The organism is Flavobacterium sp. FlaQc-28 (assembly GCF_044007415.1).
GTDB lineage: Bacteria > Bacteroidota > Bacteroidia > Flavobacteriales > Flavobacteriaceae > Flavobacterium.
The window spans coordinates 230,687-288,357 of record NZ_JBIPCM010000003.1; the positions used below are offsets into that span (position 1 = coordinate 230,687).

47 protein-coding genes (2 of these 47 running past the window's edge) are annotated in these 57,671 nt (G+C 33.6%); 23 read left to right on the top strand and 24 right to left on the bottom strand.

Translation table 11 applies throughout. The features are described 5' to 3' along the window. A protein-coding gene (locus ACHRVL_RS10590) for a hypothetical protein (RefSeq protein WP_395412538.1) crosses the window boundary here: on the top strand, positions 1 to 49 show its 3' portion. Its footprint begins 311 nt before the window's first position; only the last 49 of its 360 coding nucleotides appear in the window; the start codon falls outside the window, past its left edge; its stop codon occupies positions 47 to 49. A 24-nt stretch (positions 50 to 73) separates the two neighbouring features. Here the strand turns inward: ACHRVL_RS10590 and ACHRVL_RS10595 are convergent, their stop codons facing one another. The 6 genes from ACHRVL_RS10595 to ACHRVL_RS10620 all read right to left on the bottom strand — a co-directional run bounded on the left by ACHRVL_RS10595 (position 74) and on the right by ACHRVL_RS10620 (position 6,752). Further along, complete coding sequence (locus tag ACHRVL_RS10595; protein WP_089055047.1) at positions 74 to 532, bottom strand: RNA methyltransferase; 459 nt, start codon at positions 530 to 532, stop codon at positions 74 to 76. A 214-nt stretch (positions 533 to 746) separates the two neighbouring features. Then, positions 747 to 2,786 carry a site-specific recombinase gene (locus ACHRVL_RS10600; RefSeq protein WP_395412541.1) on the bottom strand — a complete coding sequence of 680 codons (2,040 nt, stop codon included), beginning with the start codon at positions 2,784 to 2,786 and terminating at the stop codon, positions 747 to 749. Positions 2,787 to 3,096: 310 nt separating this feature from the next. Next, positions 3,097 to 3,606 carry a GNAT family N-acetyltransferase gene (locus ACHRVL_RS10605; RefSeq protein ID WP_395413015.1) on the bottom strand — a complete coding sequence of 170 codons (510 nt, stop codon included), beginning with the start codon at positions 3,604 to 3,606 and terminating at the stop codon, positions 3,097 to 3,099. 358 nt (positions 3,607 to 3,964) lie between these two features. Further along, positions 3,965 to 5,239 (bottom strand): histidine-type phosphatase, encoded by a 1,275-nt coding sequence (locus ACHRVL_RS10610; RefSeq protein WP_395412543.1) that lies wholly within the window; start codon positions 5,237 to 5,239, stop codon positions 3,965 to 3,967. Positions 5,240 to 5,348: 109 nt separating this feature from the next. Continuing rightward, positions 5,349 to 6,530: an MFS transporter gene (locus ACHRVL_RS10615; protein ID WP_395412545.1), complete on the bottom strand. Its 1,182-nt coding sequence runs from the start codon at positions 6,528 to 6,530 to the stop codon at positions 5,349 to 5,351. Between the two features lie 81 nt (positions 6,531 to 6,611). Continuing rightward, the gene (locus tag ACHRVL_RS10620; RefSeq protein ID WP_395412548.1) at positions 6,612 to 6,752 is read right to left on the bottom strand and encodes a hypothetical protein; all 141 of its coding nucleotides are present in this window, start codon (positions 6,750 to 6,752) and stop codon (positions 6,612 to 6,614) included. A gap of 18 nt (positions 6,753 to 6,770) precedes the next feature. Here ACHRVL_RS10620 and ACHRVL_RS10625 point away from each other — a divergent pair, with 18 nt between their 5' ends. Next, positions 6,771 to 7,508 (top strand): hypothetical protein, encoded by a 738-nt coding sequence (locus ACHRVL_RS10625; protein WP_395412550.1) that lies wholly within the window; start codon positions 6,771 to 6,773, stop codon positions 7,506 to 7,508. 436 nt (positions 7,509 to 7,944) lie between these two features. After that, positions 7,945 to 9,486, top strand: a complete 1,542-nt coding sequence (locus tag ACHRVL_RS10630) for a hypothetical protein (protein ID WP_395412552.1) — start codon at positions 7,945 to 7,947, stop codon at positions 9,484 to 9,486. A 106-nt stretch (positions 9,487 to 9,592) separates the two neighbouring features. On the opposite strand, the gene ACHRVL_RS10635 is transcribed toward ACHRVL_RS10630, so the two are convergent. From ACHRVL_RS10635 to ACHRVL_RS10650, 4 genes are all read right to left on the bottom strand, one after another. Then, a complete protein-coding gene (locus ACHRVL_RS10635; protein WP_089055040.1) occupies positions 9,593 to 9,808 on the bottom strand; it encodes a heavy-metal-associated domain-containing protein in 216 nt (71 codons plus the stop codon). Positions 9,809 to 10,156: 348 nt separating this feature from the next. Further along, positions 10,157 to 12,577: a heavy metal translocating P-type ATPase gene (locus tag ACHRVL_RS10640; protein ID WP_395412553.1), complete on the bottom strand. Its 2,421-nt coding sequence runs from the start codon at positions 12,575 to 12,577 to the stop codon at positions 10,157 to 10,159. Between the two features lie 89 nt (positions 12,578 to 12,666). Then, positions 12,667 to 13,230, bottom strand: a complete 564-nt coding sequence (locus ACHRVL_RS10645; RefSeq protein WP_395412555.1) for a helix-turn-helix domain-containing protein — start codon at positions 13,228 to 13,230, stop codon at positions 12,667 to 12,669. Between the two features lie 244 nt (positions 13,231 to 13,474). After that, positions 13,475 to 15,337: a TonB-dependent receptor plug domain-containing protein gene (locus ACHRVL_RS10650; protein ID WP_395412557.1), complete on the bottom strand. Its 1,863-nt coding sequence runs from the start codon at positions 15,335 to 15,337 to the stop codon at positions 13,475 to 13,477. A 64-nt stretch (positions 15,338 to 15,401) separates the two neighbouring features. Here ACHRVL_RS10650 and ACHRVL_RS10655 point away from each other — a divergent pair, with 64 nt between their 5' ends. Further along, positions 15,402 to 16,886, top strand: coding sequence for a PLP-dependent aminotransferase family protein (locus ACHRVL_RS10655; RefSeq protein WP_395412559.1), 1,485 nt, complete (start codon positions 15,402 to 15,404; stop codon positions 16,884 to 16,886). An 88-nt stretch (positions 16,887 to 16,974) separates the two neighbouring features. Here ACHRVL_RS10655 and ACHRVL_RS10660 read toward each other — a convergent pair whose 3' ends face one another. Next, on the bottom strand, positions 16,975 to 17,358 hold the full coding sequence (locus ACHRVL_RS10660) for a GreA/GreB family elongation factor (RefSeq protein WP_395412561.1): 384 nt from the start codon (positions 17,356 to 17,358) through the stop codon (positions 16,975 to 16,977). A gap of 559 nt (positions 17,359 to 17,917) precedes the next feature. After that, positions 17,918 to 18,661, bottom strand: a complete 744-nt coding sequence (locus ACHRVL_RS10665) for a DUF2490 domain-containing protein (protein WP_395412562.1) — start codon at positions 18,659 to 18,661, stop codon at positions 17,918 to 17,920. A gap of 358 nt (positions 18,662 to 19,019) precedes the next feature. Here ACHRVL_RS10665 and ACHRVL_RS10670 point away from each other — a divergent pair, with 358 nt between their 5' ends. The 6 genes from ACHRVL_RS10670 to ACHRVL_RS10695 all read left to right on the top strand — a co-directional run bounded on the left by ACHRVL_RS10670 (position 19,020) and on the right by ACHRVL_RS10695 (position 26,061). Further along, positions 19,020 to 19,910, top strand: a complete 891-nt coding sequence (locus tag ACHRVL_RS10670; protein ID WP_395412563.1) for a helix-turn-helix domain-containing protein — start codon at positions 19,020 to 19,022, stop codon at positions 19,908 to 19,910. 287 nt (positions 19,911 to 20,197) lie between these two features. Next, complete coding sequence (locus ACHRVL_RS10675; RefSeq protein WP_395412565.1) at positions 20,198 to 20,743, top strand: hypothetical protein; 546 nt, start codon at positions 20,198 to 20,200, stop codon at positions 20,741 to 20,743. 186 nt (positions 20,744 to 20,929) lie between these two features. After that, positions 20,930 to 21,427: a hypothetical protein gene (locus ACHRVL_RS10680; protein ID WP_395412567.1), complete on the top strand. Its 498-nt coding sequence runs from the start codon at positions 20,930 to 20,932 to the stop codon at positions 21,425 to 21,427. A gap of 33 nt (positions 21,428 to 21,460) precedes the next feature. Then, positions 21,461 to 22,258, top strand: a complete 798-nt coding sequence (locus ACHRVL_RS10685) for a hypothetical protein (RefSeq protein ID WP_395412568.1) — start codon at positions 21,461 to 21,463, stop codon at positions 22,256 to 22,258. Beyond that, positions 22,255 to 23,274: a hypothetical protein gene (locus tag ACHRVL_RS10690; protein ID WP_395412570.1), complete on the top strand. Its 1,020-nt coding sequence runs from the start codon at positions 22,255 to 22,257 to the stop codon at positions 23,272 to 23,274. Before ACHRVL_RS10685 ends, ACHRVL_RS10690 begins: the two co-directional genes overlap by 4 nt. A gap of 12 nt (positions 23,275 to 23,286) precedes the next feature. Then, on the top strand, positions 23,287 to 26,061 hold the full coding sequence (locus ACHRVL_RS10695) for a hypothetical protein (protein ID WP_395412571.1): 2,775 nt from the start codon (positions 23,287 to 23,289) through the stop codon (positions 26,059 to 26,061). Between the two features lie 106 nt (positions 26,062 to 26,167). Here the strand turns inward: ACHRVL_RS10695 and ACHRVL_RS10700 are convergent, their stop codons facing one another. The 5 genes from ACHRVL_RS10700 to ACHRVL_RS10720 form a co-directional block, all read right to left on the bottom strand. Further along, complete coding sequence (locus ACHRVL_RS10700) at positions 26,168 to 27,007, bottom strand: DUF4249 domain-containing protein (protein ID WP_395412573.1); 840 nt, start codon at positions 27,005 to 27,007, stop codon at positions 26,168 to 26,170. A 4-nt stretch (positions 27,008 to 27,011) separates the two neighbouring features. Beyond that, a complete protein-coding gene (locus ACHRVL_RS10705; protein WP_395412575.1) occupies positions 27,012 to 29,624 on the bottom strand; it encodes a carboxypeptidase-like regulatory domain-containing protein in 2,613 nt (870 codons plus the stop codon). A 99-nt stretch (positions 29,625 to 29,723) separates the two neighbouring features. Continuing rightward, the gene (locus tag ACHRVL_RS10710; RefSeq protein WP_395412577.1) at positions 29,724 to 30,569 is read right to left on the bottom strand and encodes a FecR family protein; all 846 of its coding nucleotides are present in this window, start codon (positions 30,567 to 30,569) and stop codon (positions 29,724 to 29,726) included. 12 nt (positions 30,570 to 30,581) lie between these two features. Then, entirely contained in the window at positions 30,582 to 30,791 is a 210-nt protein-coding gene (locus tag ACHRVL_RS10715; protein ID WP_089055026.1) for a hypothetical protein, read from the bottom strand. A 46-nt stretch (positions 30,792 to 30,837) separates the two neighbouring features. After that, complete coding sequence (locus ACHRVL_RS10720; protein WP_395412579.1) at positions 30,838 to 31,359, bottom strand: RNA polymerase sigma factor; 522 nt, start codon at positions 31,357 to 31,359, stop codon at positions 30,838 to 30,840. 374 nt (positions 31,360 to 31,733) lie between these two features. Between ACHRVL_RS10720 and ACHRVL_RS10725 the strand changes: the two genes are divergently transcribed. Further along, positions 31,734 to 34,358: a phosphatidylglycerol lysyltransferase domain-containing protein gene (locus ACHRVL_RS10725; protein ID WP_395412582.1), complete on the top strand. Its 2,625-nt coding sequence runs from the start codon at positions 31,734 to 31,736 to the stop codon at positions 34,356 to 34,358. Between the two features lie 69 nt (positions 34,359 to 34,427). Here the strand turns inward: ACHRVL_RS10725 and ACHRVL_RS10730 are convergent, their stop codons facing one another. Then, complete coding sequence (locus ACHRVL_RS10730) at positions 34,428 to 35,183, bottom strand: polysaccharide deacetylase family protein (RefSeq protein WP_395412584.1); 756 nt, start codon at positions 35,181 to 35,183, stop codon at positions 34,428 to 34,430. Positions 35,184 to 35,404: 221 nt separating this feature from the next. On the opposite strand from ACHRVL_RS10730, the gene ACHRVL_RS10735 reads away from it, so the two are divergent. The 4 genes from ACHRVL_RS10735 (at position 35,405) to ACHRVL_RS10750 (ending at position 41,916) form a co-directional block, all read left to right on the top strand. Next, a complete protein-coding gene (locus ACHRVL_RS10735) occupies positions 35,405 to 36,322 on the top strand; it encodes a bestrophin family protein (protein ID WP_395412586.1) in 918 nt (305 codons plus the stop codon). A gap of 34 nt (positions 36,323 to 36,356) precedes the next feature. Further along, positions 36,357 to 37,049, top strand: coding sequence for a response regulator transcription factor (locus tag ACHRVL_RS10740; RefSeq protein WP_089055021.1), 693 nt, complete (start codon positions 36,357 to 36,359; stop codon positions 37,047 to 37,049). After that, complete coding sequence (locus ACHRVL_RS10745) at positions 37,039 to 38,406, top strand: ATP-binding protein (protein ID WP_395412589.1); 1,368 nt, start codon at positions 37,039 to 37,041, stop codon at positions 38,404 to 38,406. Before ACHRVL_RS10740 ends, ACHRVL_RS10745 begins: the two co-directional genes overlap by 11 nt. A 294-nt stretch (positions 38,407 to 38,700) precedes the next feature. Beyond that, positions 38,701 to 41,916, top strand: a complete 3,216-nt coding sequence (locus ACHRVL_RS10750; protein ID WP_395412591.1) for a TonB-dependent receptor domain-containing protein — start codon at positions 38,701 to 38,703, stop codon at positions 41,914 to 41,916. A gap of 81 nt (positions 41,917 to 41,997) precedes the next feature. Here the strand turns inward: ACHRVL_RS10750 and ACHRVL_RS10755 are convergent, their stop codons facing one another. Together ACHRVL_RS10755 and ACHRVL_RS10760 are read right to left on the bottom strand one after the other, a co-directional pair. Next, positions 41,998 to 43,659: a serine hydrolase domain-containing protein gene (locus ACHRVL_RS10755; RefSeq protein ID WP_395412592.1), complete on the bottom strand. Its 1,662-nt coding sequence runs from the start codon at positions 43,657 to 43,659 to the stop codon at positions 41,998 to 42,000. 78 nt (positions 43,660 to 43,737) lie between these two features. Next, positions 43,738 to 44,550: a helix-turn-helix domain-containing protein gene (locus ACHRVL_RS10760; protein ID WP_395412594.1), complete on the bottom strand. Its 813-nt coding sequence runs from the start codon at positions 44,548 to 44,550 to the stop codon at positions 43,738 to 43,740. Between the two features lie 262 nt (positions 44,551 to 44,812). On the opposite strand from ACHRVL_RS10760, the gene ACHRVL_RS10765 reads away from it, so the two are divergent. The 8 genes from ACHRVL_RS10765 to ACHRVL_RS10800 all read left to right on the top strand — a co-directional run bounded on the left by ACHRVL_RS10765 (position 44,813) and on the right by ACHRVL_RS10800 (position 51,184). After that, on the top strand, positions 44,813 to 45,940 hold the full coding sequence (locus tag ACHRVL_RS10765; RefSeq protein ID WP_395412595.1) for an NAD(P)/FAD-dependent oxidoreductase: 1,128 nt from the start codon (positions 44,813 to 44,815) through the stop codon (positions 45,938 to 45,940). Beyond that, entirely contained in the window at positions 45,941 to 46,654 is a 714-nt protein-coding gene (locus tag ACHRVL_RS10770; RefSeq protein WP_395412597.1) for a methyltransferase domain-containing protein, read from the top strand. Next, positions 46,651 to 47,703 (top strand): type III polyketide synthase, encoded by a 1,053-nt coding sequence (locus tag ACHRVL_RS10775; RefSeq protein ID WP_395412599.1) that lies wholly within the window; start codon positions 46,651 to 46,653, stop codon positions 47,701 to 47,703. Before ACHRVL_RS10770 ends, ACHRVL_RS10775 begins: the two co-directional genes overlap by 4 nt. Before the next feature lie 11 nt (positions 47,704 to 47,714). Then, positions 47,715 to 48,155, top strand: a complete 441-nt coding sequence (locus ACHRVL_RS10780; RefSeq protein WP_395412600.1) for a 3-hydroxyacyl-ACP dehydratase FabZ family protein — start codon at positions 47,715 to 47,717, stop codon at positions 48,153 to 48,155. Further along, the gene (locus tag ACHRVL_RS10785) at positions 48,152 to 49,426 is read left to right on the top strand and encodes a beta-ketoacyl-[acyl-carrier-protein] synthase family protein (RefSeq protein WP_395412602.1); all 1,275 of its coding nucleotides are present in this window, start codon (positions 48,152 to 48,154) and stop codon (positions 49,424 to 49,426) included. The genes ACHRVL_RS10780 and ACHRVL_RS10785 overlap by 4 nt, the downstream gene beginning before the upstream one ends. A gap of 4 nt (positions 49,427 to 49,430) precedes the next feature. Next, positions 49,431 to 49,685, top strand: coding sequence for an acyl carrier protein (locus tag ACHRVL_RS10790; protein ID WP_089055067.1), 255 nt, complete (start codon positions 49,431 to 49,433; stop codon positions 49,683 to 49,685). Then, positions 49,682 to 50,179: a 4'-phosphopantetheinyl transferase superfamily protein gene (locus ACHRVL_RS10795; RefSeq protein WP_395412605.1), complete on the top strand. Its 498-nt coding sequence runs from the start codon at positions 49,682 to 49,684 to the stop codon at positions 50,177 to 50,179. Before ACHRVL_RS10790 ends, ACHRVL_RS10795 begins: the two co-directional genes overlap by 4 nt. Positions 50,180 to 50,494: 315 nt before the next feature. Beyond that, on the top strand, positions 50,495 to 51,184 hold the full coding sequence (locus ACHRVL_RS10800) for a VIT family protein (protein ID WP_395412607.1): 690 nt from the start codon (positions 50,495 to 50,497) through the stop codon (positions 51,182 to 51,184). 111 nt (positions 51,185 to 51,295) lie between these two features. On the opposite strand, the gene ACHRVL_RS10805 is transcribed toward ACHRVL_RS10800, so the two are convergent. The 4 genes from ACHRVL_RS10805 to ACHRVL_RS10820 form a co-directional block, all read right to left on the bottom strand. Next, a complete protein-coding gene (locus ACHRVL_RS10805; protein ID WP_395412609.1) occupies positions 51,296 to 52,426 on the bottom strand; it encodes an efflux RND transporter periplasmic adaptor subunit in 1,131 nt (376 codons plus the stop codon). Positions 52,427 to 52,430: 4 nt separating this feature from the next. Continuing rightward, entirely contained in the window at positions 52,431 to 56,810 is a 4,380-nt protein-coding gene (locus tag ACHRVL_RS10810) for a CusA/CzcA family heavy metal efflux RND transporter (RefSeq protein ID WP_395412611.1), read from the bottom strand. 86 nt (positions 56,811 to 56,896) lie between these two features. After that, positions 56,897 to 57,274: a hypothetical protein gene (locus ACHRVL_RS10815; protein ID WP_395412613.1), complete on the bottom strand. Its 378-nt coding sequence runs from the start codon at positions 57,272 to 57,274 to the stop codon at positions 56,897 to 56,899. 225 nt (positions 57,275 to 57,499) lie between these two features. Further along, positions 57,500 to 57,671, bottom strand: the final stretch of a protein-coding gene (locus tag ACHRVL_RS10820) for a family 20 glycosylhydrolase (RefSeq protein WP_395412614.1). The gene runs 2,156 nt beyond the window's last position; only the last 172 of its 2,328 coding nucleotides appear in the window; the start codon falls outside the window, past its right edge; it ends in the stop codon at positions 57,500 to 57,502.

Sequence of the window (57,671 nt, forward strand, 5' to 3'; positions counted from 1 at the left end):
AGGAGCTGAACATTGTTTGAGGATAAAAAGCAGTGAAAAGCTAAACTAGTTCAAAGAATAAGAAATTATCGTTTTACGACCGCGGTTTAGCCAAGTTTCTGTCGTACATAACAATAGTTCCCGCCACCGCAACATTTAAACTTTTTACTGATTTGAATTTTACCAAATGGTGGCATTTTTCCATTACTTTTTTGGATAAACCGTGATCTTCTGCGCCCAATAAATAAACACAACGTCTTGGGTGTTCATAGGTTTCTAAATCAGAAGCTCTTTCGTTTAGTTCAACACCTACTAATCGCGCTCCTTTAGGCAGATTTTCAAGAAATGCTTCAAAAGTATCGTAATGAAAGTATGGAATCGCTTTTACGGCATCGTGAGTATCACAGGCTTGTTTGGCATATCGATTCCCTATGGTAAATATAAAAGTTGCACCCAAGTTTTGAGCTGATCGCCACAAGACACCTAAATTTTCGGGTGTTTTACCATTTTGTATTCCTATTCCAAAGTACTCGTTTGTAAAATTATCATTCATAGTGGCAAAAATACAAACTGTTTAAGTATAAATCAATTTTTTATTGAGATACAACAAATAGTATAAAAGGCGCTAATTTCTAATGAAACTAGCACCTTTTTACAATCTACTTAAAAAAATCATTTATTATTTTACTTCTCCTTTTTCGGGTTGCAAGTATCATTTTAATACTCTTGCTGTTTAAATCCTAAAAAAGGTGACGCAAAAGAGGTCTTTATAGTGTGCTCTTTTTTGGCGGAAAAAAGAAATGCGAAGGTTTATTTAAAAAATATCTAAAGATAGCTCGTGCTACTTGCCTAAGTTCTAAAAGAGGAATATTTCGAGAACGAAAAGCAAGTCCAAGTGATAAACTGAAACTTACCATAAAATTGACTAAACCAATAAGCCCGATACCTAAAATAGACCAAAAAAATATTTCTTGCGTAAGATAAAAGTCGGCGCCATATAATGCCATTGCAAAATTTCCACTTGCGAAAGTTATATGTCTGATATCAATATTTAGCCCAAAGAATATTCCAATGAAAACGGTACTTCCCATAAAAACACCAAACCAAAAATTAGAAACAATTCCTGCCCATTTGTTTTCATATAATGATGCCAGCTTCTTTGTCCATTTTTTACCTAAACTCAACTTTAGTAAAGGATGCTCTTGAATACGATAATAGATATGATTATGCTTATCGCGATTGGCAATACTACCGGCAATAATTCCAGATAGGAATAAAAATACACCTGCTATAGCTGCATGAAATATTGCTGCTGAATAAATAGGATTTAAATCGTAAATTAAAGTCGGCCATTTTTCCTTGGCAATATTATAATGAAATATTTGATCGATAGCCCAGATTCCGAGCAATGAAACTGGAAAGGCTATAATCACATTCCCTACAAAAGCTATGAACTGTGAACGAAACACTCGTGCAAAAAAAATGGCAAACTCTTTATACTTATAGTTTTTTTTGTCTTGTGTTTTTTGCTTGAATCCTTCTTGCAAGGCTCTAACTAATGCTGAAGCAGTCATTGCCGGCTGCTTTGTCGCAAGTGTAAATCCGAGAATATATATAATGATGAATCCAATCGAATAATTCATACTATATAAAAAGATATGACCAAATCCACTGGTTTCAACCTTTCCTAACAAGAGTTTGATAATACATAAAATTCCAACTATAAAACCACCTCCAGCTGCCGAAAAGAACATTTTGTAATATTCCTTACGATCGTTGGTGATATAATGTTCGCCTGTATCAGCCGTATGCTGGGTTATTTCATAAGATAAAAGCTGAGTACTTTCATTGACCAATTTTCGAATATTGTTTTTGTCACAATTGTATTTAATGAGTTTATACGACAGCGAAATTGTATTTCTTGTAGCCTCTTCTCCATTACCTTGTATCAAAATTGGTAAAAGCGATTTCAAACGCTCAAGCTGCTGACGGATTCTTAAAAGACTTTGATTTACATGTAATGAAATTCCAAATTTATTACTGTTTTTAAATGCAGTTTCAATATAATCAACGCATTGCTTGTGCAAAATAATTAACTGTTTGTAGCCTAAATCATCCTCATTTATTGATTTTTCAGAAGATTCGATTAGTCTTTCATTCATCAGCAATAATTCTCGTTGAAAAGCTATAAAGGGACTTTCGAGATTTTCATATTCAGGAACCATCCGTATTACATCGGTTTCCATTGCTGATCCGCAAATACGGTAGGTAATCACCTCCATTGCAAAAATAAGCTCATTAAATGATGCATTATCTTCTTTCAATTGATAAATAGAACGAAATTGCAACAATGAAAATAATTCGAATATTTGTTTTTTAGGTACTTTTTTAATCCATATTGGGTCTGTATTGACAAAGAATATCTGATTTAGAATAAATTGTAAGGTATCTTTTTCCGGCTGTTCCGGAATTAATTTAGCAAAAATCCTTTTTCGTACTTCGAAAAAGAAATTGGCATCTTGAAGAATACCTGCATCTGAAAGGATTTTATTAAACTTCTTTTTTTCTAGATGTGCATTAATGCAAATCATCAATCCATTGCGGTAATTTTGATTTTCGCGAAGCAGCTTAATTAACTCTGACAAGTCAACTACAACAGCTGTTTTTGGGTTTTTCGGCCGAATTAAATTTACTAGTTTTACAAGCAGTTCTACATTTTCGCTATAAGATTCTGCTGGTAAATCGTTATTAAAGTTTTTTTCAAAATAGTCTTTTAATGTTGTTTTTCTTTTTCTCCTCAATTTCATTCCAATCAAATTTTATTACAGCAAATTCTCTTATATAGTATATAGAAAGAAAGCTTGTTTAGTATTGCAATATACTGTTTAAGAATTATAGTCTTTTTAAATTTTATCTTAAAGTATTTTTCACGACATTCTATTTAGCCATAAAATCTACGTTTTCATGTGTTTAAATAGAAAAAAAACGTCCGAACGAAACGTACAGACGAAGTAATTACAATTAACTAATTATTTTAGAATAAAAGCTAGAATATTTATACATAAAACACTATTAATAAACACTATAGATATTAAAGATTTACAATATGTTATCTTGTTAAGGATTATAAAGCATGGCTGTACACAAACAATTTTTTCGCTCTTTACTCATTAAGATAGAACAATTAACACAAGACTTACAATTCTGCCAAAAAGCATCATCAGTAGTTAGTTCAGAATAAATAACGGGTTCAAAACCCAGTTCGTGATTCATTTTCATTACTGCAAGTCCTGTTGTAAGACTAAATATTTTAGCTTCAGGATATTTTTGACGGCTGAGCGAGAAAATTTTTTGTTTGATTTTTTTTGCCAAACCCGTATGCCTAAATTGCGGCGCTACGATCAATCCAGAATTAGAGACATACTCCCCATTATTCCAATCAGAAATAAACGAAAAACCAGCCCAGGTTCCATCTGATGCAAAAGCAATCACAGCTTCACCTTTTTTCATTTTTTCTTCCAGTAATTCTGGAGAACGCCCTGAGATTCCTGTTCCCCGAGCTAAAGCTGATGACAGCGTAGTATTGCAAATTTCATTTAACCAAAACACATGGTTCACATTAGCAATTTCTATAGTAAAATTTGGTGATTCTTCTGCCCCTTGATTATGGATTGATAAAATCGCTGGTTCAGAAAATAAAAAGTCTTTGCCTAAAAAGTCCAAAACAGGTTGTCTGGTTTTCATATCTTGTTTAGCTTTTTGATTTAATTAATAATGCTGCTACAAAAAAATATTTCCAAAACATATACCAATTCTGGCATTACGCCTCTTTTGAACGTGTTACAAGCTGTCTGTGTTTAGGTTATACCAAAATTAAGATCTTCCTAAACGAATGATTGTCCTATCAAAATGATACGATTATATCATTTTGATATTGCAGTAAACAAAAAATGATGAGAATTTTAATCTCATCATTTTTTCATTTTTAAGTCGAAAGCAAATTTTTATAATACTTTTCTACATCTTTCCAATGATAATAAGGCGCTTTGTCTGTTTGAATAGTTGGAACCAATATTTCTTTTTCATGCAAAAGAAATTTTACAAGAATATCATCTGATTTTCGTTTTCTGAAAAATACAATTTGTATGTTCCCTGCCATAGGCGCAATTTTAAAACTGCTCCAAGCTTCATAAAACTTATTCGAATCTGAAATGCTATTGTAACTTCCGTCTAAATGAAGCAGCATTGCTAACGGAATTATATTGCCATCATGTGCAAAACGCAGTGTTGCGCCTTTTCCTTTTGATGCAATAATCTTGTTGGCATTTTCAAGGATATTTTTCAGGGTAGGTTTTTGATTTTCAAACATAATCCCATTATTAAGAGCTGCGTTTGCATCATTTACATATATACGATAATTACTGGTCTGCCATAAATCAAACAGTTCTTGTTTTTCGAACAAATCATAAAATGACAACTTTGTTTCGGTATTTTGCATTCCTCCCGCGATCGCAAATAACTTATTCATAAGATCATTTGAATTCACTTTCTTAAGGATATAAGCATTGTTAGAAAATAGAGATTTTATTAAACGATCTGGCTGGGTATGAGCAGCCTCAAATTTTAGAAAATCTTCTTTCCAAGTATCTTTAGCACTTCTAAAAGCAATCGCTTCTTTTGTATGATAATTCAAATATTGCTGCCATTTTACACCAGCATTTCGAGTAATCTCTAAGTTTGGATTAAATTCTTTTATTCGTTCGCAAAAAGCATCCATGCTTAGTGCAACTCGCAATACCGATGTGGCACTTGCCTCTACTTGAGCCTCTTTTGCAAACACTTTAGGATAATTTGCATACATACGTTCCGCGATACCTCTTTGTTCTCTTTGCCCTAACGGGGAAAGATCACCTCCTCTAAATTCAACTTCAGTCCAAAGCTGCTGTAAGCGCTTCAAAGCATCTTTACCTAAATCAGTTAAAGATCCATTTTTATCAGCATCTTCAAATAAATTGATGACATCTTTATAATCATTATCACTTATTAAATAACGAGAGCCGTGACGCCCAAAATGACTAATATAAAATGCTTCATACCCCTTTGGAACAGGTCTAAGAGGTACAATATCTTTTTCTGGATAAGCATAATATACCCCTGCAGTTTTTTCGGGAGTATCAAATAATTCCTGCTGGGTTGTTTGAGCTAAAACAAAAGATAGATTAATCAGCGTAAATAATAATGATAAAGTAGTTTTTCTCATTTTGATTTCGTTTTTGAAAAGTAAATATATTCCAAATACTAGAAATCAGATGCAGTAAACTATATCATTAAATTATCATTAACAATTTTACAGCAATGGGATCTTAAAATTAAGTACTTTTAGTATTTCGCAATCGCATCCAAACGTAAGTAAGAGCCAGAAAAACCATTGCAGCACTGGCGTACATAAGCATCGGAATTTTTGCAATTACATCTTGATACATCCATCCAGCTACAAGAGCGCCAAGACCAATTCCTGCCTCAAGTGCAATGTACATTGTTGCCATTGCTTTTCCTCGATGATCTGGAAAACTCATATCAACCGTCCAAGCATTAAGAGCTGGTGATACAATTCCTGTCGAGATTCCATAGATTGCTGCGCCTATTAAAAGTCCGCTGATTGATGTTGAAAACCCGACAATTACTAGTGATATAATTAAAAAGAAAAGTCCAATACCTATTAAATGCAAACGACCATATTTATCAGATGCTTTTCCTGCTCCAAAACGAATCATTACCGAAGTAATTGTAAAGACCATAAAAAACAAACCTTTATTGGTTATTCCTAGATACTGGCTCCAATCAGGAATTAATGTCAATATTACTCCGTAAGCCATATAAGAAAGAAAAGTAACTATAGCTGCCGGCAGTACTTCTACAGCAATAATGTCTTTTCTCGAAATTCTAAGGATACGCAGACTAAAACGTTGTTTGTGTTTCAACGTTTCTTTCATATTCATTAAAATCACAATAGACAAAAGTGCAAAAACAGAAGAGGCATAGAAGAGCATATTCATAGAGGAATATATTTTAATCGTACTCCCAATCGCCGGCCCCAAAGCCATTCCGATAGAAAAACAGAGTCCGTGTAAACCCAAAGCTTCTCCCCAACGTTCTCTTGGAACAATATCCGCAACATAAGCTGCAGTTGCTGTAGGTTTAAATCCTGTCGAAAATCCATGAATTAATCGTAAAAACAAAAAACCAGAAACAGTTCCTAAAACGGGATACAGAATGCCACAGACAAAACATACGATTGAGCCTACTGCCATAACAGGAACTCTACCTAAAGTATCGGTCAATCGACCGCTGAATGGTCTTGAAATTCCAGCCGTTAATGTAAAAAACGCCACAATTAAACCTTTGTATTCTGCTCCGCCCATTTTACTCAGATATTCAGGGAGTTCAGGAATCAGCATATTGAAACTAGCTGAAAAGAGTAATGAACTTAAACAAACTAATCCAAACTGAAGATTATATATGGGATGAACGGCTTTAACAGGGGAATTCATGAAGTATTTTTAAAAATGCAAAGATAGAGAAAACTCACGCTGGAAGCTAATGGATAATTCTTAATTAAAAAGAAAGACCACTTATGGAAACGAAAATAATCCTAATATTTTCATAATTTGTCCGTTTCTATAAGGGTTAGAAAAGTTCAAAATCCCTATATTTACTTTTTTGGCGATAAAACCAAATGGCACGAATACAAATTCCTGCTGGTTTATGTCCATTAATTTTAAGCATTCAAGATGACAGAATATAACATAGCAGCAGGATCATTAGCTTTTGAAAATAATCCTGTGTCAAATGATAAAATAGTAAAAGCTGATTTATTACCTAATCTAAAATCCAGATTAGATTCGATGGAAATGAAGGAAACTCCTCTTTCTGATTCTGACATTCCGTATAGAGATTTAACAAATGCAGCGAGTAAAAAAGAAAGTATTGCGCGGCTGATAGACAAATTGGATGTTGAAAAAAACATTAGATATCAAAGAACTGTAGAAGACACCTATTGTAATGTCTATTCTTATGATTATTGCTGGTTCTCTAGAGTTTATCTCCCAACAGTTTGGTGGACTAATGAAGCTCTAGAAAAAATATTAAATGGACAAGAGGTCGAAGCTGTTTTTGAAGAAACGGTTGATCGCATTTACTCTAGCGCTATACACGATTGGTTTTTACAATGGGGTTCTGCTTTTGGCTGGGAAAGGATGTTTAGTCCTGATGAAATTCAAAACAAGGTAAATACTAATGGCGGCATTGGAATAATTTGCGCCAAAAGAAGAGAAAAAGGTCTTTCTGGACATATTGTTCCTGTTGTCCCTGAAACTGATTTACACAAAGCTTATCGAGTAAATGGTGTAGTTATTTATCCGCTGCAATCGCAAGCTGGAAAGCTGAATTACAACTACTTTTCGGAAATTAGAAAAGATTGGTGGAATGACGAATTGTACTCTTCTTATGTTTTTTATTATCACGAGTAAAAAGCTTTTGAGTTTTATTTTAAAACCCTAAAAAAACATATTCATTTCCATTGCACTAACAGCTTGGAAATAATCTAATTATTCACTACTTTTGCAGCTTAGAAAAAAACAAGTATTGCAAAAGTTCCGTCTACGCTATACTCCAGCTTAAATTATTGATATAAAAGCGATTAATAACGATAATTATTTTATAACCCAATTGTAAAATTTTATTTTTTTATTCCTCTTTCAGTCGATATAAATGCACAATTTCTAAACGATAATTTCCTATATTTTTAAAAGTAAACGAAAAACTTTTATAATGGAGGCAACAATAATGCTTAATCCGTTACAAGGTTTCTTGTCCCTAATTTTAACAGAATTAGATTCGTGTTTATCAGTAAAAAATATCAATCTAAAAAAGTTTTATCAACCATAAAAAAGAAAAAAAGTATAAATGAAAGACAATCAGACAAAAAAATATTATTGGGGAATTGGATTAGAGAATGAAACCTATTTGCAATTTGCAGATCCCTTGATAGTCTCTGGTGAATTTATACAAGAAAAAATTGGTTTTGAGAAATACAGTATTGATTATAGAAAATGTTACAAACCAGAAAGCCTTGCTCCTGTTTTAAAAAAAGCTTTTAACTTGAATGAAAGTTATACCGTAAGCAGAATGATGAATAGTCATTCTTTGGAAAAACTCGATATAAACTATCAGCACAAAACATTATCGCCAGTAAAGCCATTACCTACTGCCGAAAACGGCGAAGTAAGCGCACAACCTATAGAAAATCCTGATTATCTTGGAAAATCTATTATGGAACTTTTCCTGGAAGATCAGCCTTATAATATTCAGAGTATGATTACTCAAAGAAACAAAACGATGGGATCTGTTCATTTTGATGGTGATTCTATCGAATTTGTAACTAAATATTTTGAAAACAGAACGGTAGTTGATTCGTGCAAAGAACTAAAAGCGACCAAAAAGCTTTTTATTGATAAAATAAACGAATCGCGCATATTGAACGGAAAATTAGATTTTCCAGACTACAACAATGGTCTTAATATGTTTATGACAAATCAGGAAAATTTGGTTTTATTTAATAACGGAACGTATCATTTTCATATTACTTTACCATCATTAACTGAAGACAGTAGAATTGTAGATTATAATGATTTTGAAAAAACACATTCTAACGCCATTTATCTATTGCAATGGTTTGAGCCATTTTTTATAGCTACTCTTGGAAGTCCCGATATTATGGGAGTAATAAGTGACACTTACAGCATGGACAAAAAATTTACTTTGGGTTCTATGCGCAACGCTATGTCTCGCTACATAGGCGTAGGCACTTACAATAAAGCAATGCCAAAAGGAAAAATTCTAACTTATAAAGTTGATGATTTTAGAAAATTACTGAAGTTTACAAAAGAAGAAAACATTTGGTGGCGTGATCAAGTTGAAGCCGAAATGGAATACGAGATGCTCTCGGAAATTGGTCTTGATTTTAATCAGGAAAAAATGTACCAAAGCGGTTTTGAATTCAGAAGTTTTGATGAGTTTCCGGCACAATACTTAAATGATGTTCTTTTCTCGATTATTTTAATTTGTGAACATTCGTTGAACTTACCTGATGTACAATGGGCGCATGACAGTAGGGCGTGGAATAATCTCGTTTTTAAAACTTTAAAAATGGGCTATTCAACTGAAATCAATGAAGAAGAAAAGAATGAAGTTTTAAATTTACTACAGCTTTTAAATTCTTCAGATGAAAACTATAATACATTAAAAATTGAATTTGAAACCATTGTAATGCTGGATGAATTCTTCTTTAAAATTCTAGAAGTTTTGCATCATAAATACAAAGAAAATAATATTTGTTTGGATGCTATGTACGGACAAAAAACAAACTTTCCTCCTAAGTGGGATAATTTTAATAAATACCAAACAGAGAGGCATTTAAAGCAGATAGGCTCCTTTTGCGAAAATTAAAATTCTATATAAATAAAAAAGCGTCAATTTTCTATTGAAAACTGACGCTTTTTGCATTTAAATAAGAACGATATTGTATTTTAAAAAGACAAGAAAAAGTCTAAGCTTATATAGGCTCTGCTTTAAAACCTTTACTTTTAATAATAGCAACTATTTCGTCCTCTGTTGCTCCTTCTGATTGAACCGTAAGGATTTTATCAGCATTATCAGTATCTACATTCCATTGAGTAATACCTTTAGCATTGTCTAAATCAGATTTTACTTTGGCTACACACCCGCCGCAATTAAGGGTTGTTTTGAATTGAAGATTTTTATTTTCCATTTTGTATGATGTTTTATAATTATTTGATACAGCAAATTTCCGCCATTTTTACCTCAGTTTGCTTATAATATTCCGTATTTGATTTGTGATATTTACTGATTGTTTTACAAAAAGGTTCTGAGGTTCTGAGATACTGAGGTTCTAAGAGACAAAGGTTCAAAGTTTTTTTACATACTTTGTTATTATAGAATTTTATTTCAAAAAAAAAAAAGACCTCATTTAACCTGCTTCAAAAATCGCAATGAAGAGGGAAAATGAGGTCCATAAATAAATCAATTAAACTAAAAATTAATTTAAAACGGCGGCATATAAATTAGGAAACCGCCGTTCTAGCAAACGCATCAAGGTTTACTTTTTCCATTTTAAACGCAAACTGTTGCTTACTACACTAACACTGCTCAAGGCCATTGCAGCTCCAGCAATCATTGGGTTTAGCAAGAATCCGTTTATTGGATACAATACTCCCGCAGCAAGTGGAATACCAATTAGATTATAAATAAATGCCCAGAATAAGTTTTGCTTTATAGTTGCTACTGTTTGTTTAGACAAACGAATAGCTTGAGGTATTTTATTAAGATCTGATGAAATAATAGTCATTTTTGCTACATCCATTGCGATGTCACTTCCCTTGCCCATTGCAATACTTACATCAGCAGTTGCTAATGCCGTACTGTCGTTTATACCATCCCCAACCATTGCTACAACTTTACCTTGCTGCTGCAGTTCTTTTACAAAATCAGCTTTATACTGAGGCATTACCTCTGCTTTATAATGTTTTATCCCTGTTTGTTCAGCGATCGCTTTTGCAGTAGCCTCATTATCCCCTGTCAGCATATACAGTTCAATCCCCATATCTTGCATTTGCTTAATCGCTTCTACAGATGTTTCTTTTATTTTATCGGAAATTGCAATAACCGAAAGCGCTTCTTTACTACTGGCAAACCAAATTACGGTTTTAGACTCTTTGCCCCAAGCATCAGCTTGCTCTACTAATGAATCAGCAATCGTAATATTATTTTCAGCCAATAATTTTTTGTTACCTACAAAATAGGTTTCGTTATTATAAACTGCTTTCGCTCCCTTACCAGTAATACTGTCAAAACCTGATAAAGACACACTTTGCACACCGTCTAAATTTTTCACTACAGCTTCTGCTAAAGGGTGTTCAGATTGCTTTTCAATACTTAGTAAAATATCTTTTGTTATATCATTATTATCTAACCATTTAACACCTGTTACTTGCGGTTTTCCTTCAGTAATAGTTCCAGTCTTGTCCAAAACAATAGCAGTAACTTTTCTGGCTAATTCTAAACTTTCGGCATCTTTAATTAGTATACCATTTTCGGCACCTTTACCAACTCCTACCATAATAGCTGTAGGTGTTGCAAGACCTAAGGCACAAGGACAAGCAATTACCAATACCGTAACGGCAGCCAATAAAGCTTGCGCCACAGCATTATCACCTCCTAAAACTATCCAAGCAATAAAAGTTAATATTGCTATACCAATAACAATAGGAACAAAAATACCTGCAATTTTATCTACTAATTTTTGCACAGGAGCCTTACTTCCTTGTGCATCTTGCACCATTCTAATGATTTGCGCAAGCATGGTTTCTCTACCAACTTTAACAGCTTCAAACTGAAAACTTCCTTTTTGATTTATTGTTCCAGCAAAAACCTTTTCATTCTCTTTTTTCAACACAGGAACAGGTTCTCCGCTCAACATACTTTCATCAACGTACGAATTTCCCGAAATCACCATTCCGTCTACAGCAATTTTTTCACCCGGTTTTACCAAGATAATTGCTCCAGCATGTACATCCTCAATAGCGGTTTGTTTCTCGGTGCCATCAGGCTGAATAACCATCACGGTTTTGGGCTGTAAACCCATAAGTTTCTTTATTGCTGATGAAGTATTTCCTTTGGCTTTTTCTTCCAATAATTTACCTAGAAGTATAAATGCAATGACTACTGCTGCTGCTTCAAAATATACGTGAGCATGCAATCCTCGTTGATGCCAAAAATCCATAAATAACATGTTGAATACACTAAACAAATACGCAATTCCTGTACTTAAAGCCACCAGCGTATCCATATTGGCAGAACCATGTTTCGTTTGTTTCCATGCGTTTATAAAGAAATCTTTCCCTAACCAAAGAATTACCGGTGTAGAAAAAAGCCACATAATTTCATTGCCATATGGCATATCCATAAAAAACATACCAATAGTTACCACAGGCAGTGATAATAGAACTGCCCAAATGGTTTTATTTTTTAATTTTTTGAAATTCTCAGCATGAATAGCTTCTAAAGATTCTTGCTGCTTAGCTTCGTCTTCAATAAGTAAATCGTAACCAACAGCTTGAACCGCTTTTTGAAGTTTATTTGCATCTGTTAGATTCGGAAGATACTCCACCGTTAAATTTCCAGTTGCAAAATTTACCGATGCATCAACTACTCCTAATTCATACGATACAATACTTTCTGCGCTGCCTGCACAAGACGCACACGTCATGCCTAGAACAGGAAAAGTTTTTTTTACGGTTGGGACACCATATCCTAAGTCTTTGATAGTCTTTACAGCATTGCCAACAGTTTCATTTCCTTTTACGGTAATAACAGCTCTGCGATTGTTTACTTCTACTTTATGAGTTTCAACACCTTTAACCTCTGCTAATCCTTTATCTACGATTAAAGCACAGTGCTCACTCTCTACGTTTTCCAGCGGAATGAAAATTGTTTCCTTAGTATTATTATTTGTTGCCATAATTCACTTGTTGTAATTTATTATGCAAAGTTGGCAACAATAGCAGTAAGTTTTATTGCGTAATTATGGATTTGATTTGTAACATTTACTTAAACCTTATCCAGCGGCTTTCTTTTTTCTGATCGAATCTGCTTAAAATGACTTGGCGTTAATCCCGTTACTTTCTTAAATTGATTACTTAAATACGCAACACTCGAATAGTTTAAACGCAAAGCTATTTCGCTCAGCGATAACTCATCATAAACCAAAAGTTCTTTTATTTTTTCGACTTTTTGAGCAATAAAATATTTTTCTATCGTAGTCCCTTCAACCTCAGAAAACAAATTTGAAAGATAATTGTAATCATGATTGATTTTTTCGCTTAATATATCTGATAAATTATTCTTTGTGTCATTATCCTGATGATGTACTAAATCGATGATAATATTTTTTATCTTTTCGATTATCCTGCTTTTTTTATCATCAATTACCTCAAAACCTAAAGAAACTAAGGCTTTTTCAAGCAAATTTCTTTCGTCAGAACTAAGTTCTTTTGTCAGGCTTACTTCTCCAAGTTTGATATTTGTAAAGTCTAAACCGAGTTTTTCGAGTTCATTTTGAACTACCATTATACATCGATTACAAACCATGTTTTTCACGAATAATGTACTCATAGCCTTATTAGATCTGGATTTTAGTAAATAAATAGTATTAACAAATCTACCAATAAAATTCAATTAATCATTCTATAAATACCAACTGTTTAAATAACCATCCCAAATGTTGACGAGTTTAATTTCTTGAGATGCTATTGCGAAAGATTTTACCGCAAAGACTGCAAGGGATTACGCTAAAACTTTGTGTTCTTTACGTAATCCCTTGCGCTCTTTGCGATTTTAAAGATTTAATCTATGATATTTAAAAAGTCACAAATTTTACTCCCAAGCTAAACCATCTTGAAGGAAGCGGAATTGCTCCAACTTCATAATATTTAGCATTGAAGATATTCTGTGCATCAACATAAATTGTTAGTTTATTTATGGCTTGACTTACTCTAAAATCATTAATCCAGTAAGATGGACCTGTTATCCTTTTATTAAAACGAGAAGCAAATAAGGCTGTAAATTTTTTATGTTGAAAATCGATTGTATTTGTTATTTGATGTTCGAGAGATGAAACCAAATATTTAGCATACAAATCATCAATAACATCTTGAAATTTAAAATCTAAATATGAGTATGCCAGATTAATGTTTAACCTAGAATCACTAGAAAAATTAACTCTATAATTTGTACGCAAATTAAAACCATTTGTATTCAGATTTCCGTAGTTATTACTTTGCCATGGCTGAGTAGTAACATCTCTTGTCCAATCTATAAAATTGCTGATCTTTCTGTAGAAATAATTGGCATTAAAACTAAAATTCTGCTTTGTATATTTGAATCCAATCTCGCTCTGAAATGCATTTTCGGTTACCAAATTCGGATTACCAATATTCCCCGGACGTTGATTCAAATACAAATCTGTAAACGATGGTATGCGCTGACTTGTTCCAATATTTCCAACAATTTTAAAAGCATTTGTAACCGCATAACTTGCATCAAGTCCTGGATAAACCTGCCATTTGTAATCTGAATTATAATTAAGATAAGTACCTAAATTCACATCCAACTTTTCAATAAAAGTAGTTCTGTATTGCAGATAAACTCCAAAATTTTCTCTATCATGATCACCAATATTAGACGAGCTGATATCTTCAGATCGTACTTCGGCACCAAAGCCCAGCTCTCCCTTTTCCATTTTATAGGTTGTATTAACTTCTGCAGCTAATGAATTGGTATAATGCTGACTTCTGCCTGCTTTTAAGTTCGAAATTCCAAAATAACGATAATCATCATAATTATATCTATAGCTCACTCGAGGCATAAGTGCCCATTTGTTTGATAATTGATGTTTCGACTGTACAGATGCAAATGTGGTTTGCACAACCTCACTCGAATTTCTATCACCCGGAGCAGCATAAAATCCGTTTGCACCAAATCCGTTATTAATGTAACCAAATGAGCTTAAAATTTCATTGTTGTCGTTAATCTGAAAATTGCCCTGATAAAATATTTTATTATTTTCGAAAGCCGTATTGTATCGATATCCGTTACTCTTATCATGTGAAGCAAAAAGTGAATGCTGTTGTTTTTCTTTGCTAAAAACTCCTCCAGCCTGAATTCCAGTTCCGTAAAATGTATCTCCAGTATCTTGAGTATCTTTTTCAAAATTAGAACCCGCATAAGTATTTATCAAAAAACCAGATTGAGTTGGCTTTTTGGTTATAATATTTATCGCTCCAGTTAAACTATTTATTCCATAAGTAAGTGCTGCTGGCCCTCGAATTATTTCAATTCTTTCGATCACTTCAACGGGAATCGGCAGATTAAGCATATTGTGCGCCGTTTGAGAATCGATAATTTTAGTACCATTTATAAGCACGACAGTCTGCTCAAAACTTCCCCCATCAATACTCACATCCGCCTGACTTCCAAATGGGCCTCTTTGTCTTAAATCTACCCCATTGGCATATTGTAAAACTTCTTGAATTGTTTTCCCTGGCAATTTTTCAATCGCAGCTTTATCAATTACATATACATTTCTATTTTTTTTAGATATAGGCGTGCTAAATCTGTTTTCGTTAATTATTACTTCGTCAATTTTAATAGTGTCTTTTTGCACCTGAGCATATCCACCAATGCTCATAAAGGCAAATAAAGCAAAATAAATCTTTGTCATTTCTTTTAATTTTTTGCAAAAGTAGTATCTTGCCGTACTACTAATGTGTACCAGTTTTATAAAAATGGATAGTCCGGTTCAAATTCCCTTCAAAAGTTTCATTCAGCTTAAGCCTGAAGAATCAACTGCTGTATATTTACAGATTGTTTTTGAGTTTATTAAAGCGATACAAACAGGGTTGCTTCCTGAAGGTACAAAACTTCCGGGAACACGTATTTTATGTAAATTATTAGAGGTTAATAGAAACACACTAATCAAAGCTTTTCAGGACTTAGAATTGCAAGGCTGGATAGAAATTTTACCTAATAAAGGAACATTTATATTATCTGAGAAAAAACAAAAAAACAAAGCTGAATTTGCATTTACTGAAGATCGAAATACTTCAAAAACAAGCCAGCCTTTTACTTTTAAACGTTCTGCAATTCTTGAAACCCCTAAAGAAACCAGTACCTTACCATATCAATTTAACGACGGTTTGCCTGATTTGCGACTTGTTCAAACTGATGTTCTGGCAAGGCTTTATGTTTCTAAATTAAAGAGAAAAAAATATACAGAAACTTGGGAACAAATTCAGACACTATCTCATCTAAATTTTAAAACTCAATTTTCTAATTTTTTAAATTTAACACGCGGCATACGCATTTCTACGTCAAATTTGCTCACAACATCAAGTCATGAAATCAGCTTGTATTTGGTTACAAAATTGCTTATTTCACCCAATGACAAAGTTGTTGTTGCTTCTCCGGGGTATTATATGTCGAATATGACATTGTCTGACAGCGGCGCACAAATAATCTCAATACCAGTTGATAAAGACGGAATCGATACGGAACACTTAAGGCAAATCTGCGAAATTCAAGAAATCAGATTATTGTATCTTACGTCTAATTATCATTATCCAACGACGACTTCTCTTAGCGCCAAAAGAAGAATGGAAGTGCTTGAACTAGCTAATAAATATGGATTTGTCATTGTTGAGGATGATTACGATTTTGATTTTCACTATGATAATAACCCTGTATTACCTTTGGCGGCTTTAGGGTCTAATGAAAGAGTTGTTTATATTGGATCATTTGGAAGGTCTTTACCAGCAGGTTTTGGTTACGGTTTTATCGCTGCCCCTGCGGAGTTTATTCAGGAATTAGAGAAACATCAAAATATTCTGGAACCCGACATTGATGTTATCAAAGAACAAGTTTTAACGGAATGGATTATAGAAGGTGAAGTTCACCGTCTTTCAAAAAAGAATAAAAAAATCTATAAAGAACGCCGAGATTATTTTGTCTCATTGTTAAAGGAAAAATTAGAGGGAAAGATCAAGTTTCAAATTCCTGTTCGAGGTTTGGCTATTTGGGTAGAATGGCTTGACAGCTTTAATTTAATAAAGTTTCAAAAGCAATGTATTGCAAATGGATTATTCCTGCCAAAAACAATTTTGTATCAAACGAAAGATTTAACTGCTACACGCTTAGGATTTGGGCATTTAGATGAAGTTGAAATGGAAAATTCGGTTGCTATTTTGAGTAAATCTCTCAAAGAGATTATTTGAACTAGTCATTTCTAGACTAAATATCAATCAAAAAAAATATCCCATAAAGAAAGATTCCTTATGGGATATTTTTTAATTAAAAAAGAATTTAAGCTACTTCTTCTACTTTTAGGATTTCTAGTTTCAAATCTCCTTTTTTAGCCGGCCATTCTACTAGATTACCTACTTTGTATCCTACCATTGCAATACCTTCATCTGAAAGAATTGAAATTTTGTTTTTACTAACTTTTGTTTTTTCAGGACCTACAAACACAACTGTTTTTTCTTCATTAGTTGCATGATCTTTATAAGTTACTCTTCGATTTACTGATACAATATCTTCTGGTAAATCTCTTCTTAGTACCTGTGTTGCTTTTTTAAGTTCAAAAAGTAATAATTTTTCTTCTTCTATTGTTACTTTCTTTCTTCTTACGTGATCTTTAATTAAATCGTATATTCCTGTTGTTAAAATGATGTTTTGATTTACTGACATAACTTTCTGTTTGCTCCATTCTCATAGGTATGACATACAACTCATCATTGAACTTTTGCAGCTCTTGTATGTTTGAATTCAATGAAATCATAATCCTAAATAAAAATTGAAGATTAAATAAAATGAGCTTTCCGAATGAAAGAATCCCTGTCTAGAGTTTTGACAGGGCTTAATTAATAAACTCTTTGGAACTTTTTAAGAAAGTATCGTCATGCAAGTATAATAACGTGCCCATAAGGCGCATCAAGCGATTATTTTTTAAATAAAAATTTGAAGTTGTCATTATTGTACTTGTATTTAACTTCGCAAAGATACCTCTTTTTTTGAAAGAAAAAAAATCAAAAATGAAAATCAAATTATTTAAAGTATAAACACAAATAGTTGTATGTAATTTCATGTTTTACAAATATTTATATACAAATAATAATTAGTTTAATTAAACTAAATTTTATGTAAACAAATCTAACTGCAAATGATAAAAATTGTATTGCATAAAAAAACATCCCAAAAAGAAAAATTCTTCTTGGAATGTTTTAAATTTTATAAGTATTGAATACGTTTAAAGCCTTACATAAGCTGCTACTTGCACTATATTATTTACGGTATTGACATTTTTACCAAGAATGTACTGATTCATATAACCTGCTTCAATATCAAACTTAGGGCTTAATCGCCATCCTAATGCTAAATAAGCTCTATTTTGGTCAAAAAAACTGTCGTTTGGAGCATTTTGAATATTCACAAAAATTTCATTCTGTAATGCTACAAATGCTCCGTTGCTAAAATTAGTTGTTTGGGATAACGGAAAAATGGAACGAGCAAAATAGCGTAATCGCTGTGCAAACTCAAAATTATCAGTCACAAGTTCGTTTTGATCAATCACCGGCTGTCCCATAAAGCGCTGCTCTAATCTAAAACGGTGCTGCAAAGTAACTGGACGATTAGATAATGTAAATTTCTGATTGTAAATAAACTGCTCCCATATTCTGTGTTCAGGTATCCAGCCATCAACATCCATAACACTTCTATAATTTCCTATATAAGCATAACCTACTGTTGCAATCATGTTGTCCTTTACATGATAGTTTAATCCTGGACGAATAATATAAGACTGCAGATCTTTTAGTTCATCTGTAGATCTTGCTTGTCCGTCAAAATGAATGCTGAATTTATTATTTAACTTATAACTCGAAAATAATGCGCCCCACCCTGTAAAAGTGTTTTGTGTCTGGGCATTTGCAATTGTACTTAAGAGTAGAAAAAACAGGCTTAATAAGCTGATGAGAGGTAATCTAAAAATCATTTTTTATCAAATTATATGAGGAATTGCTAATTTATATAATTTATAATTTAATCCCGCTTTATACAGTGTTAATTCTCATTTTATTTGTAAAAATCAAACTTTATGAGTTTTTCTTTATCAAAAATAACAAACTTCAATTCCTATGATTAATTTCTATAATTGATGATCCAGTTAAATTCTTTTCTTGATTCTATTCTTTTGCAATTTTGCAATAAATCTATCAAATAAAACACTAAAAAACTAGCACTTAACTACTTGTAAACAGGGGTGTTTCTATAAATTTCTTTTCAATCTATACCTATCAATTTGCATCAATTTTGCTATCTTTAGGAGTTACATTGACTTTTACAAAAACAACATGATTGAAATTCTTACCCTTGACAAAAAACACTTCCCTAGCGGATACAGCGTACATTTAATTAAATCTCAAGAAAGTCCACTCCTGAATACATCCCTTAGAAGTTCATTCTATCAAATGTTCTGGTTAAAATCTGGAGAGTTAACTCTAAATGTCGATAATAACCTAATCGATATAAACAAATTTGAATGTGGCTTTGTAGGCATAAATCAAGTATTCAGTATTGATACCAAAACTAGTTTTGAAGTGCTTCTTGTTTGTTTTAATGAAGATTTTTATTGTCGAACAGATCTTGACAGACAGTTTTTGACCTCCTGCGTTTTTTTTAATTCAGAACATGCGTTAAAATATAAACTGCACAACTCTTTAAGAAAGATCATTGAGCAATACTATCAATCACTTTCACATTTGTGCAGAAAGCCATTTGATGACTTAATGTATCATTTTGCTCATAATACTGTAGAACGTTTGTTGCTGTTCTCTCAGAAAGAATTATTAGACAGAGCTTACAGTCCAATCGAAACCTTTAAGAAAGGAGATGTCAATATTGCCAATCACTTTAGAAAATTGGTAAAAGATAATCTGAAACAGCTTAAACTTGTTAAAGATTATGCTGATTTGCTTAATATACCCGTAAAGTCGTTGAACGAAATATGCAATGCGATTTATGGCATGTCTCCAAAGAAGGTAATTACGGAAGAAATTGTAATTGAAAGTAAACGTTTACTTCGATATACTAATATGAGTGTTAAAGAAATAGCTTTTCAACTCCACTTCTTGGACCCCAGCAATTTCATTCGTTTTTTTACCAATGCCGCTGGAATATCTCCCAAAAATTACAGAACACAATTTGAAGAAAAAAGAGTTTACATCCCCAAAAGTAAACTATAGTTTAAATTGCTGCTAAAACCCTGGCTGTAAGCCCCAAATCTTAACCTAAAAATCCCTCTTTTTTCTACAGCAGTCCTTTTAAGGATTTTTTTGCTGCAGTTTTCGCATACCTTATTTTAACTTATTGTTATAATGCCTCTTAAACAAAAGTTAAAAGTAGTGTTTGCAGCAAAATGACACCAAATACACCCTTTTTGACTTTGACTTTCGTTCTGCACGAAAGTAATTTTACACCAAATATAATAAGCCTAAACCAAAAAGGGCTTAAACTAAAAAAAATGTATAAAATGAAAAATTTTTTAATGGCTGCATCATTTGCAATTATTGCGTTGTCGACAAATTCTATTTTTGCTCAAACAACTAATTTAAACGTAAATCTTGCAAACGTTTATTCTATCGAAGTGACTAATCCAACAGTTACTATCGCAATGAATACTGCAGCTAATTTTACAGAAGGTAACACTACAGGTTCTTTACCTAATCATGTTAAAGTAAGCGCAACTAATGGTTACAAAGTAACTATTCAGGCTGCTACAGACTTGACATCACCTGGTAATGATGTTATTCCAGTATCGACTGTTGTTGTTAAAACTACACCGGGAACTTTTTCTGGTGCTCCAGGCAGTATTGATGCAGGATCAAACGCAGCTTTCCCTGCAAATGCTCCAGCACTTAGTGTAACTACGCCAGTTGAACTTATTTCATCAACTACAGGCGATATTCGCGGATTTAATGTACAGTACACTATTCCTCCAGTAAGTGCTCCTGTATACTTAAACAAACCTGAAGCTGTTTACAGTACTTTGCTTACTTATACTATAGTAGCAAACTAATAATAAAAACTTTTAATAAAATGGCACTAATCTGCTTTATGCGGTTAGTGCCGTTTTTATCTCTATTATTTTCAGAATTAGTTGTTTTCTGAGGGGTATTGTTTAACCATTTTAGGAATATAATTAGGCTTGAAAACTCTTAAAAACATACAAGATTTATTTTTACTGCTTTGTCCTATAGCCACAATGGCACAAAATATAGGCTCTGCGCAAACACAGGTAAATGTGACTATTGCGCAGGTACAAAGCATACAAATTTCTCAGCCAGCTGTTAACATAAGTATGGCTAAGCCTTCTCATTTCCTTCTGGGAAATGATTCTGGACAGCAAACCAATCATATAAAAGTGAGTTCAAGCAGTGCATATGAAGTAACTGTAAAAGCAAGCACGGAATATTTTTCTCATAATGGAAATAGCACTTCATTACCTGTAAATACAATTGCTGTAAAAACAGAAACCGGCAGCCTTACAAATTCTAATGCTCAGCCGCCCGCTGGACTTCGAGTAGTGCCTCAAATTATGCTTTCGGCGCTGCCTGCAACTATTATAAAATCTCCCGCAGGAGAATGGGGACGCGGATTTCATGTGAACTACGCAATACCCGAAACAAAATCACCAAGTTATCTTAATCGCGAATCAGGCACCTATAGTACTACAATTATGTACACCCTAATTCCGCAATAATTGATATATTTACTAGTAACAAACAATAAAAATATGAAGAATTTTATATTGGTTTTAGTTGGGTTATTCATGGCAAATCAGATTCAAGCTCAGGCAGGAATATCTGTATCGCCAGGACGTTTATATTATAAATTAAACTCTGGAGCATCAGGTTCTCAATATGTATCTTTAACAAATCCTACGGATAAAGAGCTTGAAGTGGGTGTTTCTTTTAGCGATTGGGAATATGAGCCATCGGGTAACAATAAAATTGTACCGGCAAATACGCTTCCTACTTCATGCACAGATTGGATACAAATATTACCGTCGTCTTACTTTGTTGTAAAACCTGGTGAAACTAAACAAGTTGAGGTGCTTTTTAAAGTTCCTGCAGCTGCCAATTCCTCTGTGCCTGTTCATACGGGTATGATTTTCTTTACGCAGCTTAATCCCGGAACGGCAACAGATCAAAACGGTGCTGCTATACAAGTAACCGTAAGAATGGGTGTAAAAGTGTATCATAGTTTTATTAAAGAAAATAAAGTTGTTGTTGATTTTGTTGATTTTACAAGTTACGCTGATGATAATAAAAACAAAATCATTGAATTAAAAATCGAAAATCAGGGCGATTTATGGACTGATGGAAAGGTAAAATGGGAATTATTTAATAATAGCACTGGTAAAAAAAGCACTTTAAAAGAATCTGAATTTTACACACTTCCAAAGGACATTAGAATCCTAAAACAACAATTACCCGCAGATCTTGCTAAAGGCAACTACACCGTTTCGGCCATTTTAACTTATGGCGAGAACGACCTTATAAAAATTGCTGAGTTAGAATTTAGTATATGAAACAAATAATAACCTTTATCGTTTTTTTCTTATGCACGCAATATAATGCTGCTGCACAGTATATGTTGGGTGCCTATAATAATGGGCAGCCTGTATTTTCTACTTATGCAGAAATGGTTTCAGGAAAAACATTAAACAATCAAATTTCTATTCCAATACAGTATTATGGTGCTAACATGGATGTAAATGAATGGAAACTTACTGCAAGACTTACACAGGATTTTACAAGTGAAGTAAATAGTGCTTATACTGTAGGTGCGCAATATGCTTATTTAAAATTTAACAGTCAAGAAAACAGCGGATCAGCAAATGGAATATTTATCAATGTTCCAAACCAAGTATTTCAGCTGAGCAAATACAATGAAATTACCCTTATTCATAGCAATGTAAACTTAAATGGTGCCGTAAACAGGCTTTTTAGATATAACTTAACCATTCAAGGCGGAAATCATTTATTGGTAAGCCCAAACGGAATGTATAATACATCCTATGAATTTAAGCTATATAAAATAAGTAACGGAACAGAACAATTAATCGGTATCTACACTTCGCCTATTGGTGATGCAAGGTTTCAATTGTCTTTTGGAGGAAATTTTGGAAGTCAAAGTGTTATACTACAAAATGGTGCACAACAGTTTAACTTAAACTACAATACACCATCTGATTACACCATAGAAAAATCGGTTACAATTCCAAATGCATTACGAGTTAACACTTATAATTCGCAGCTGGCTGTAGAAGCTTCTGGCGATTTTATATCGTCAACATCATCGCAGACACTGCCGCTTTCTAACTTAAAATTACAATTAAGCACAAATCAAACTTATAAAGGACTACAAATAATTTCTCCGGTAACATTATCGACCACAACACAGCCTGTATCGATTAGATCCAGCAGTACGCCTCAGGATATCACATACAATGTAAAATTTTTCATTCCGGCTAATAGTCCGGGACTAAATGTTAATCCTGGAACATACAGTACTAGAGTATATTTTGTAATAATGCCCAATTAACCCTTTTTTATAATGCTGAGTAAATTCTATAAAATAGTATTGTTTTTTACTGTTTTGGGATCAAGTTTAAGTGCTTGGTCACAAGACAGCCCCTTTACTATAGAATTTACAAATAATAAAATTGAAACAAACAGCAAAGAAGTTATAGAAGCTTACGTAAAAATTGTAAACACCAGCTCTAATCCTATTGAAGGAATTCTTGATGCTCAAAGCAATCACGAAGATATTTACCTTTCGCAGCGAAAACCCAAAAACATTACACTAGCCGCTCACGACAGTATTTTTATTCCTGTAAAAGCTATTGTCGCTGCAACTGCCAAAGCAGGAAACAAAAGCACTATAGAAGCCGTATTTACAATCTCTAGAACTTCAGTTACTAAAAGTGTTTTTTTACCCGTTTTTATTCGTGAACGTAAACTAGTAAAAGTTATGTTGTTGGAAACAAACATAATCTACGAAAGAACTGGTGATAGTCTAGCAATACCAATTCGTATTTCTAATGAAGGCAATACCGCTCAGAAAGTCACCATTTTAGCCCGTTATCCTGATTTTATTACTCGAAGTGCCATAGAAAACAAGGATATCAATATTCAGGCATTTACTGATACTATCGTAGTCTTGAAAAAAATAGTAAACAAGACTATATTAAATCAAGAGGATTTTACCATAAATATTACGGCACTGTATCATAATGGCGATATTATCACTAATGGTACAGTAAGAGCCAGTTCTATTAGGCAGGATCGAAGATATGTTATGCCATACAACCCTGATTATAATTATGATTTCAACCAAACTAATCAGGTTACGGCAAGTGTACAATATAACAGCGACAATACAAATGCTTATTTTTTGTATGCCAATGCTAAAGCCGAAATAAACAAAGGCACTTTACAGGCAAACTTGGATATGAACTGGTGGGAGAATTCAGATCAAGTGTTTTTAAGAAATACTTGGCTTGGATACAGTCAGAAGAACTTTGGAGCTACAATTGGAAACGTATCAAAGTTTTTTGATATGAATCTAATTGGAAGAGGTGCCGAAGCTTTTTATAAACCCAATGAAAAAAACACTATTGAAGCTGGTGCAATCGATAAAACATTTAATCTGATTGACAATCCTAGTTTGTCTTTTGGTAAATCGGCATGGGCTGTTTTCTCGCACAATAACGGATGGATGCAGAAAAAAGGTTACGAGAATACAATTATCTATGATGATGATACCTATTCTGGAACTAAGAACTATCTGGCATCGTCTCGTTTTTCATTGTATACATCAGAAAATTTCAACCTTAGATTTGGCGGAGCAATAAGTAATCTAACTTCTAATATGGAAACTGGAAACAAATTAGGCGGTGCAGGAGAACTTCAGTTTAATGGTAAATTTAAAAATTTGTTCTACAGCAGTTCTAACTACCTTAGTTCTGGTTATTTTTCGGGAATGAGAAAAGGAGTTGTAAACCTAAATGAACGAATAAATCTGCCTGCAGGTAAATATAATCTTTGGGGAGTTTATAATTATTTGTCGGCAAAACCAGAAGCATTTGGAAATCAATTTACCTCTACACATTTTTCGACAGCACGTTATGACATTGGAGCGTCTCGACGATTTTCTTCATTGGTAATATCTCTGTCTCCTTATTACTATACTGAAAGCCGTAAAGAACAGCTCACAAGCACACTAACTCCAGAAGAATATTCAATGAAAGCTGCTCGAATGACTTTGGGTTTAACATACTTTAATGCACCTACAAAACAAAATTTATCGCTGTCTTTTGAGGGTGGACTTTTTTCTGCTAATACAATTGAAAACAAAGAGTTTCATTTTAAAACAAACTTTATTTACAGCTGGAAATTCTTTAATTTTCTGGCGTTCTATCAATACAATAATTTTTACTTAGGAGAAATCATTGCCAATTCACAGTTAGGCATCAACGATACATACACCAATCTTACCATCTCTCCCAACCTGCAGCACAAGTTTTTTAATGATAAACTTAATGTTAATGTTGGAATGGTTTATTCTAAAAACAGCATAATCAGTGAATCACTTCAGTTTACTGGACGTTTGGATTATGATGTAACAAAAGATTTTACCATTTTCCTTTACAATTATTACAGCGATTTTTCGACCAGTATAAACACTTTAAATACGATTCAAGTTGGACTAACAAAGCGTTTTAATCCTATAAAAATTGATAAATCAAGAAATGAACTTGAAGTTTATATTTACTATGAAACGGGAAACAAAAACGAACCAGCTGTAAACCAACTTGTAATAATTGAAGGAAAAGCTTTTAGAACTGATATTAATGGAATTCTAAAATACAGATCATTACCCGCAGGTTCCTATTCTGTAAAACCAGTTAATACAAATGAATGGTACGCAGATGAAGTAAAAGTGAATGTAAATAAAGATACCAAAATTGCTATTGGTTTGAATAAAACAGCTGCCATTAAAGGGTCAATAACTTACATTACAACTGATAAAAGCTTTGATATAACAAAGAAAAAAGGTGGTTTGCCGCTTATAGCAATTGGCGATAACGGAAAAGCATTTACAACCAAAACGGATGAAAACGGAAACTTTGTGTTGTATGTACCAAAAGGATCATACACTGTAAGTCTTGAAAAAACAGGTCTTTCAGAATATGTTGAGGTTGAAGATAACAATCAGCTTGTAAATGCTGAACCTAATGCTATTAAAGAAATAAAATTTACTTTGAATATTAAGGAGAAACGTGTAGAAACTAGAAAATTCAGCTCGAGCGGTTTTAAAAAACAATAGATTTATCTAAATCAAACTTAAAGATTACTAAGATTTATTGCAAAAAAAATACACCTGACATTATAAAATGCCAGATGTACATACAAATCAATCTTAAAACTAATTTTTATTTTACGGTATAGGTCATTCGGTTTGCTTCGCAAACCCTGAAATAACCAAGTGCAAAATTGTTTGCGTCAGTGGTATTAATAATATTTCCTCTTATATTGCCGGGTGCCGCAGCAAAAGGATTCGAATTTGTTACCTCCAGAATTAAACTCATATAATTAGAGAAGTTTTTAGAAATACCACGATGTGTAATATTTAAAACTTTTCCCGGCTTTAAGTCTGTATCTGTAAATTTTTCATTTATTTCATTTCCATTAATAAATTCATCACTTGTAGATGTGTATTCCGGAAAAGGCAGAAAATCAGCTTTATAATCTGTCAGATAATAATTTGCCTGATCGGCAGGGTCTTTATAATAAAATGTTACCACAATAAGGTCTGGTCCTGTAATATCGGCCATAAATTCCTGATCTATTCTGTCAATTGGCGGTACACTAATTAATTTTTCAGTCGCAGTTAAACTCTGTCCATCAACGTCTACAAATAATTTATATTCCATATTAATTACAGGAACAAAATTAGTACATACATATAAACCCGGCTCAGATTCATTGAATTTAAAAACAACTCCATTGCTATTCTCCACTCTCACCTGTGCTCCTGAAACCTTTGGCGTAGCGGCACTGTAATAAGGAGCCATTCGGGTTATTTTTATCGATTGTTGACTACCGTCAGTTCCTTTTTCCCAAATGATTTCAGCATCAATTACTATTTTGGGATCTCCTGTTTCTAAATCAAGTTCCACAACCTTATCACAAGATGAAAAAAGTAAAACAAAAAGAAGACTGAATAGCGTAAACGCTTTACTTTTAAAATTATATTGTTTTAATCTAAGCATACTATTAAAATTTAAAATTATAAGAAACACCAGGAACTAATCCATAAATAGATAATTGTCTAGACTCGTTCATTCCTGTATCATTATTTTGTGCAAACGTGATTGATGCAGCATTTTGCCTATTATAAAGATTGTAAATACTAAATACCCAATAGCTTTGCCATCCTTTCTTTTTATCTGGTTTAGGAGTATAAGTTGCGCCAATATCTAAATGATGATAAGTTGGAAGTCTGTTTGAATTTCTCAACGTATAGTTAGGTATGTTTCTTCCGCCAAATTCGTAATAACCATTTGGGTATGTTACGGGCTGACCTGATTGTAAGCTGAAATTAGCATTGAAAGACCATTTAGGATTGAATTCGTAATTTGCTGTAATATTCAAATTATGCAATTTATCATAACCAGACAAATACCAATCGCCATTGGCAATACCTGGTTCTTCAGGTGTTCTTCCAGGTGTTTTTTGTTCTGCTTTAGACAAAGTATAAGAAACCCATCCTGTAAAACGACCCGTGTTTTTTCTCAATAATAACTCCATACCATAAGATCTGGCTTTTCCATTCAAAATATCTTGTTCAATATTATTGTTACCTAACAAATTTGCTCCATCGATGTAATCAATGCGGTTTTGAATCTTTTTATAAAATAATTCACCTTCAAAAGAGTACTCTTGATCCTTAAAATTTTTGAAATACCCTACTGCATATTGATCCAGCAATTGTGGTTTTGTAAAAGGTCCGCTTGGCGTCCAGATTGTCATAGGCAAAGGAGCACGGGTATTAGACAACATGTGGATATATTGCGCCATTCTGTTGTAGCTCGCTTTTACAGAAGTTTCATCATTAAAAGCATATGATAATGCCATTCGTGGTTCAAAATTAGCAAAAGTGCTAATGGTTTTTCCTTTTCCGTAATAAGTACTTCCAATTGGAGTTCCTTCTTCATAAATATGATATAACGGATTATAAACTACTGCTTCTCCATTTTCATAAATATTGATACTTTCGCCGCCCAAACGATTAAACATACTGTAACGAAGTCCGTAACGAAGATTTAATTTTTCTGTAATTTGATTCTCAACATCGAGATATGCAGAAGTTTCTAAAGCGTATTTTTTATCTAATTGTTTATAATTATACTGCGAATCAATGCCATACGGCTGTACAGTTCCCGGATTAAAATCATAATACAAACCGTCTATACCATAGTTAAGTTTAAAATTGTCTGATATCGTGTGGTTCCAGTTGTATTTTAAACCATAGTTGGTAATCTTACTATCCCATTCAAGTTTTTGAAAGGGTATTTGCAGATTAAATTTGTAATCACTGTAAAAAAGAGACAGATTTGTATTTAAGTTGTCTGAAAACCTATGTTTCCAACTAAACGTTCCCATAGTATTACCGTAGGTACTGGCAAAAAAATTATTAATATCAAATAAATCATTTCCCATATAACCAGAAAAAGCAATAGAATTATTTGCTCCTAAACGATAATTTAACTTAGCATTAATGTCATAAAACATAACAGAACTTTTAATATCAGTAAGCTTTAAAAATAAATGAGCATAAGAAGCACGACCAGCAATAATAAACGAACCAACATCCTTTTTTAAAGGGCCTTGCACTAAAAGTCGGCTTGAAATTAGACCAATACCTCCATTTACTTTGTAATCAGTAAGATCTCCTGTTTGCTGACTTACATCAAGAACCGACGAAACACGACCTCCAAATTTAGACGGAATACCTCCTTTGTATAAATCTAATCCGCTAACGACATCTGCATTAAAAATAGAAAAGAATCCAAACATATGCGAGTCACCATATACCGGAGCTCCATCCAGAAGAATTAAGTTCTGATCAGCAGCACCTCCACGCACATTAAAACCAGAAGAAGCTTCGCCAGCATTTGTAACACCCGGTAAAGTCAATAATGATTTTAAAGGATCTGGTTCCCCCATCGCCGTTGGTAATCTTTTAATCTCTGCCATCGAAAGCTTATTAACACTCATTTGTGTATTTCTAACATCAACCGCTTTGTTACCGGTAATTACGACTTGTTCCAGCTCGTGACTGTCTGGCTCCATATTGAATCTTACCTTAGTATCATCAGAAACTGTAACTTGCTTTTCCTTATTTTTGAAACCAACATAACTGATTACAACCGTATAAGTGCCTTTCTCTAAATCCATTGAAAACATTCCATTAGCATCTGTCGAAGCACCTGCAGCAATCTCTTTAATGTAAACATTAGCACCAATAACAGGTTCTTTATCTTCATCTAGAACCTGTCCTGTCAGCTTATTTTTTTTTTTAGGTGCTTTTGAAACTTTTTGCTTCACAAAAATATTATTACCTACAACCGAAAATTGAACCAATGCCGTTTTATTAAGCTGATTAATAAGCTCTTTTATTTCTACATTGTTATAAACCCCTTTTTGAGTAAAATACTTCTGATTGGTATTTATTTGATCCGTAAAGGCAAATTTATAATCCGTTTGATTTTCAATTTGCTTAAAAAATTCTTTTAATGTTACTGTTTGATCTACAGTTACGCTTATGTTTTGGGCACACATACACCAACTGAATAAAAAAAAGCATGCTGAAATTATACACTTCATGAAATTTTGTATTTTTGAATATTATTAAATAGACAGCTTCGTGCTGTCTTGACTATGGGAAGGATGTTTAGTTTCGCGGCTAGGACATCCTTTTCTTTTCTACTGAAAAGTAATTTGCTTTAATTTCTCATTTACTTCAAAGTTTAGGTTATACATTTCTGATATTAATTGAACAATTGTTTTTAAATCTTCCTTTTTGTTTATTCGTACTGTAATTCTCTGGCTGTGATATTCTTCAGGAATAGTCACTTTATAACCATAATTTGTTTCTATGTAAGTACAGACAACGCTCAGTTTTTCGTTATCAAAATCTGTAAATCTATTAAAATGAGAAACTGAAGCAGTTTCTTCTCCGTAAGTAAATTTTTCACCTGGTTTAAGTATCCATTTCTTATCTTGGTTTTTCACACTCATCTCAACACTTCCTTCAAAAAGCTCAACAGTCATAACCTTTTTAGTATAACCTTCAACTGTAAAAGAAGTTCCTAAAACTGTAGTTGTCGTTTCATTACAAAAAACCTGAAACGGATGTTTCTTATCTTTCTTAACTTTAAAATAGGCACGACCAGTAACTTCAACCTTTCTGTCAACAGCAAAATTATTGGCATATACAATTTTAGAATTTGGGCTCAATTCTACACTTGAACTGTCTGGCAATGCCACAATTTTTAATATTGAAGTGGAATTTTCGATTGTAATTCCAGCAAGATTTACACTGCTGGCCGTAACATCTTTATTAAAGTAAATTCCAGTACCAACGAAAATAAAAACAAGCACCGCTGCCGCTGCCGCATAATAACGCCATGGCTTAAACTTCCTCTCTTTTACAGGAAATGTTTTTGCCTGAAAGGCTTCCCAAGAAGCTTCTTTTTCACTATCAGAATGCGCAACGGGAGTTTCGTCCCATATTTTTTTCAATTCTTCCTCTAATTTCTTTTCATCCATATCTTTTGAGCGCTAAAGTTTTTGACAATGAAATCCCTGTTTATTAAAAACGCCGTAAACCATTTCTTTTATCTCTCTATTGGTTTCAATTCGAAGAATTTTATTAGAATCCTCCAAATCAAAATTCATGATACAATCAGAAATGATAAACTGAAGAAGCGCAACCATAAAGCTTGCATCTTCCTTGCTTTTTACATCTGTTTTATAAGATTCAATATGCATTTTAAGTTCTCTTTTTTATATATAACAAACGAGAACAGAAAAGTTCCTAATGATCTTCTATTTTTTTTCGAATAAATTTACTGGCAAGATAAATATGATTGGCAATAGTCTTTTCAGAAAGTTCTGTAAGCTCTGCAATCTCCTTATAGCTAAGGTTTTCCAGTTTATGTAGTGTAAATATTTTTTGCTGTTGTTCAGGAAGCTGATTTATGAAGTTGTACAGTTTTTCTTTTCTTTCTTCAAAAACTGTGGTATCTGTATCTTCCTCTTCAAATTCAAATCGTAACGAATCAAGTTGAATTACTTTGTTTTCTCTATTGACATGATTTATAATGATGTTTTTGCATATGGTAAACAATTGCTTGTCAAATAAAACATCCTCATTAAGTAATTCTCTCTTATTATAAAGTCTTAAAAAAGTTTCTTGAATAAAATCCTGTGGAGTAAGAACTGTAAAATCAAATCGTTTGGCAATACTTATAAGCTTATCATAATAACTTAGATACGCTTTTTTGAAAGCCTCCTCATTACCATTTTTTAAACTTAATATAAACTTTCTATTGTCCATAATGCAAATACGATACTTAGTCTTAACTCAATGTCTTAAATAATATTGCATTTAAAAAACGACAGCTTAGACTTTTTTACTTCTTTTCTTAAGTAAATCTTAAGATGCAAAGTACAGGAATTTAATTTGAAAAATGGTCAACCTGAAAAGAAAATAGTACAAAAAAAGCACTCTTTTCTACTTCATTTTCTATAATAATTCTAAAAAACACAAATTTTTATCTTACAAAAAATAAGCGTATTTTTAACTGTTATTTTCTTTTTAAAATTCAGTTTTAAGCATTTGCAATCATTCCTTTAAAAAAAGAGTTAAAAAATTATAGAATACAGAACTTATAGATTGTTTTAACCCTAAAATAAATAAGTCCGTTTCTTATGAAAGAGATAAACAAAACCAAAACTGCTCTCCACTCGCTCCAAAAACAAATTGTTGCTTTTTTCTTAAAAAACGGAAAATTGTTAGGTCAAATTACTTTGACCTTAGTTTTCTTTATAATTGTTTTTTGGTTTATAAAAGAAGAACAAAGTGAGTTGTATCAAATAAAAAAAAGCATGATCGCAGCGCAGCCGCAATGGGTTCTGATAGCTTTACTTGTTACAATTCTATATATTTTTCTTCAAGGGTTGTTATATGTCGTTTCATTCTCGGCTATTGGCGCCAGAGTCAGCTGGAAAGATGCAAATGCTCTGTTTATAAAAAGAAACTTTATAAGTGTATTTCTTCCTGCCGGCGGTATCACTTCACTTTTGTTCTTTACTGAACGTTTATCAAAAAAAGGAACAACTAAAACTGAAATTCATTTAGCCTCTGCCTTATACGGATTTGTTGGAATTTTATCAGTTGTACTTCTTGCAATACCTCTATTTCTCTTTTCTCTGCTAAAAGGAAGTATTGGCTGCAGCGAATGGCTGGTTCTGGCACTTGTTATCTTTATTCTGCCATTACTTTTTGTTTTAATCAATTCGATAATTCAAAAAGGAAGTTTTTACAAATTTCTGTTGAAAAGTTTTCCAAAAACAGAACCTTTTTTAAGCGATTTGCAACAGCATAAAATCAATAGAAAAAGCTTTCTTAAAATTGTACTTTGTTCTTTATTAATTGATCTTACTGGAATTATACATATTTACATTGGTATGAAAGCAATGCAGCTAGAAGCTTCCTTCACAGCCGCTTCAATTGCCTATGTAGTTGCTGTTATCTTTTTAATCGTCTCTCCTTTACTAAGAGGTCTTGGCGCCGTCGAAGTCTCGATGAGTTATATTTTAATAAAATATGGATTCAATAATATGGAAGCTGTTGCAATAACACTATTCTATCGTGTTTTCGAATTCTGGCTCCCTTTGCTTGCCGCTGTATTCTTGTTTGCTTCAAGAATCCAAAAACTGATTTTGCGAATAGTTCCTGCGCTACTTTTGTTTGTACTTGGAGTTATAAATATCATTTCAGTTGTAACGCCTGCCATTCACAGCAGACTTTTAACTCTTAAAGATATTCTGCCTATTGAAGCCATACATACCTCAAACTATTTGGTGCTCACAACAGGTTTATTTCTATTGGTAACGGCAGCTTTTATGCTAAAAGGACTTCGAATAGCTTGGTGGTTTGCCGTATTATTATCTATAATTTCATTAATTGGAAACCTTACTAAAGCCATTGATTTTGAAGAATCTACTATTGCATTTTTAGTGCTTTGCGTTTTAATTGGAACACGAAAAGAATATTACATAAAAACCAATCCAAAACTTGGACTTATCGGTTTACAAACTTCATTATTAAGCATATTAGCCGTTTTAATTTATGGAGTACTGGGCTTTTATTTCTTCGACAAAAAACATTTTGACATTGATTTTAGTTTTATGGAATCTATTCGATATACACTTCAAAACTTTTTTTTAATTGGCAGTGATAACCTGCATCCAACAGGAACTTTTGCGATGCATTTTTTACTATCACTCAAAATTAGCGGCTTTCTTTCTTTTGCCTTCTTAATTTTTATATTAGTAAAACCTTCAATTCTAAAAAACACTGTCACTGCACAAGAAAAAGAAACTGCCGCTGCACTTTTAGAGCAATACGGTAATTCAAGTTTAGATTATTTCAAAACCTATTTTGATAAACTGCTTTATATTTCAAAAAATCAAAATGCGTTTCTTTCTTATAGATTATCAGGAAACTTTGCGGTTGTACTAGAAAATCCTGTTGGAAGTAACGAACAGGAAATCCGTTCTTGCATTCTTGAATTTGATAAATATTGCTATGATTATGGATTAAGAAGTATGTTTTATCGCATTCCAGAAGTAAACCTAAAAATGTATACTCAAATGGGTAAAAAATACTTTTTTGTTGGTCAGGCTGCTGTTGTAGATTTACAGGAGTTTCATCTTGAAGGACAAAACAGAAAGTCTTTGCGCAATTCTATAAAAAAAATCACCGATTTAGGTTTGCGAGCTGTTATTAATGAGCCTCCAATAAAAGATGGTTTACTCCAGCAAATAAAAGCCGTAAGCGATCAATGGCTTATCGAAACTTCACGAAAAGAAGTACTTTTTTCTCAAGGTATTTTTCTTTGGGAAGAACTCAAAAAACAAACCATTATTATGGTAGAAAATAGCGAAGGTAAAATTCTTGCGTTCTTAAATATCATTCCCGATTATAAGAAAAATGAAAGTACTTACGACTTAATCCGAAAAACAAATGACGCGCCAAATGGTATTATCGACTTTATGATGGTAACACTTTTTAATCATTTAAAATCACAAAATGTTTCTTTTGTAGATCTTGGTCTTGCGCCAATGAGCGGAATCGAAAACCCGCAGACTATTCAAGAAAAGTCAATGAAATACGCTTACGAAAAACTAAAATCATTCTCTCATTATAAAGGTCTTCGTGATTTTAAAGACAAATTCTCACCATCATGGCATAATCAATATATTGTTTTTAATGATGATTACGACTTGCTTCAAATTCCGCAGGTTCTATCAAAAGTAATTAAAAGTTGAGTCGAACGTCTAAAAGTCTAAAAAAAAATACAGATTTTCAGATTGTTACCATTAATCTTCTACTACTATTTATTTCGTAGGAAGCAGATCGTCTAAATCAGACAATTTATAAAACTTAAGATCATGCTGTTTCATATATTTACAGATAAACTCCAAAGTTTCAATTTTAACCTGATAATTTTCAGTTACATTCTTCACGGGTTTATGACCGCACAAAAGCAAAATTTTATTATTTTTCTTCGCATAATCAAGTAATTCTAAAACATAAGGAATACTGAAATGAATGTGACTGTTATCAATATCAAAAGCAAATACTATTTTTTTATTATTAAAATAACTATCCTGTTTTTCTGGAACTTCACCTCCAAAAGCTCTTCCTCTAATAATTTTAAAATCGGAAGATAACGCTTTATCAAGAGCATCAGATCTTTCTCCGTAAGGATATGCAAATGAAGTCACCTTAAAAGATTTCTTTTTCATAGAAGCGATCATAGGGTCAATTTCCTGCTTCATATAGGCATCAATTCCATTTTGCTGTACAAACTTTACCGCATTGTAATGATGATAACCATGGCCTGCAATTTCATGTCCTTCTTTTTGAAGCTGCAGCAGTTTTTTCATTTGAGGACCTCCAATAGAATCAATTCTACAAACATTAAAAGTGGCTTTCCATCCATATTTCTTCAAAGCCTGATCAGCCTCAAACCATTCATCAACATAAGCATCATCAAAAGATAAAATTACGCCAGCCTCATATGAATTTGGTTCTGGTTTTTGCTTTTTGCTGTCGCAGCCTAAAAAAGTTAGTAACAGTAAAAATGCCATTGTTTTGATTAAAAAAAACTTCATAAACTACGATCAATTAGTTAACAATAAAATTTTGATTCTTTTGTTGAATGATAAATTTGAGAACCAAATATAAACTTTTTTTGAAATCATTTACTTACACATGATATAAATAATACTATCCTATATTCTCTATTATTTTTCTTGTTATAGGTTGTACTTTTAACTATTTTTATGGTCAATAATTTCTCCGCTTTCAAATGATTATAAAGAAAAAAGATACTTGGTTTAAAATGCTCTTTGAATGGAAAGGTTCTGTTTTGCCTCAGCTCCTTCCCAGACTTGTATTATTGTTATTATTCTCCTTTACAGTAGTTTATTTTAAGCCTTATCTTATTCAATACAACTTACATATTAATCCTGCCATTTTTACGTTATTTGGTATTGCACTGGCTATTTTCCTCGGATTTAGAAACAGTGTAAGTTATGACCGATTTTGGGAAGGACGAAAACTTTGGGGCGCACTGCTGAATGATACTCGATCTCTAGCCAGACAAAGCATTACTTTGATTAATGACAATACTTATGAAACAAAACGTGATAACTTTCTTAACTTACTTATTGCTTTTGTTTACAGCTTGAAACATCAGCTTAGAGAAACAGATTCTGCAGAAGACATGACACGGCTGCTTCCTAAAGAACTTGCAGAACATCTTAAAGAAGTTCAGTTTAAACCTGTGATCATTTTGCGCGAATTAGGTGTTTGGGTGAAAAATGCCAAATCTGAAAACAAAATTGACAGCATAACACAATTGGCTTTTGAAGAAAACCTAAACAAACTCTCAGATATAGTTGGCGGCTGCGAAAGAATCGCCAGTACACCTATTCCCTATACTTATAGTGTATTATTACATCGAACCGTTTACATTTATTGTTTTTTATTGTCTTTTGGTTTTGTAGAAACAATGGGATGGATTACACCATTTATAATTGTATTTATTGCCTATACTTTTGTAGCGCTTGAAGCAATTGCTGATGAATTAGAAAATCCTTTTGGACTTCAGCCCAATGATCTTGCTCTAGATGCAATGTCGCAAATGATCGAAAACACACTTTTAGAATTGAACAATAAAAAAGTAACTCCAATAACAAATTCAAATGACTATTGTATTTCTTAGTTTATAATAGCCCGCATTACAAGTATATCTAATTATGAATAAAGTATTATTAGTTGAAGACGATCCAAGAGTTGCTTCCTTTATTAAAAGAGGACTTGAAGAACATCTTTATGAAGTTAAAACAATAGCAAAAGGTTTTGAAGCCATAAAAGAAGTTACTGAAAACGAATATAATATTATCATTCTAGATATTATGCTTCCTGATATAACAGGGTTTGAAGTTTGCGAAGCCTTAAGAAGCAGAAAAATTATAGTTCCAATTCTCATTTTAAGTGCGCTCGATACACCACAAGAAAAAATAAAAGGATTGCAAGCCGGTGCCGATGATTATCTCTCAAAACCTTTTATGTTTGAAGAGTTGCTGGCAAGAATAAACGCTCAGCTTCGTCGTGCCGAATTTAGTAACGGAATTCTAGATTTTCAATCGTATGCAGGAGTCGAAATTAATATGAAAGAACAAAGTGCTTCGAGAGACGGAAAGGAATTAAATCTTTCATCCAGAGAGTTAAAACTTTTAATATTTTTTATGAAGAATCGGGAAAAGGCTTTATCTCGAACTGCAATTGCTCAAGCTGTTTGGAGTATCGATTTTGATTCAACATCAAACACGGTAGACGTTTATATTAATTATCTTAGAAATAAAATAGACAAAAACTTCGCAGTTCCATTAATTCATACTATAAAAGGAACAGGATATATGCTCAAACAAAAGAGTCATGAATCTTAAAAACAAGCTATCTTTAAATTCTACTCTGCTTTTTGCCTTTACGGTAGGTCTTCTTATGGCAGGTGCTTTTTTCTTGTTTAAAAGTCATATGAAAGATTTGTACATTGATACTCTTGAAGATCATGCCATGACTACTGCCCTTTTTTACTTTGAAAAAGATGAAATTAAGGAAATCAACAACGAGCGTTATCGACAGATTGAAATTCAATACAATAAAATCGACAACGAATCTATTCGGGTTTACGATGCCAAAACCAAGCAGCTTTATTTACGCGACAATATTGATATTGATTTAAATGATCAATATTTAGATCATATAATCAAAAATAAAATGACGTCGTTTACTATTAATGACAGACAATTTGTTGGATTATTCTATAAAGACAATCAAGGAGATTTTATAATTGTTGTTTCGGGAATTGATCGTGCAGGCAATAGACAGCTCGAAACATTGGGATTAATGTTCTTACTGTTCTATTTAATTGGTATACCTTTAAATTACTTTTTAGGCACTTTTTTGTCAAGAAAAACATTTCGTCCATTTGAAGAAGTTATTGCCAAAGTAAATACCATAACCACAGAAAACCTTCATTCTAGATTAGAAATTCCGCAAACCAGCGATAAAGACGAAATTAAAGAACTGGCAACCACATTCAATTATCTGCTTGAAAGATTAGAAAGCGGGATTATGATTCAGAAAAACTTTCTGAAAAATGCTTCTCACGAACTAAAAACACCGCTTACCATTATTATTGGAGATATTGATGTTTCGCTGCAGCAGCCGAGAACAAACGAGCAATATCAGGATATATTAAAATCGCTTCGAAATGACACTTTACACTTAAAAGCTACTTTAGAAGGTTTATTAGTATTATCTGGACTCGAACTTTCTGAACCGCAGCAGATGGAAACAGTGAGAATAGATGAAATTCTCTGGAATGTTCTGGAGAAAAAAGCTATTGAATATCCTGAATCTAAAGTTTCGGTAAATTTGGACGGTGTCGCAAATTATGAAGATCTACTTTCTGTTTACGTCAATAAACACATGATATTTATAGCTTTGTACAATATCTTAGACAATGCCATCAAATTTTCATCGCCTGCGCAAGTGAATGTTTTTGCCTTTTCAGAAAATGATAAACTTCTTATAAAAATTATAGATCAGGGACCTGGAATTTCAGACCATGATAAAGAGGCCATTTTTGATCTCTTTTTTAGAAGTGATAATACACGTCATATACAAGGACAAGGATTAGGACTTTTTATAACCATGCAGATACTAAAACTTCATAATATCAAAATAACGGTAGATTCTCAACCCCAAAAAGGCACTTCATTTTCTCTTTTGTTTCCTTAAAAAAATCTTTATTTTTCAAGAAACCTGTATTAAATTATTTCACTCCTTTTTACAATTCGTAACACTGGCTTAACACTCTAATCTTTTTCTAATCTACTTTAAACCTAACTCTAATCTATTAATTTTCATTGTTTTACACAAAGCATTGATTTTAAAGCGTTAAATCATTTTCATTAAAATAACAACTTAGTAATTTTAAGATAACACGGAATAGTTTTATCATTTTAAGTTAACAAAAACGTTAAATCCGATCGAAACAAACTGAGTTTCTTTGTCAAATAAAAACTAAAAATAATGACAAAACTAAAACTCTTTTTTTCGGCGTTAATGCTCCTTACCGTAGGAAACATTTTTGCTCAAATTACAACTTCCTCTTTAACTGCAAAAGTTAATGACGGAACAGGTCCTTTAATTGAGGCCGAAGTAACGCTTACTCATTTGCCTACAAATTCAGTTTACAAAGCTGTAACTGACAAACAAGGCCGATTCAGTTTCGAAAATTTAAGTGCTGGAGGTCCTTATGAATTGGAAATTAAAAGCCCAGACACTAAAGATTATTCAAATGCAAATATACATTTAGCTCTTGGTGACAACGATTTACCTGCTATAGTAGTTAATAAAGCAGATAATACTGTATTGGCAGAAGTTGTTATTACAAGCTCTAAACCTTCCTCTAAAAATAACGGAACCAATATTAACGAAAAACAAGTAAATGGGCTTCCGTTAATCAACAGAGGGATTCAGGATGTTACAAAACTAGTTCCGCAAAGTTCAAACAACTCATTTGCAGGAACCAATTTTAGATACAACAATGTAACTATTGATGGTTCTATAAATAACGATGCAATTGGTTTCAGTCCATCATTAGGCGGTCAATCTGGTACTTCTGGTATGCCTGGAAGCAGTACACGTTCTAACTCAATAAGTTTAGATGCTATACAAGATATTCAGGTTTATATTGCTCCTTATGATATTAAACTAGGAAACTTTCTAGGTGGAAGCGTAAATGCTGTTACTCGCAGCGGTACAAATACAGTAAGCGGATCTATTTACAGTTACGGAAGAAGCGCAGCAATCACTGGACCTAATAATGCAGGCGACGGCTCAAAAATGCCAAATGCTTTTGGGGATTACCAAGTTGGTTTTAGATTAGGGCTTCCAATTGTAAAAGACAAATTATTCTTCTTTACCAATATGGAATATGCTGAAAGAACAGATCCTTTATTTTACAATGCAGGACAAACTGATGCAAACGGAAAAGTAACTTCGTTGATCGATAATGCGACAGCAGAACAAATATCAAATTTTGTTAAAACAAATTATGGTTTTGATCCAGGAACTTATGCTTCTTACAACAACTTTTCTAAAAGTCAAAAATTCTTCAATAAATTAGACTGGAAAATCAGTAATAAACATTCTCTTTCGTTGCGAAATAATACAGTAGTTTCTCAAGCTTCAAACCTAGAACGTGATGCGGCAAACTTTAGATTCTCAAGTATGGATTTTACACAAAAAAATCAAGCAATAAGTACTGTTTTAGAATTCAAAAGTCATTTCAACAGCCAATGGTCAAACTCCTTCATTGCAAGTTATTCAGCCATTAAAGATTATCGTGATCCAAAATCAAGCAATATTATATTTCCCCAAACAGAAATTGGTTATAATGGAGGTACAATATTCTTAGGAAACGATCGTGAAGCGACTGTTTTTAACATGAAACAAAACACAACTGAAATTACGGATAACCTAACCTACAAAACAGGAAATCATACTTTATTGTTTGGGACACACAACGAATTCTACGATATTAACTACGGTTTTGTAAATGCTCTTAACGGAAGGGTTTCTTATAAATCTCTTGCTGATTTCTATAGCAAACTGCCTACTCGTGTTCGTGGTACTTATCCGTTTGACGGTTCAACAAGAGATGAGATATTTAATAATCCTTATGCAAAATTCAAAGTAAACCTTTACAGCCTTTATGTACAAGACGAAATTAGAATTGGCAGTAAATTAAAAGTTACTCCCGGAGTAAGAGTTGATTATACAGATATGCCGACTAAACCAAATTTAAGCCCGCAAGTTCAAAACTCTCCTGCCGATCCAAACTATGGAACAACGTATTCTTACACGCCTTTAAGCCAAATAAAAAACAACTTTTTCAGCACGGCATTAATTTCGCCAAGAGTTGGATTTACTTATAATGTAGACGAAGACAAAACGCTTATTTTAAGAGGTGGTTCTGGAGTATTTACAGGAAGAGTTCCTTTTGCATGGTTAGGATACGCTTATTATAATGATGGTGTAGGTTACGGAAGCTACGATAAAAATAATTTAACTCCAGCTCAGATAGCTGCTGCGGGAGATCCTTTAAAAGCTAATGGTTTAAACGGTTATCACGACGCAACACCAAAAGTACAAGCAGATTTAATTGATAATAAATTCAAAATGCCAGCCGTTTTAAGAAACACACTTGCAATTGATAAAATTATCGACGGTTATAAATTTACTACTGAAGGAATGTATACAAAAGTAATTCGTGATTTAGAATTTCAACAAGTAAATAAAACCGATAATCCGTATTATTTCTCATACGATACAAATCATCAAATGCCAATTTACGCGGCAAATATCAATCCTGCATTCTCAAATGCTTATTTACTTTCAAATACAAGTAAAGGATATCGATACAGTATTACTGAAATGATTACAAAAACATACGACTTTGGTCTTAACTTCATGGTAGCTTATACTTACGGAGATTCTAAAGATGTTACAAACGGAATTCGTAACTCAATGGAAAGTAACTTTCAAATGAACCAATCATTAACACCAAATGATCCGCAATTAGCAACTTCGAATTTCAATATTAAACACCGAATAGTTTCTAATGTTGGATACGCTGTAAAACTGGCAGACAACAACACTTTCTCTGCAAATGTGTATTTTAATGCACAATCAGGAAATCCGTTCTCTTGGGGATTTGTAAACTCAACAATTGCAGGAACTGGACAAGCGGCAGGATTGGCTTACATTTTTAAAGATGCCGCAGAAGCAGCAAAATATATCGGAGTAAATGCAGCAGGAGTTCCATCAGCTACAGCAGCTCAACAAGTAGCAGATTACGAAGCTTTTATCAATGGTAACGACTATTTAAAAAGCAGAAGAGGAACATTCACACAAAGAAATGGCGATACTACACCATGGAACATTCAAGCTGATTTGAAATTAATGGACGAAATCAAAGTCAATAAAGTTGGTACATTCCAAATTTCATTCAGCATGGCAAACGTTGGTAATCTAATCAATAAAGATTGGGGAAGAAGTTATTTTGTTCCAAATACCTATAATTCAACCGCAAGTCTTGGTTTAACAAAATCAGGAAATATTGGCGGAACTGCTACTGGCGATCCTACTTATACATTCCAAAAACCTACATCAGCACCTTATACTGTAGATCAATTAGCCTCAAGATTCCAAGGACAGCTTGGACTTAGGTATTCGTTCTAAAAGACTTTGTTTGATTTTTTTTTGATTATCCTTCAGTTCCACCTTTAATGGAACTGAGGGATTTTTTTATAGTAAAATGTATTATTTCAATACCGAAGGCAAAATATATTCCTGCACAATCTTATCTGCCTGAGCATGAGCATAAGATTTATTATATGCTTTTGATGTAATAATAATCACAATTGGAAGCTCTTTAAAAACAATAAATTCGTTTCCGCCATTGCCGGCACAATAAAAAGTTTCATAATTCTTACCTTTAAAAACAAAGGTTCTATTCCAAAACAAATAACCATAAAACTGATTATCTCTTTCTGGAATCTGAATTTGTTTAGTAAACGTTTTATCTATCCAATCTTTACTTAATATTTGTTTTCCATTCCAGATGCCGTTGCTTTTATACAATTGAGCATATTTTGCATATTCCAGCGAAGTCATTTGTAAACTTCCCGCAGTATTAACCACTTTTTGAGGCGTATATTGCCATTGATATTCGGTAATATTTAAAGGTTTAAAAAGTTTCTCTGCTGCATATTTCTCTAAACCACCAGGGACAGATTTATCCAGAATATCGCCTAATACTACAACTCCTGCTGTAAAATAATCCCATTGACCTCCATTTTTTTTAGCTTTATTCATTGGTAAATCAAGAGCAAATTTAACCCAGTTGTCTGTTGGATACATATTTTCTTCGTTCCCGGGCGATTGTCCATCGATGTCAGATCCATCAATAGCAGAGGTCATCGTAAGCAAATCTTTTATTTTTACCCTCTCTTTTTCAACGTCATAATGATCAAATTTCTTTAAATCATAGAACTTGCTCAAAGTAACATTTTCATTCTTAATATAACCATCCTGTATTGCTAATCCCATGAATGTTGATGCAAATGATTTTCCTGCAGAACGTGTATCATGTAACGTTTTTCTATTAGCATCATTAAAATACTCCTCCAGCATTAATTTGCCTTCTCGAATTACCACCACACTTGTTATTTCTTTTAAATTATATTGACCAACAGCAATATTAAGTTCTTCAATTTTCTTTTTGTCAAATGGCAAAGCCGAAATCTCCCAGCCGCTATTGGGCTGTATTTCTTGAATTTCGATTTCTTTTGCTGTTAACTGAGGTGTTTTTACAACTAATTCTACCTGCCCTTCGGCAATTAAACTTCCCGTTTTAATCTCACTTGTTTCGTCCAATTTTACATACGGTCTGATTTCTATTTTTAGTAAATGCTTCCCTTCTATTAAAACTTTTTCTCCTCCATTATTCTTAAATCTTTCCCACATATAAATTGCCCACCAGTCCTCTCCTTTTGAACTAGTAAGAGGAACACGAAAAGTAATAGATGTTTTTTTATTTCCTCCAGATCCAAAATTAGCTCCAGAATGAATGTTTTCTTTATAAACAAACTTACCATCTACATAAAAGGAAAATTGAAGATTTCCTAACTCTAAAAGTTTTTCTGCCGGTACATCTGGCGTTAACTGATGCAGATAATTGACAACAGAATTATCCATAAAAACCCTAATATTTAAATCAGATTTGCGTTTAAGCTCAAATGATTGCAGCATATCTGAATTTTTATATTGCTCTAATGGAATGTTTCCATTCATAAAAGTCACTTTACCAGTATTCGATTTTTGAAGATCAGTTGTAATGGCATCTGTGGGATACAAATTATTATTCTGAGCCATTAGATTGTGGCATAAAAAAAGTAGAAACATTGTAAGAATTCGATTCATGATTTGATTTTTTTGATTGATAAAAAGCAAAAATAAGTCTCTCAAAACTGTAAAACTTGTACAGAATTAACGTTACAACTATTTTTTGAAAAGAATCTTTTTATGTGCAGAAGGGTTTATACCGTTGATTTCCTTAAAGCAACGATTGAAATGGCTTTGATCTGAAAAGCCACATTGATACGCAATTTCTGTAAAAGACTGCCGTTTAGAACTCATTAACGAAAGCGCCTTTTCAACTTTTAATTTCCTAATATATTCGCCCAAAGTACAATTAAAATACTTCGAAAAATCTCGTGAAAGATGCATAGGATGAATATCCAATATTTGTGATAAATAATCAAGTGATAAAGGATCAGCAAATTGTTCACGAAGAATTTCGTTAATCATTGTGACCCATTTTGGGTTTTTATGCAAAACATCTTCAGAACATTTTTTAAGTTTAGACAATATCTCCAGCAATAAAGTTTGTGTAGAAAGATCTGAATCACCATCATCAATTTTTGATGCCCTAAAAATTTTATACATCAGCAGTTTAATATCAGGATTACTAATTTTAGTACTTCCTTCTAAACCATCGCTGGTTAAGGACAGCTTATCAAACCATTCCTTCTCTATTTCAAGATGAAAGCCTCTTGTAAACCCCTCTGGTTTGATATTATAATGTGCATCTTGCCAATTATGAAACAACAAACTTCCAGGAACACAATTATAGACTTCTTTTTTATTTCCTTCAATAACATTTCCTTCAAGAATAAAAGTAAAATAAGCATGTTCGTGATAATGCCAGTCCACTTTAGGATGTGTATAAACAGTATCTGTCAAAGTAAGTCCGTCAAAACAAATTGTTTTGTTTGTTTCTCCGTAAAACTCCCCTTTTTGCGAATGTTTCATAAGTACTTTGAATAGAATTACTGACAGGAAAAAATCTGTTTTGAAAATTAATGGTATAAATATAATAATGATTCTGTTCAAATTACAAAAGAAAAAGCAGTATAAAAAAGAATTAGCAGGTTAAGACATTTCATGTCCTATTAATCCATCTTCTTATCTGATAATTTAATATCTATAGAGCATATATTTTATTTATTTTTCGAAACGAACTTAATGTCAACATTTTAACCATTATCTAAGATATAATTTCTAAATTAGTGATATGGAAACAAATCCGGATGTACTCATTATTGGCGGCGGACTAGCCGGTTTGACTGCGGCTATTCATTTGTCTCAAAGGAAACTAAAAGTAGTTTTAATCGAAAAATCCAGTTATCCTCGACACAAAGTTTGCGGTGAATATATCTCTAATGAAATTCTGCCCTATTTGCAATGGCTTGGCGCTGATGTTTCAGAGCTAAATCCCACCACCATTTCAAAATTTGAATTTACTGCCAGTAACGCAAAAAAAGCTTCTGCAACACTTCCATTAGGAGGCTTTGGCGTAAGCCGATACACGCTTGATAATTTTTTATATCAAAAAGCATTAACGCATAATTGCACTGTTATTAATGAGACTGTTACTAATGTATTTTTTAATAATGATACATTCACCATAAATACTTCTGATCAAACTTTTAAAGCAAAAATAGTTTTAGGCGCTTTTGGAAAAAGATCAAACATAGATCAAGTATTGACAAGAAACTTTATTCATAAAAAATCGCCTTGGTTAGCCGTAAAAGCCCACTATTCGGGTAGTTTAGACGATGACCTTGTGGCGCTTCATAACTTCAAAGGAGGTTATTGCGGGGTTTCTAAAGTCGAAAACAACGTCATAAACATCTGTTATCTGGCAGATTACAAAACCTTCAAACAATACAAAAACATTGAGGAATATCAGCAAAACGTACTTTATAAAAATAAACATCTCAAAGCCATTTTTGAGAACAGTCAACTCCTCTTTGACAAACCATTAACCATAAGTCAAATTTCTTTTGACAAAAAACAAGCTGTTGAAAATCATATTTTAATGATCGGCGATACAGCTGGACTTATTCATCCGCTTTGCGGCAACGGAATGGCAATGGCGATTCACAGCGCTAAAATAGCTTCAGAACTAATTTTAGAATATTTTTCGGAACAGCAAATGCCTCGTGAAATAGTCGAAAAAAAATATACCGAAGAATGGAATATTCATTTTGGAAAAAGAATGCTTTGGGGGAGAATTCTGGCTCAAATTTTAACTCACAAAACCATTACCAACATACTTGTTACAATAGTTGCATCGTCTCCTAGAGTAATATCTAAAATAATAAAACAAACACATGGCAAAACTATAGCAATTCACTAAATGGCAGTTAGCACCCAATATAGAACACTCGCTCCTGAGATTATGGATGATTTTTCTCTTGAAGGAGAAGAACTCCAAGCTGCGCTTGACCAGATTGCACGCATAAATCAATTGCTTGGCGGCAACAAACTTACTCTTCACGGAATAAAACAATTGCTTAAGAAAATAGATTCATCAAAAACAATAAAAATTGCTGACATCGGATGCGGCAATGGCGATATGCTGCGAATGCTGGCGAAATTTGCTAAAAAAAATAATCTAAAATTTAAGCTTATCGGTATTGATGCAAACGCATTTACCATAAAATATGCCCAAAATTTATCAAAAGAATATTCTAATATCCAATATTATTGCGAAGACATTTTTAGTCCAGAATTTAAAAGTTTAAAATACGATATTGTATTATGCACCTTGACGCTGCATCATTTTACCAATGTCGAAATATTAAATATAATTACTACCTTTAATAAGAATGTTGAAGTTGGAATTATTATTAACGACCTGCATCGCAGCAAACTAGCGTATCACCTTTTTGAACTGATTTGTGTTCTTTTTAGTTTGAATAAAATGTCGCGTGAAGATGGACTAATATCTATTTTAAGAGGATTTAAAAAATCTGAATTGGAAGAGTTCTCCAAAAAGTTAAACTTAAAAAACTATACCATAAACTGGAAATGGGCATTTCGCTATCAATGGATAATTACTAAAACATGAGTGTAAAAATAGTAACAGTTGCCAAGCAGCTACCACAATATTCAAGAGAAACATCCGAAATTATTCCAATGTTGGAAAATTGGCTTCACGGACAAGACGAACGCTTCATCAAAAAAGTCAAGAAAATATTTGAAGGCGCCGCTGTAGACAAACGTTACTCTATAATGGATCCTGAATCTGTTTTTACAGCAACTTCCTTCGAAGATAAAAACGACATTTATAGTAAGGAAGTTATTATTTTGGGCGAACAAGTTTTACAAAAAGCACTCGAAAAAGCCAACTGGAATCCAGAAACTTTAGACTATATTATTACGGTAAGCTGTACCGGAATTATGATTCCGTCATTAGATGCATACCTTGTCAATAAAATGAAATTAAGACAAGATATTGTGCGGCTTCCTGTAACCGAAATGGGCTGTGCGGCGGGAATATCTGGGATCATTTATGCTAAAAATTTCCTGAAAGCCAATCCCGGAAAACGTGCTGCTGTAATTGCTGTAGAATCACCAACAGCAACTTTTCAGCTTGATGATTTTTCGATGCCCAATATTGTAAGTGCTGCTATTTTTGGCGATGGTGCGGCTTGTTGTTTGTTGTCCTCCTATAATGAGGATTCTGGTCCCGAAATACTCGATGAAGAAATGTATCATTTTTATGATGCTGAACATATGATGGGATTTAAACTCACTAATAATGGTTTAAAAATGGTGCTGGATATAGAAGTACCCGAAACTATTGCTTCCCATTTTGAAGATATTATTCATCCGTTTCTACAAAAGAATAATTTAAAAATTGAAAATATAGATCATATGATATTCCATCCCGGTGGAAAAAAAATCATTAATAAAGTAGAGTCACTATTCTCAGAATTAGGAAAAAACATAAACTCAACTAAAGAAGTACTTAAACAGTATGGCAATATGTCTAGTGCAACCGTTTTATACGTTTTAGAACAAATTATGGACGAAAACCCTCAAGGAGGAGAAAAAGGATTAATGCTCAGTTTTGGGCCGGGATTCTCTGCACAACGAGTTTTACTGCAATGGTAATTATTAGATAAATGACGAAACTAACCGAAATTCTAGCAAAGCTTCCTTACAGTACACCTTTTTTATTTGTAGATGAATTACTTCATGTAGATGAAAATAGTGCTATAGGAACTTATATCTTTAAAGAAGATCTTGATTTTTATAAAGGGCATTTTAAAGATAATCCTGTAACTCCAGGTGTAATTCTGACCGAAACTATGGCTCAGATTGGCTTGGTTTCCCTTGGTATTTATCTGTTAGGAAACAACTTTAACAAAGATACCGTAATCGCTTTTACATCAGCCGATATGCAATTTTTAAAACCTGTATATCCTAACGAAAAAGTAACAGTGACTTCTCAAAAATCATTTTTCAGATTTGGAAAATTGAAATGTGATGTAGTAATGACCAACGAAGCTGGACAAGAAGTCTGTAAAGGCATTATGGCTGGTATGATTACAAATAAATTATGAGCAAACGAGTTGTAATAACAGGATTAGGCGTTGCTGCTCCAAACGGAGTCGGAATTACCGAATTTAGTCACGCCATAAAAAATGGAATATCAGGAATACGTCATGATATTCAGTTGGAAGAACTTCAATTCTCTTGTCAAATTGCAGGAAAACCTGAAATATCTGAAGAATTAAAAGCGCAGTATTTTACAGAATTGGAACTTCGTGGTTTTAGCAGCACTGGTATTTTGTATGGTGTTATAGCAGGCATCGAAGCTTGGAAAAATGCAGGATTGCCCATAGAAACTAATGAAGAACCCGATTGGGACAGCGGAATCATTTTTGGTTCCGGCACCTCAGGAATTGATAAATTTCGCGAAAGCATTTATAAAATAGATGAACTTCAAGTTCGAAAATTAGGCAGTACTGTTGTGGCTCAAACCATGAATAGCGGTATTAGCGCTTATCTTGGTGGAAAATTAGGGCTTGGAAATCAAATTACAACAAATTCATCAGCCTGTTCAACAGGAACCGAAGCTATTTTAATGGCGTATGATCGCATACAATCTGGACAGGCAAAACGTATACTCGTGGGAAGCACTGGCGATAGCGGACCATATATTTGGGGCGGCTTTGATGCGCTTCGAGTTTGCAGTTCAAAATACAACGATAATCCTGAGCAGGGTTCACGACCAATGAGTGCATCAGCAGCAGGATTTGTACCTGCAAGCGGTGCGGGTGCATTAGTGATTGAAGATTTAGAAAGTGCCCTAGAACGTGGCGCAGCTATTTATGCCGAAATATTAGGAGGAAATGTAAACTCAGGCGGTCAACGCGGTAACGGAAGTATGACTGCTCCCAACAGTACAGCTGTGCAGCGCTGCATTATCAATGCAATTAATAATTCTGGAATTTCTACAAATGATATTGATGCTATAAACGGACATCTTACTGCAACCACAAAAGACAGTCTTGAAATTGAAAACTGGACCAAAGCATTAAATCGAAAAGGAAATGATTTTCCGTTTATCAATTCCTTAAAAAGCATGACAGGACATTGTTTAAGTGCCGCAGGAAGTATCGAAAGTATTGCTGCAATACTACAAATTCACGAAGGCTTTATCTTTGGAAATACCAATTGCGATGATCTTCATCCAGAAATTACAACACTAATTGATCCATCTAAAATACCTTTAAAAACAGTTGAAATTAGTCCAAATATAATTGCAAAAGCCAGTTTTGGTTTCGGTGATGTAAATGCCTGCATTATCTTTAAGAAATTTAAAAAATAAAGCTATGAACAAAGAAGAACTTATCGCTAAACTAAAATTGATTATAAAACCATATACAACTAATAGCGAAGCCTATGACAACCTTAATGAAAATACTGATTTCATTAAGGATCTAAATATCAATTCGGCTAACTTGGTAGATATTGTGCTGGATATCGAAGAAAACTTTGATGTAGTAATTGATAATACCGATATGGAACGTATGCTAAATGTAAAAGCTGCCGTAGAAATCATAGAAACTAAGTTATCTGAAAAATGATTGGCAATGATGTTATAGATATTCAACAAACGCGACAGGAAAGCAATTGGCGGCGTAAAGGTTTTATACAAAAACTATTTACACTAGACGAACAATTGCTCATTTCAAATGCAACAAATCCTGAAATTACAGTTTGGCTGCTTTGGAGCATGAAAGAAGCGGCTTATAAAATTTATAATCGCCAAACCAAAATAAGAGAATACATTCCGCAAAAACTCGTTTGTTCTATCACATCGCAAAACCAGAATACCACTGCAGGCATTGTTACTTGCTTCGAAAATATTTATTATACCAAAACAATCCTTTCTAAAGACAATATTCATACTATTGCAGTCTGTATTTCAGACAATTTAAATAATGTAACAGAAATCGAAAGAAGGTCTATTCTAAAAGATACAAATGGTATTCCATACTTAATCACTTCTCAAAATACAGTTCAGGATGTTTCGGTAAGTCATCACGGACGATTTGAAAAAGTGGTGACTATTCCTTAAAGTAAGTAGTTTTTAGTGAGGTAAAATATTTATAGAATTTCAATAAGACAAATAAAAAAGCTCCTCCGGAGCGCAATATATTTTGATTCTGAAAAAGAATATCGCTCCTCTGGAGCTTTATATTGTAAAGATCTATTCTTTGGTATAAATATTTCGCTTCTCTGAAGCTTACAAATAAGAAATTATTTTTTGAACAGTCACAATTTCTGAAATGCACCTGTTCCCCTGAAAATTTAGAATCATTCTACTAGCTTTTATCTGATTATCAAACGCTTTTTGAAGTAACTTCATAGTGAAATAACAAAAAGCGTACTAATGGAAGCTGAAAATCATTATATCAATAGAAGCGGCTGGCTTAGAGCAGCTGTTTTAGGTGCAAACGATGGAATTTTATCTACAACCAGTTTAGTTATTGGTGTTGCGGCTGCCACTACTACGCGAGAGCCTATTTTACTCGCTGCAATAGCAGGTTTGGTAGCGGGGGCACTTTCTATGGCTGCAGGAGAATATGTATCTGTTAGTTCACAATCTGATGTTGAAGCAGCTGATTTAAAAAGAGAAAGTCATGCACTGAAAACCATGCCCGAAATTGAACTCGAAGAACTCACGGATATATATGTACAAAGAGGATTGAGTAAACCTTTAGCCCGTCAAGTTGCAATGGAATTAACAGCTTATGATGCACTCGAAGCCCACGCTAGAGATGAGCTTGGAATAAACGAAATCACACAGGCAAATCCATTAATGGCTGCTTTTGCATCGGCTGTATCCTTTATTGTTGGAGGATTACTTCCGGTTTTAGTGGCAATTTTTGCTCCCATACGAGATATGGTATATTACCAATATGCGTTTTCGATACTCTTTCTGGCTTTTTCAGGAATTTTGGCGGCCAAAGCAGGAGGCTCAAAAATATTAAAAGCAGTACTTCGCATTTGTATTTGGGGAACTTTTGCAATGGTAATGTCTGCACTCGTAGGATATATCTTTGGTGTTCAGACTACTTAAAAGAAAAGAGCAGTCCAAAATGGAGCTGCCCTCTTACCAACAATTAACTAAATAACTCTTTTAATCAACATCCATCTTTTTGACTTTATGACTTTCAAACTTTCGGCTTACTTATTCATCTCCGCCATTCATAAAAGTCATCAAAAGCGTATAAGCATTCTTAATTACAATTTTTGACGATTTATCAATTACCGAAGATTTAATTTGACGGAAACCATCAGTCGTAGTTCCCGGTTCTACCACAACCATTTTGTATTGATTATTTCCGCTTAAAGCGAAAACAAAAAACTTGCCCTGCCATCTTACTACTGCATCTTCCGGAACTGTAATGGCTTTTTCGTTCTCAAATTCTGCTTCAGCATTAATAAAAAGTCCCGGAATTAATGTGTTATCGTATTGATTAACTTTACAAATAACTTCGGCAGCACGATCGTCGTTAAGACTGCGGTTGATATACGCAATCTTTGCAGAGAATCTCTTCGAAGGATTAGCATTTGTAAAAGCACTTACCGTTTGTCCTGTCGAAAGTAAATGAATATCTTTTTCAAAAGCATTCATAACCAATACAATATCACTCATTTCCATCAATTCAAAAAGCATATCTGTTGGAGCAATGTATTTTCCAACATTTACATTAACTTTAGATACGACTGCATTTATAGGCGAAACAATCGAAACCGTTTTACTGATATTTGAAGCCGAAAGCGTTTTTACATTAATCCCTAACAACGATAATTTTTGTGCCAGAGAAGCCATATAAATACGCTGCGTCTGCATTTCTGTAGCCGTTTGTTCGTACAATTTATCGCTGCTTGCTTTCTTCGCATTTAGTTCTTTTTGTCGGTCGTATTCGCTTTTAGCCAACTGAAATTTTTCTTTCGCCGTAAGGTAATCTTGTTGCAGTTGTATGTATTGCATATCCTCGACAACGGCTAATAATTGTCCTTTTCGAACGTGCATTCCTGCCATTAAATCTGTTTTTTTAATATAGCCGCCAAGCGGAATACTAACCGAAACGACACTTTTTGGCGGAACGGTTACTGTTCCCTGAAGTTGTAATATTCCTTTTACTGTTCTTTCTTCCGGATTTCCCACAACAAGTCCTGCATTTTTAATTTGTTCGTTGCTTAACTGAATGGTGTTTTCCTGTTTTTTTACTGTTTCTTTCTCCTGATTCTTTTTATCACTGTGGCACGAAACCAGAAACAAAAGACCAAAAATCGTGATGATATATGTTTTCATTATCTTATAAATTAGTGAGAGTTTGAAGATTTATGATCGCTTTATTATAATCGTTAACCCTGTCGAGATATTCATTTTTGATGGTAATCGCCTGATTTACGACTAAAACCCATTGCAAGTAATCAATATCTCCGTTTTCGAGTTGGCTGTTTGCCGCATCAATAATTACGGTGGCGTTTTTAAGCCCTTCGTTTTCATAATAATAAAGGCTTTTTTTATACTTTTCGGCTTCACTTACAGCGTTAGCGATTTCTGTTGTCATTTCGATTTTTACCGATTCGGCCATTATTTTGTAATTTTCGTATTCGATTTTTGCCGCTTTATTGCGTGAAGACTGACTCGAAAAGAATAACGGAATCGATAGTCCCAAATTCACATAACTAAACCTGTGGCTGCTATCATAATACAATTCCTGTCCCGCAGCACTGGTTTGTGCACCAATAATGCTTAAATTATTATATCCTACTGTAATATCCGGCATTAATTTAGCCTGTTCGGCTTTCCATTTCCATTTTGCAGCTTCTGCTTCATGATTTGAAAGTTGAATTTGCGGAAGTTCAGCTGTATTAATTTTTTCGTTTAACGAAATAGCAAAATCATTTTTAATGTTTGCCGAAGCCGGAACATGCACCACACTATCCTGCAATATGGTATTAAAAGATTTCAACGTAATGGCAATATCTTTATTGACCATCGTAAGCTGATTGGTATAAAACTGTCTTGCCGATTGAGAAGCGCTTTTTTCTAATACATTGGTTTCTCCCGTTTTATAACGCAAATCTGATTTTTGCTCCATTAATCTGTAAATAGAATCGGCGTAAGCCAATAATTCCTTTTTACTATTCAGCCAGATAAAATAATAAAACAAGCTTCTCACATTCGATTTAATCTGTTGCGAAGTCAGTTGTGAAGCAGCTTTGGCAACATTATAATTTTCCTGTAAAGCTTTTTTCTGATTACTATACAAAGTAGGAAAAGCAAAAGTCTGACTCACGCCAAAACGGGAATCATTAACGCCGCTGTTGAACTGACCATAATCAGCATCTAAAGCCAATTTTGGAATATCATAACCCGATTTTTGCAATTGTTCTTTAGACTTTTCATTAAGATGAGCCGATTTAATTCTTCTGTTATTCTGAAGTGCAATCGACAAAGATTCATCCAGAGAAACAGGTTTTTGTTGCGATTGTACTGAAGCTGTAACCAATAAAGCAACAAGCAATAAAGTCAGTTTATCCATTTTGTTTTTTTTGATTTTTTTCGAAAATACTTTAGTATGATACGTCATTAAATAAATTGCCGGAAGTACAAAAAGAGTCAGCAAAGTTGCTGTTATCAATCCGCCAATAACAACTGTTGCTAACGGGCGTTGCACCTCTGCTCCTGCTCCGTTACTCAAAGCCATTGGCAGAAACCCTAAAGAGGCCACCGCAGCGGTCATTAATACAGGACGCAACCTGTTTTTGGTTCCTGTAATGATGATATCAAACGGATCTGTAATTTCACCCTGCTTTTGTATTCGGTTAAACTCAGATATTAAAACAATTCCGTTTAATACAGCTACACCAAAAAGCGCAATAAAACCAACACCAGCTGAAATACTAAAAGGCATATCGCGCAAGGCAAGTCCAAAAACACCACCAATTGCAGATAACGGAATAGCGGTAAAAATGATAATTCCTTCTTTAAAAGATCTAAAAGCAAAATACAATAAAGCCAAAATCATAAACAAAGCTGCCGGAACAGCAACGCCCAAACGTGATTTTGCCTGTTGCAGATTCTCGAAAGTACCGCCATAGGTAATATAATATCCCGGATCAAATTTGATTTGACTGTCGACTTTTTTCTGTAATTCCTCCACAATCGATTCTACATCACGGCCTCTTACGTTAAATCCAACAATAATTCTTCTTTTAGCATCCTCACGCTGAATTTGATTAGGTCCTTCAACTTCTTTTACCGAAGCCACCTGATACAACGGAATCTGCATTCCCGAACGCGTAGAAATTAATAGATTTCTAACATCCGAAATGTCTTTTCTTCCGCTGGCTTCAACTCTTACCACCATATCAAAACGCTTTTCGCCTTCGTAAATACTTCCAGCTACAGCTCCTGCAAACGCAGCATTTACGGTTTGATTGATATCTGAAACATAAATCCCGTATTTCGCCATTTCTGCCCAGTCATAATCAATCACGATTTGAGGCATTCCAGTTACTTTTTCAACATACAAATCTGTTGCGCCTTCGACCGTTTTACTGATCGCGCCTAATTGTTCAGCATACTGAGCCAGTTTGTCGAGATCTTCTCCGTAAATTTTACAAACTAAATCCTGTTTGGCTCCGGTCATTAATTCATTAAAACGCATTTGCACCGGAAACTGAAAACCTGTTGTAACTCCCGGAGCTGTTTGTTTTACGGTTTCGGTCATTTTATCTGCCAGTTCCGGAAACGAAGAAGCACTTGTCCATTCTGATTTATCTTTTAGCACAATAATCATATCTCCACCCTCTATAGGCATTGGATCTGTTGGAATCTCGGCACTACCAATTCTCGAAACTACTTTTTCAACTTCAGGATATTCTTTTTTAAGTGTATTCGAAATTTGTTGAATCGTTTCTGTTGTCGTCGAAAGATTGGTGCCCAACAACAATCGGGTTTCTACCGCAAAATCTCCTTCTTCAAGCTGTGGAATAAACTCTCCTCCCATTCGGCTGAAAAGCAGCAAAGCAATCCCAAATAAAACAAAGGCCGAAATGACAATTCCTTTTTTCATCTTTAAAGCTTTAGTCAGCCAGTTTTCATAAACCCCTTCCAATTTTATCATAATTCGGTCAGAAAGATTCGGTTTATGAATAACCTTTTTGCTGATGAACAAAGCGCTTACCATTGGAACATAAGTAAGTGAAAGAATAAATGCTCCCAAAATGGCAAACGCGACAGTTTGTGCCATTGGCTTAAACATTTTACCCTCAATTCCTTCAAGTGATAATATTGGCAGGTAAACAATCAAAATAATGATTTGTCCAAATACTGCAGCATTCATCATTCGTCCTGCAGAACCTGTCACTTCTTTATCCATTTCTTCCTGCGAAATGGTATCGATTCCTTTGTATTTTTTGGCACTATGAATGTGATGCAAAATTGCTTCGACAATGATCACGGCGCCATCGACAATCAAACCAAAATCGAGAGCACCAAGACTCATCAAATTTCCGCTTACGCCAAAAGTGTTCATCATAATAATGGCAAACAGCATCGCTAGCGGAATAACAGAAGCCACGATAAATCCTGCTCTTAAATTCCCCAGAAAAAGCACCAGAACCAGAACAACAATCAAAGCACCTTCGATCAGGTTTTTCTCAACTGTACCAATCGCATTGTCAACCATTTTGGTACGATCTAAAAATGGTTCTATTTTTAAACCTTTAGGTAGAATTTTTTCGATTTCGGCAACACGTTTTTTTACATCGACGATAACATTATTGGCATTTTCGCCTTTTAACATCATCACGATTCCACCAACAGATTCGCCAATATCATCTGTCGTTAAAGCGCCGTAACGTATCGCCGAGGACATTTTTACTTCGGCAATATCTTTAATTAAAATTGGCGTTCCTGCCTGTGTATTTTTGACAATGATATTTTGAATGTCTTTAATATTTCGCTTTAATCCAACACTTCGGATATACAAAACAGTTGGGCCTTTTTCAATATAAGCGCCTCCCGTATTTTCGTTATTACTGCTTAAGGCTGTAAAAACTTCTTTTATAGTCAAGTTTTGTGCTTTTAATCTCGACGGATTTACAGCAATTTCGTATTGTTTTAGCTTTCCTCCAAAAGTTGCTACATCTGCAATTCCGGGAGTTCCTAGAAGTTGTCTTCGAATCGTCCAATCCTGAATGGTACGCAAATCTTCGAGCGAATATTTGGTTTCATAACCAGGTTGTGGTTTTAAAACATATTGGTAGATTTCTCCCAAGCCTGTTGTTGCCGGAGCCATTTCGGGAATACTGGCATTCTCTGCAATTTCTACTTTTTGCAAACGTTCTGCCACTTGTTGTCGTGCCCAATATACATCGGTATCATCGGCAAATACAATCGTAACTAACGAAAGTCCGAAACGAGAAATACTACGGCTTTCTTTAAGCTGCGGAATATTGCTAATCGCCTGCTCAATAGGGAAAGTGATTAAACGTTCTACATCTTCTGCGCCCAAAGACGGAGCGGTTGTAATAATCTGAACCTGATTGTTGGTAATGTCAGGAACGGCATCAATTGGTAAACGGGTCACTTCAAAAACACCGTAGATAATCCACAGCAAGGTGAAAACCCCAATTACCAGTTTATTTTTAACTGAAAATTGAATGATCTTATTGAGCATAATTTTATTTAATTTTTTTGAAATAATACTGTTATAGCCAAAACATAAAAATGTCATGACCACAATAAAAATCTTAGAAAATTAAATTATGCCAAAGGAGGTCTAAATACCGAAAATAAAGCGGGATTAGAATATAAGTTTGAAGTAAACGGAATTATGCCAGACTCTGAAAAATCGACATTAAAAGGAATATCAAATGTGTGTTTTTCTGAGGGAACAAATACAAGTTGAAAAGAAGCACTTGAAATATGCTTAAACGGAAGCTGCATATCACGATCAGAATCATTATCGTTGATGTCTTCTCCCCAATAATGCATTTCTAGGAAATCAATAAAACTTACATTATGCCTTTGCTGATGTTCATTGTAATGTTCAATCAATACTGGCAATTTATAAAATTGCTGAAAGAATCCAATATTGGATACAATTAGAAAGATGAATATGTAAACAATGATTTTTCGCACTTCACAAATTTAGAACATCTAAAAGAATAATTTGTTATCTAAAAACAAAAAACTACTAGAGTTTTAATATTTAACAAAAAATGCGTTCCAATGTTTGAAGCCTTGGAATAATCATACACAATATCCAGAATAAAAAAGAGGTCAAATTTCGCGGCTTGCGAAACTAACCTCTTTTTTTATACATCATTCAAATTAAAAAGTATTTCTACTTTTTTATACGATCACTTACTCTACCATAATTTCATCTACAAAAAGCCACGCTGATTGTCCTTCTCCCGGATGACCTTTAGGACACTGCCCTAAATTCTTGGCAGTAACACGGACAAACTTCGCTTTTTGTTCTGCAAACTTGGCTGTAAAGTCTTTTATCTGAATGTCCTTTTCTGAAGCTGCTATA

Coding starts and splice junctions, on each gene's coding strand:
- ACHRVL_RS10715 (WP_089055026.1), bottom strand. CDS start 30,791: ATGCATATTGAATCTTATAAAACAGATGTAAAAAGCAAGGAAGATGCA.
- ACHRVL_RS10720 (WP_395412579.1), bottom strand. CDS start 31,359: ATGGACAATAGAAAGTTTATATTAAGTTTAAAAAATGGTAATGAGGAG.
- ACHRVL_RS10750 (WP_395412591.1), top strand. CDS start 38,701: ATGACAAAACTAAAACTCTTTTTTTCGGCGTTAATGCTCCTTACCGTA.
- ACHRVL_RS10705 (WP_395412575.1), bottom strand. CDS start 29,624: ATGAAGTGTATAATTTCAGCATGCTTTTTTTTATTCAGTTGGTGTATG.
- ACHRVL_RS10620 (WP_395412548.1), bottom strand. CDS start 6,752: ATGGACATAAACCAGCAGGAATTTGTATTCGTGCCATTTGGTTTTATC.
- ACHRVL_RS10635 (WP_089055040.1), bottom strand. CDS start 9,808: ATGGAAAATAAAAATCTTCAATTCAAAACAACCCTTAATTGCGGCGGG.
- ACHRVL_RS10795 (WP_395412605.1), top strand. CDS start 49,682: ATGATTGGCAATGATGTTATAGATATTCAACAAACGCGACAGGAAAGC.
- ACHRVL_RS10760 (WP_395412594.1), bottom strand. CDS start 44,550: ATGAAACATTCGCAAAAAGGGGAGTTTTACGGAGAAACAAACAAAACA.
- ACHRVL_RS10680 (WP_395412567.1), top strand. CDS start 20,930: ATGGCACAAAATATAGGCTCTGCGCAAACACAGGTAAATGTGACTATT.
- ACHRVL_RS10645 (WP_395412555.1), bottom strand. CDS start 13,230: ATGAGTACATTATTCGTGAAAAACATGGTTTGTAATCGATGTATAATG.
- ACHRVL_RS10625 (WP_395412550.1), top strand. CDS start 6,771: ATGACAGAATATAACATAGCAGCAGGATCATTAGCTTTTGAAAATAAT.
- ACHRVL_RS10755 (WP_395412592.1), bottom strand. CDS start 43,659: ATGAATCGAATTCTTACAATGTTTCTACTTTTTTTATGCCACAATCTA.
- ACHRVL_RS10690 (WP_395412570.1), top strand. CDS start 22,255: ATGAAACAAATAATAACCTTTATCGTTTTTTTCTTATGCACGCAATAT.
- ACHRVL_RS10805 (WP_395412609.1), bottom strand. CDS start 52,426: ATGAAAACATATATCATCACGATTTTTGGTCTTTTGTTTCTGGTTTCG.
- ACHRVL_RS10790 (WP_089055067.1), top strand. CDS start 49,431: ATGAACAAAGAAGAACTTATCGCTAAACTAAAATTGATTATAAAACCA.
- ACHRVL_RS10700 (WP_395412573.1), bottom strand. CDS start 27,007: ATGCTTAGATTAAAACAATATAATTTTAAAAGTAAAGCGTTTACGCTA.
- ACHRVL_RS10595 (WP_089055047.1), bottom strand. CDS start 532: ATGAATGATAATTTTACAAACGAGTACTTTGGAATAGGAATACAAAAT.
- ACHRVL_RS10665 (WP_395412562.1), bottom strand. CDS start 18,661: ATGATTTTTAGATTACCTCTCATCAGCTTATTAAGCCTGTTTTTTCTA.
- ACHRVL_RS10615 (WP_395412545.1), bottom strand. CDS start 6,530: ATGAATTCCCCTGTTAAAGCCGTTCATCCCATATATAATCTTCAGTTT.
- ACHRVL_RS10660 (WP_395412561.1), bottom strand. CDS start 17,358: ATGTCAGTAAATCAAAACATCATTTTAACAACAGGAATATACGATTTA.
- ACHRVL_RS10765 (WP_395412595.1), top strand. CDS start 44,813: ATGGAAACAAATCCGGATGTACTCATTATTGGCGGCGGACTAGCCGGT.
- ACHRVL_RS10810 (WP_395412611.1), bottom strand. CDS start 56,810: ATGCTCAATAAGATCATTCAATTTTCAGTTAAAAATAAACTGGTAATT.
- ACHRVL_RS10710 (WP_395412577.1), bottom strand. CDS start 30,569: ATGGATGAAAAGAAATTAGAGGAAGAATTGAAAAAAATATGGGACGAA.
- ACHRVL_RS10610 (WP_395412543.1), bottom strand. CDS start 5,239: ATGAGAAAAACTACTTTATCATTATTATTTACGCTGATTAATCTATCT.
- ACHRVL_RS10685 (WP_395412568.1), top strand. CDS start 21,461: ATGAAGAATTTTATATTGGTTTTAGTTGGGTTATTCATGGCAAATCAG.
- ACHRVL_RS10740 (WP_089055021.1), top strand. CDS start 36,357: ATGAATAAAGTATTATTAGTTGAAGACGATCCAAGAGTTGCTTCCTTT.
- ACHRVL_RS10770 (WP_395412597.1), top strand. CDS start 45,941: ATGGCAGTTAGCACCCAATATAGAACACTCGCTCCTGAGATTATGGAT.
- ACHRVL_RS10675 (WP_395412565.1), top strand. CDS start 20,198: ATGAAAAATTTTTTAATGGCTGCATCATTTGCAATTATTGCGTTGTCG.
- ACHRVL_RS10670 (WP_395412563.1), top strand. CDS start 19,020: ATGATTGAAATTCTTACCCTTGACAAAAAACACTTCCCTAGCGGATAC.
- ACHRVL_RS10725 (WP_395412582.1), top strand. CDS start 31,734: ATGAAAGAGATAAACAAAACCAAAACTGCTCTCCACTCGCTCCAAAAA.
- ACHRVL_RS10655 (WP_395412559.1), top strand. CDS start 15,402: ATGGATAGTCCGGTTCAAATTCCCTTCAAAAGTTTCATTCAGCTTAAG.
- ACHRVL_RS10640 (WP_395412553.1), bottom strand. CDS start 12,577: ATGGCAACAAATAATAATACTAAGGAAACAATTTTCATTCCGCTGGAA.
- ACHRVL_RS10730 (WP_395412584.1), bottom strand. CDS start 35,183: ATGGCATTTTTACTGTTACTAACTTTTTTAGGCTGCGACAGCAAAAAG.
- ACHRVL_RS10775 (WP_395412599.1), top strand. CDS start 46,651: ATGAGTGTAAAAATAGTAACAGTTGCCAAGCAGCTACCACAATATTCA.
- ACHRVL_RS10785 (WP_395412602.1), top strand. CDS start 48,152: ATGAGCAAACGAGTTGTAATAACAGGATTAGGCGTTGCTGCTCCAAAC.
- ACHRVL_RS10600 (WP_395412541.1), bottom strand. CDS start 2,786: ATGAAATTGAGGAGAAAAAGAAAAACAACATTAAAAGACTATTTTGAA.
- ACHRVL_RS10800 (WP_395412607.1), top strand. CDS start 50,495: ATGGAAGCTGAAAATCATTATATCAATAGAAGCGGCTGGCTTAGAGCA.
- ACHRVL_RS10630 (WP_395412552.1), top strand. CDS start 7,945: ATGAAAGACAATCAGACAAAAAAATATTATTGGGGAATTGGATTAGAG.
- ACHRVL_RS10745 (WP_395412589.1), top strand. CDS start 37,039: ATGAATCTTAAAAACAAGCTATCTTTAAATTCTACTCTGCTTTTTGCC.
- ACHRVL_RS10735 (WP_395412586.1), top strand. CDS start 35,405: ATGATTATAAAGAAAAAAGATACTTGGTTTAAAATGCTCTTTGAATGG.
- ACHRVL_RS10650 (WP_395412557.1), bottom strand. CDS start 15,337: ATGACAAAGATTTATTTTGCTTTATTTGCCTTTATGAGCATTGGTGGA.
- ACHRVL_RS10695 (WP_395412571.1), top strand. CDS start 23,287: ATGCTGAGTAAATTCTATAAAATAGTATTGTTTTTTACTGTTTTGGGA.
- ACHRVL_RS10780 (WP_395412600.1), top strand. CDS start 47,715: ATGACGAAACTAACCGAAATTCTAGCAAAGCTTCCTTACAGTACACCT.